We start from the raw sequence: 57,671 nt of genomic DNA on the forward strand, positions 1-57,671 counted from the left end.
TGACTTACCAATGGTTTAGTGCAGAAGTTGGTGGTGCTCCTCTGGCAGAAGGCAATAGCTTTACGACACCAGTACTGGCAGCCACAACTACTTACTACGTAGGCAGTAAAAACACAATTACCGGATGTATCAGCAGCAGCCGTACCGCGATAGTGGTGACCATCCTGCCTAAATTGACCGCTCCGGTAGTCGCAGTTCAGTCGGCCACAGCAACAAGCGTGACCTTCGGATGGGCAACAGTAACAGGGGCAAGAGCTTATGAAGTGTCTGTTGATAATGGCAATACCTGGCTGACACCAAGTTCAGGAGCACCCGGAACCACACACACCATCGAAGGCTTGAAACCAGATCAGCAAGTAACGATCAGAGTAAGAGCAACCGGACAGCTGGCTTGTCAGCTGAGCGATGCCGCTTCTCTAACTGGAAAAGCAGAAAATCCAATCGGCAACCAGGTGTTTATACCAAATACATTCACACCAAATAATGATGGTAAAAATGATATACTGTTTGTCTACGGAAATACAATTGCTAAAATGAGACTGCGCGTGTACAACCAATGGGGTCAGTTCCTTTTCGAGTCCAACAACATTCAGAATGGATGGGATGGTACCTACAAAGGCCAGTTACAGCCGAATGGAGTCTATGTCTACCAGTTTGAAGCCGAATTGAATGACGGTACTAAAACAACTAAAAAAGGAACAATAACCCTATTGAGATAATTAAAAACACATTTGTAATGAAGAACCTAATTAGAATTATTATAGTAAGCGCGTTTTTAAGTTTGGGAACAGAAAGGGTTATCGCACAGATAGACCCACACTTCTCACAGTATTATGCCAATCCCTTATGGCTAAACCCAGCCCTAACGGGGGTAACTGATGGAGATTATAGAGTGTCTATCAACGCAAAGCAACAATGGGGGACGATTTCTAATTCGTTTTTAACCGGGGGCGCGTCATTCGATATGGCCCCCGTTAAAAATCTAGCTTTCGGAGCCATGGTTTTAAATCAGAGTGCCGGCGATATCGGCTACAACTACCTGAACGCCCTGGTGTCTGCCGCTTACCGGATTCACTTCGGACAAACCGGATTGAATATGATCAACTTCGGCGTACAGGCAGGGATTCTCAACAAAAGTTTTGATGCCTCCAAGATCACGCTGGGAAGTCAGTTTAACCCGGTTACCGGTTACGACCCCAACTTTGGTATCAATGAAAACTACTCGGCCACTAATTCACTCGTTCCCGATGTGAATGTAGGGCTGATGTATTTTGATGGAAATCCAGACCAGACGGTCAATGTATTTGGTGGTGCCACCGCAGCACATATCCTCCGACCTAACGATAAATTTTTAGGAGCAGATGTCAAAATGCCCATCCGCTATGCGGCGCATGGCGGAGCAAGGGTAAGAGTAACCGATATGTTGGACATTACACCAAATGCTTTGTACATGAGACAAGGGAATGCCAGAGAAACCTCCTTTGGTGCCTATGCTAAAGTGATGTTAAATACAGAAGCCGACCTGATGTTTGGTACCAACTATAGGGTAGATGATGCGGCAATTGCCTTCTTCGGCCTGAACATTAAAAATATGGTATTTGGATTAAGTTATGATTTCAATACTTCAAGCCTAAATAAGGCCACCCGAAGCCAGGGTGGATTGGAATTGTCTGTCTCCTTTACCAGAAGAAAAGGAATTATTGGTCCTAACTTCTTTTGCCCAAGATTATAACCCTACCTATCATGAAACTTAGAATATTACTCGTTTTTATGTTGCTGGCCAGTATGGCTTCTGCTCAGTTTGTAACCAATAGCAAAAGGGTTGCAGATGTATATTATCAGAATAAAGAATATTATGCTGCTGCGGAATATTATAAAAAAGCACTACAGATCTCTTCCGATTCCGCTGGCTTTGTAGTGCCTTATGGCTTCGTTAGCAAGCTTCAGCCAGACAATCCGAAGAAAGAAGATTATGAATACTGTGTCTATCAACTGGCGGAATCTTTGAGACAGTACAAGAACTTTAGAGATGCCGAAAAGTGGTACGAAATTGCCGCTGGCTTTAGTAATCCTAAATTCAATCTTGCGAACTACTGGTATGGCGTTAGTTTAAGAGCCAACCAGAATTATGATCAGGCCATTACCGCTTTCCAGACTTTTCAAAATAAATATAAAAAACAGGATGAATATCAGGAACGCGCGAAAACAGGGATCGCTTCCTGCCAGTTTGCACTTTTTGAAGTAAGCCATCCAAGATTGTACAGCCTCAGCAGATTGAACAACGATATCAATCAGAAAGGGTCAAATTATGCCCCTTTAATGAGAGGCAGTATTTTGTACTTTACTTCCTCCAGACCTACAGATACTAAAAGCAAAAGTATCATCCTTTCAGATGATAAAAGCAATGCAAAGGTGACCAGGAAAGAAAGCCCTTACGTCAATGCAATTTATGAAACTGCTGGCAACCCATTGAAAGAAAAGATCACGATCAGCAAAATTCCAAGTACCCTGAAAGGAAAAGATGTGGCGGCACCAGCCTTTCTCCCAAATGGGAAAACAATGTTCATGACCGTGTGGACTGTCAAAGACAACAGAAAAATTTACCAGAGTACCCGCAATTCCTCCACAGAAAGTTCGGCATGGTCTGAACCGGTTGAACTGGGTGGAAATGTAAATGTCAATGGCTTCAATTCCATGCAGCCCTTCGTGAGCAGAAATGGTAAATACCTGATCTTCTCTTCAGATCGCCCGGGTGGGATAGGGAAATATGATTTATGGTATTGTGCGATCCGTCCGGATGGATCCCTTGGTCAGGCCGTTAATATGGGGAACACCATCAATACTGCCGGTGATGAGGAAGCACCTTACTATAATGTGAAAACGAAAAAATTACTTTACAGCAGTAATGGAAAAGTAGGGCTCGGTGGTTTCGATTTCTATGAAAGTGAAGGAGATTTTGACAGCTGGGCGGATCCGCGTAACCTCGGTTATCCTTTCAACTCCTCCAAAGACGACCTTTACTTCACACCTGTAGATGGTGATGATGTGGAAGGTTACATCAGTTCCGATAGAGAGTCCTTGTGCTGCCTGGAGCTCTTTTACCTGAAACGTGAATTCCTGAATGTGAGAGGCCAGATCATCGACTGCGAAACCAAAAAACCATTGGAAAATGTGATCGTAACGGTATCAGATTCCCTGCAGGAATTTAAATTTACCACAGGTTCGGATGGGAAATATAATTTTAAACTGAATACCAATCGACAGCTGCAGATTACCGCAGAAAAAACAAAATATTTTACTAAGAAGCTGCATTATAACTATGATCAGCTTGCCCAGAAAGATACCTTGATTACTGAAGAAATTTGTCTGATCCCGAATGGTCCTAAACCAATCCGTTTAAATAATGTCCTGTATGAGTTTAATAAAGCCGAGCTGACAGAGGCTTCCAAAGCAGAGTTGGAAATTGTATACAATGTAATGATCGATAACCCATTGGTGGAAATCGAATTGAGTGCACATACAGATACCATAGGGTCTCCAGCTTATAACCTCGACCTGAGCAATAGAAGGGCTAAATCATGTGTGGATTACCTGGTCAGCAGAGGGATCCCCGCAAGTCGGATGATCAGTAGGGGCTATGGCTCAACCAAGCCAGTTGCGCCGAATTTCTTGAAAAATGGAAAAGATAATCCTGCCGGAAGAGCACTCAACAGACGCACGGAATTTAAAGCGATCAATAACAAAGAATAATTAAGATAAACATAGATTCCCGGTTTAACCCCCGATTGGTAAAACCCGTTTTAAAGCGGATTTATCAATCGGGGGTTTTACTTTTTAGTTCATTATCAACACTTTGTTGAAAAAACATTTACCAGATTTCTTGTAAAACTGTAAATTGGTATTTATCTTTCAACTATGCGCTATTCTAAATATGCCATTGTGGTATTATTGCTCTTCTGTTTCGGGCTTGCTCATGCCCAAACGGTTCAGGTAACCAATATCCTGGATGCCGGCCCGGGGTCTTTAAGACAGGCCATGCTGGATATTCCTCCGGATAGAACGACTCCCTACATCATCCAGTTTAGCATCCCTGGAACACCAGCGAATGATGGTGCGCGTACCATCCGGCTGAAAACAGCATTGCCAGTAATTCCTTCCAATGTGACCATCGATGGGAGTACCCAGAACTGGAGCCCATTAGGCGTTTCCGGAGCAAAAATCATCCTGGAGCCAGAGGTACCTGGGACTACCTTTTCCGGCCTGAGCATCGGTGCCAGTTATACCAATTTTGCTCCCGTAACCAACGTCGAAATTTATGGCTTATACCTGAAAGACTTTGCTAAGATTACCGATTTAAGGAATGTCAACCAGGCTCAGGGTTCAGGAATTGTGGTCAACTACAGAGCGGGGAATATCAAGATTGGTGCCCCCGGAAAAGGAAACGTCATCAGCGGAAACATCAATGGGATTTCCTTGCAGAGCAACTATTATTATAGCAGTATTGCAGTCAGCCTGATCATCATCCAATCTAATTTAATAGGTGTTCATTATGATGGCGTCACGGCAAAAACAAATGTAACCGGGATCCTGGGAAACCTGGATGAGAGTTCAATCAATATTGGCGGCGACAATGCGAATGAGGGAAACGTCATCTCGGCCAATCAGTTCAACGTGGTGCTGAACAGGGTCAATCAATTCAATAATGCGAACAGGTTTGAAATCAACCTGGTGAATAATAAAATAGGAACCGATTATACCGGGACGGCCGACTTTTCCCGCCTGGCTTTATTTCTTTCTTCTTCCCAATTGGAACTTGCAGGGGTAAAGGTCAATGCAACGGCTTCCAATCTGACCATGCGGAAAAATGTGGTTTCCGGGAACAGAACGGTTGGGATTTCAGTCACCAATTCCTCCTTTATCATCACCGGAAATAGAATAGGAACAGGTACTGCAGGAACTGAAAATCTTAAGAATGGTACCGGAGTAAGGGTCGAGAGCATGGGCGAAGGTACACTGGGCGGCGGTGATCCCGGAGAAGGTAACCTCATTGCCTATAATGATTACGGCTTCGAATCGATTTCCAGCAGACCCGTAAAAATTACCAGAAACAGCTTCTTCTGTAATGTGATCGGAGGCATCATGCCGACCAAAAATATTCTCCAGCCTTATATCCAGCTCTTAAAAAAAGAACCCGGATCGGTGTCAGGAAAAGCAACGCCAAATGCCGAGATCGAACTTTTTTACACAGACAACTGTCCGAATTGTGAAGGAAAGGAATACTTCGCCACAGTGCGTTCAGGGACTGATGGCAGGTGGCAGTCGCCAGTGCCAGCCAATAGGAATGTAACCGCTACAGCCAGTTTGTTAAATGCCACAACTTCGCCATTTGCAGACGGAGATTTACTGCCAAATGAAGCGATAGAAGAGCCTGTGACCTGTCTGGGCAATGGCTCGATCAAAGTACTGGAACCAAGGGTAGGGATTACTTTTCAATGGTATAAAATTTTACCAGATGCATCACGTGTTCCAATCGGTAATACACAGGAAATTCTGAACCTGGAAGAAGGTTTTTACGAATTGGAAATAAATGATGGCTGTAAAGTGATCAAACATGCGCCGCTTTATGAAATTAAAGATCAGAAGCTAGGAGAAGCAACCATTTCCGTTCCTCCACCTGCCTGCGGACAAATGAATTTTACATTTACAGCCAATGCGGACCGTGGAAAAGGATTGGTCACTTATGAATGGTTTGACAATACAGGTGTATCACTAGGTTTAGGCAAACAAAAGACATTTCAGGAAGGTAGTTATTATGTGATTGCAAGGGATGAAGCAGGCTGTGTGAAGACTTCTCCTGTAGTTCGTGTCGACAGAAAACCAATGCCGGTCATCAATACCAGCAATGCAACTTTTATAGATGCCAGCTGCGGTCAGAGTAATGGCGGAATTACTGGATTAACAATTGACGATGTCACAGGTACAGCACGTTATGCCTGGTACAAATATGATGCGATCAGCAATCAGTTCCTCAATACATCGATCACTACGCTAGACTTAACAGGTCAGGAAGGTGGGAGGTACCAGCTCATCGTAAACGATAATGGTGCCTGTTCACCAGTAAGCAGGGAATTTGTAATCAATGTGAGGAATACACTTTCCATCACGGAAGGAATCATTAGAAATACAACCTGTAACCGGGACAATGGGATCATTAACCAGGTGGTGATTTACAATGCCGATCAATACGAATGGTTTGATCCGGCAGGAGTCAGTATGGGTAAAGTGCTGGGTTATGTATCAGGAACTACCCTTCCAATTTTAGAAAATCTAAAAGTAGGCCGCTACCGCCTGCTGGCCAGCCTGAGCAGTGCCAGCTGTACTAAAGAAGCGTTTTTCAATGTGACGGCAATTGCGCCTACGCAATACCAGTTTACGGTCAATATCAGTCCGGCAACCTGCGGATTGAATAATGGAAAAATCACCTTGAATTACCAGACCAATTCGCCGCTTCCAGTTCGTTTCCAATGGAAAGATATTGCGGGTGTAGATAGGTCAGGAACCATCCGGGAGTTGAAAGACCTGGAGCCTGGAACGTATAGCCTATTCGCCTATGATGTGAATGGCTGTGAAATGATCTTAGGCCCTTATGAAATTGTACTGACCCCTTTACTGGTGATTGAACCCTCCAGCGGGGTGGTCACAGATGATGGCTGTACTTTATTGCGGGGTGCGGTTAAAGGTGTCCGGATCAATGGAGGTATTGCACCTTATACTTTCAGCTGGACCAATGAGGCCGGCGCATTGGTGCAATCTACGCAAGACCTGATTGGTGTGCCGGAAGGAAAATATAAATTGACGGTGAAAGACCAGACCAATTGCGGATTGGCCATCAGCGAAGTCTTTACCGTTGCCAATCCATCCTTTATCATTCCAACACCAGCAATGAACGACCTAAGGGTGTGTTATGCTACCGAAATCATGTTGCCGGTAATTGCACCTGAAGAAGGTACTTATCAGCTCTTCCAGAAGGAAGATGATGCCATGCCGATTATGGAATCTACCAATGGACGCTTTATTTTCAAAGTATCCAAAACGTCGGATTACTTTTTGAGGCGTAAGCTGGGGACCTGCGTTTCGGAGTTTAGAAAAGTGAATGTGGAAGTCACCAACGACAACCTGGACATCAAGAATACCATGACCCCTAATGGAGATGGAATGAATGATTTCTGGATGATCACCGGATTGCCGGAAAAGATAAATATCGATATCAAGCTTTACACCAGAAGCGGACAGCTCGTATACGAATCATTGGGACAATACACCAAACCTTTTGATGGCAGATTTAGAGGTAAAGACCTGCCTGCCGGTGTCTATTATTACGTGATCGACCTTCGCGCAGATTGCAAGCCTTTGGGTGGTAGTTTAACTTTATTGCGTTAAAAGCCCCCGGTTTGAAAATTTAGAATTGTCTGGTGGCGCATTTTGCCTGGTACCTGTTATTGAGCAAAATGCCCAGCACAATTTCATGGGTGCCATTGCTCACAGATTTTAAGGCAGAAGTAGTCACATCATAAGAATAACTGAGGTTGAAGAAAGAACCTACGCTGAAACCTGCCAAAGCAGAAAAGGAATCGTTGTTCCGGTAACTTCCACCTATCCAGAACTTGTCCTGATAAGCCACTTTTAAACCCGCATCCAATGTGGGAGGAGCGGAAATCCAGTAACTCAGCAGGGCCGAAGGGATCATGGCGACATCTTCATCTACAAAGAATTTATACCCTGCAGTTCCGTAAAATACGGTGGTCTGATAGGCAGAAAGACTAGTGCTTTTTACTGCTGTGGGCACCCGGTAACCCAAGAGCTGCTTGGCAGAACCGCCAAGAAAGAACCGCGGACTATACAGCCAAACGCCGAAGCCAACATCTGGGCGGATCCGGTTGTTGTAATCTGCCGTCAGCAAAGGGTCACTGCTGTTTTCTACATTCACACTTTTCACATCAATGCTGGTGGAAGCAAATCCAGCCGAAACGCCTACAGATAAGTTCAGGTCGTAACTGAGGCCAAGGTGATACGCATATGTCGCATTCACATTCGTTTGCCTGATGCGGCCCGCTTTATCCGTCAGCGCATAAAAACCAATGCCATGGTGCGGCTCTGCAGCAGTATAGGAGTTGACATAACTGCGGCTCAGCGGGTTGTCGCCATTACCCGAAAAAGAATTCACCGAGCTTCTTACAAAATCTTCACCTACCGGCGCATGAATAGAAACATATTGTGTAACCGGCGCGCCTTCCAATCCTTTCCACTGATTTCTATACCCTAATTTCACATCTGTATAGTTGTCTATTCCTGAAACTGCTGGGTTAAACAAATAATTGTTGAAAATGTATTGCGTAGAACGCGGGTTTTCCTGTGTCCAGCCTTTTAGACTTAACAGAAGAAACAATAAGAGGCTAAATCTTGATTTCATTGTAACTCATTGCTAAATGACCCCCAATAATAAGATAAATTTTACTGATAATGAATACTTTACTGATTTCAATACTTAGATTTGTGAATGAAACATTCAGAAAGCCATATTCAAATGGTCGCAGACACGCTAATGCCTGGCTTTGTACCCAATGATCCTAATGAAACTACACTGATCTTTCACTTTACTTTACCTCCGGATGAGAGTTATAGAGTGGAATATCTAAAATCTGCTAAAAACATCTGGGAATTTAGCAAAGCTGAAAAAGTAGAACGTTAACAATTACAATTATTTTTTTTTAAGAAAACCCAGGAATTTAATTACTTTTGGTTGATATTCAGTGTGATAGCTGAATTGGTGTGAGGGCACCTCTATATTATTAATAGGATAATTAGTATTTTAATTGCAATAGCGTAGTTATATAGGCTATAAAATCATCAAACTGAGTAATAATCTCCCGAATTTTATTTGGGGCTTCTTGCCTGTTTTTGAGTTTTTTATGATACGAGTAATGGACAGCTTACCTGCATCTGGCCTGGTTATTGCAAAAAGGTGCTAAAGGGGTGATTAATTTGTAATATGATTTTCTTCCTGTATACCATAGAGATACCCATGTCATGGGGTATGGTAATTGTTAAACAATGTAGGTAACTAGATCTAAAAAATTGGAAAATAACTTGGGGGGGGTCTTAGTTTCATCAAATGAAGAGGCGAGACTGGAAAATTTAAAAAAATATAAGATACTATATACGAAAACTGAACCTTATTTTGATCAGCTGGCTGCGATTACGGCAACGATGATGAAGACACCTATTGCGATGATCAATTTCGTAGATAGGGATGTAGTCTGGACAAAGGCCGATCAGCATGGACAAACCGGCAAAGAAATGGAGCGAGGATCGAGCCTCTGTTCATTGGCTATTCTAAATGAGAGTGTTACCGTATATGAAGATTTAATTCAGAATCCAGCATTGGTGTCTAATCCACTCTATGTAGGGGAGTCTGGGCTGCGCTTTTATGCCGCTGCTGCCATCACTACCAACGAAGGATTTAGAGTTGGGGCCGTTTGTATCGTAGATAAAAAGCCCCGCGTATTCGGAGAAGAAGATCGTAAAAAGCTGGAAAAAATTGCCCTGATGGTCAGACTGGAAATGAATAAAAGAATCGGGATCTCTTAAACAGTTATGCCTTCTTTTCTCAGGATGTAGTTGTAAATTCCGGTAATTGGTTTCTGGTAGATCTTTCCTACATGGATATGGTTCTTTAAACAGATTTCTCTCAGGATGTCCTGATAGTAAAAAGCAATGGAACCTACAAAATGGCAATTCAAGGTTTTGTAATTATTGTATTCTTTGATGTTACTGTCTACAAATTCCTGAAAGCCAGCCCTTAAAATCTGCTGAATATAAGGATGATCGGTATGGTCAGCCATAAAACGGCTCACCGATGCCAGATAGGTATTTGGAGAAGGCATCTGATACAATTGTGTCACTACCGTTTCCTTGTCGATCTGATAGGATTTAGCGAAAGCAGCAGAGAGTTCCGGAGGCATGGTCCCATAAAGGTAGCCAGTGATCATCTTGCGGCCGAAAAAGGTACCTGAACCTTCATCACCCAATACATAACCCAGTCCATGATGGCCGCTGTGTACGTTTTTGCCATCATAATAAGAGATATTAGAGCCTGTGCCCAGGATACAGGTCAACCCTTCCTGGTCACCACAAGTGGCATAGGCAGAACCGATCAGGTCATGCTCCACAGAAACATAAGCCTGAGTGAAAAAAGAAGAAATTCCATTAGAAATCACTTCCACCTTATCAGGTGAAGAGCATCCAGCACCAAAAAAGTAAATTTCCTTTACCTGATCTGCATAAGCGGCAATTTCTTTCTTCTTGGAAAAAAGTTTAAATATGTCCTGCGCATTCAAAAAATAAGGGTTAATTCCTTGGGTGCTAAAGCTAATGGTTTCTTCCGGGGTGTATCCCATCCAATCGGTTTTAGAAGAACCGCTGTCTGCTACTAGTATCATTCGCTAAAAATAACAATCTTATTGAATATTTAACGTTCCACTGATTTCTTTTAAGCTGATTTCTGTCAATTTTGCCTGATATTGGGCATCTAAATATCGGGTAATGGCCGTTATAGAATTTTTTTGTGCCTCTCTAAGCTCCAATGGAGCGATACTGCCCAGTCGGTATTTCTCAAGTGTAATGTCCAGATTTTGTTTAGCGATGTCCAGATTGTGCTGTTCCACTTTCAGTAAGTCCAGATTGGTTTGATAATTCTGAAAAGCAGTCAGTAGCTGTGCATTCAGATCCAGTCTGGTTTTCTCCAGGTTCAGCTCCGAAGAATTGATCTCTATTTTCGCATTGCGCTCATTCTGGCGCTGTAAAAACCCATTAAAAAGATTCAGACTGGCCGTTACGCCATAAGTGAAACCCCTTGCGCGAAACTTCTGGTTAAATCCCGTCGGACTCGTGCTATTCGAAAACTCATAACCACTATTCAAACCAATGGTAGGGTAGCGCTGTCCTTTTACCTGTTTTAAAGCCAGCTCGGCAATCTTTTTATTGATAAAAGCCGCCTGTAATGTCGGACTCAACTGTTCCGTTAAACCGGCCAGCTCCGCATAGTTCAGGTTTTGTGCTATACTGATATTTTCATCTACCTCAAAAACCAGGTTAAGATCCCGGGCCATCACCTGATTTAAAGTCACCATGCTATTTTTCAACAGGTTTTTCTGCTGCAGATACGCAGATGTGTCTGCATTATAATCTACAGTTGCAGCCAGTACATCCAGTTTTGATCCCCTGCCAATGGCCAGTTTGTTTTGTGCAATGGTTAAGCGCATCTTAGAAATATCTAATGACGTATCCGCGGCCATCACCAATTGCTGCTGTCTGGCAATGGCATAATAGCCACTGATCACATCGGCAACGGTAGTCAGGATGGTGCCTTTTGCAGTCACCTCTCCCAATTTCTGTAATTCTTTCAAACGGTCGTAATTCGCAAACATCTGGAAGCCATCAAAAACCGTCCAGCCCAGCGAAGCGCCGTAATTCTGGTTGGTACTCCTTACGCCATCCGATTTTTTCTCTACGCCCGTTGCTGCGGTTTGCACCGTATTCTGTTTGCTGCCACCCTTGCTGTAATCAGCGGTCAGCTGTGGCAACATGCCTGCATTTCCAGGATTCACATTGTTTTTCGCAATGCGGATGTCATTGTTCACGAGCTTAATGTCGTAATTGTTCTTTAATGCAATGCTGATGGCCTCTTCCAGACTCAGTTTTTGCTGTGCAAAACCAGTACTGCCCAGTAGCAACAGGGCAATGCTGAACAAGAGGTTTTTGCTTTTTAGAAGCTGATAGCTTGGAAACTGGATCATGATTTCTTATCGTTTTTTTCTGACGCTTCTTCTGCCAATGCGGCTTTCAGCGAAAGTTCTAATTCTGTATTTGCTTTGTGTTCCTTTGACCAGTAGGAATAAATAGCCGGGATCACAAATAAGGTCAGGATCAAGGCGAACATGGTTCCCCCAACGATCACAATTCCCATTCCCATCCTGCTTTTTGCAGCAGCACCTAAGGCCATTGCAATTGGCAATGCCCCGATGGCAATCGCCAGACTGGTCATTAAAATAGGCCTTAACCTGGAAACGGAAGCTTCCCGGATGGCATCATGCACGCTTTTACCGGTTTCTTTCAGCTGGTTGGCAAACTCCACGATCAGGATCCCGTTTTTGGTCACCAGACCGATGAGCATAATCGTCCCAATCTGACTAAAGATATTCCAGCTTTGCCCGAAAAGCCAGAGCGATAAAAATGCACCGGCAACGGCCATTGGTACGGTTAAGATGATGATGACCGGATCAATAAAGCTTTCAAACTGTGCGGATAAAATCAGGTACACCAACAATAGTGCTAGGCCAAAGGCAAACATGGTATTGGAAGAACTTTCCTTGAAATCCCTGGATTCCCCACCAAGGTCTGTAGAGAAAGATTCGTCGAGTATTTTCTCAGAAATCCGGTCCATGGCTGCGATTCCTTCGCCAATACTTTTACCTGGAGCCAAACCTGCGGAAACAGTAGCCGAGATGAAACGGTTATTTCTATACAGTTGCGGCGGACTGCTTTTTTCAATTGCCGTCACCAGGTTGTCAATCTGGATCAGCTCGCCCTTGTCATTTCTGACATATACTGAACTTAAATCCAAAGGATCTTTACGATCGTTCATCTCAAACTGCCCGATCACCTGATATTGCTTGCCGTTCATGAAGAAATAAGAGAAACGCTGTCCGCTTAATCCCAATTGCAGGGCAAGGCCAATGTCAGAAACCGATACCCCCAGATTTCTCGCCTTATCCCGGTCGATGGTCAGATCAATCTCCGGTTTATTAAATTTCAGGTCTACATCGGAGGTCGTAAAAGTCGGATCTTTAGCTACTTCATCCATAAACAAAGGCATTTTTTCACGAAGCTTTTCAAAGTTTTGTGCCTGAATGATATAGTTCACAGGCAATCCACCGCGTCGGCCCACAGAAATGGTAGGCTGCTGGGTAACAACAACTTTTCCTTCCGTATAACCCCTGGTAATTTTGGTCAGCTTGGCTGCAATCTCGTCCTGCGTCCTGCCACGATCACCCGGATCACTTAAGCCCATCCGGATGAAACCACTATTCGTAGATCCCGAACCCCCAAATCCTGGAGCGGTGATGGTAATATTTACCTTTTTTTCCGGAATAGAATCATTGATCATCTGCTGAATTTTCATCATAAAACGATCCGTGTATTCAAAAGAAGATCCCTCAGGTGTAGTGACCCTCATATTGATGGCACTTCTATCGTCATAAGGTGCTGTTTCTTTAGGTAATAACTGCCAGAAAAGCCCAATAACAGTCACGCAGACTACAATAATCGGAATAGCCAGCCATTTTTTATCCAGGAATTTATTCAGATTTTCCGCATAACTTTCATTCAGCCTCACAAAATAAGGCTCGGTCATGTTGTAAAACTTCGATTTCTTATGCCCGGTTGATTTCATCAGGTAGGCATTCAGCATCGGTGTTAAAGTTAAAGATACGAATGCCGAGATGAGGACCGCGGCACCGATCACGATCCCGAACTCCCGAAAGAGCCGGCCCACAAATCCTTCTAAAAATATCACCGGTAAGAATACCGCGGCCAGCGTGACCGATATCGAAATCACCGCAAAGAAAATCTCATTGGAACCTTTAATAGCCGCTTCGAAAGGAGAATACCCTTCCTCGACTTTCTTGAAAATATTTTCTGTGACCACAATCCCGTCATCCACCACCAGACCAGTAGCCAGTACAATCGCCAGGAGCGACAATACGTTGATCGAGAAGCCGAAAATGTACATGATGAAGAAGGTGAACACCAAGGATACCGGGATGTCAATTAATGGACGAATGGCAATGGCCCAATCCCTAAAGAACAGGTAAATGATAAGGATCACCAGGACCAGCGACAGCATAATGGTTTCTGCAACCTCGGTCACCGACATCTTGATGAACTTCGTATTGTCTAAAGAGATATTTAGCTTAATATCTTCTGGGATGTCCTTTTTTAACTGCTCAAATCTTTTGTCGAATTCCTTGGAAATCTCCAGGTAATTGGCCCCTGGCTGTGGGATCAGGCCCACTGCAACCATTGGTTTTCCCGATTCCCTTAAAATAGTTTCTTCATTTTCTGAACCTAAAGCAGCATAGCCGATGTCCTTCAGACGCACCACCTGATCTCCGTCGTTTTTCAGGATCAGGTTGTTGAACTCGTCTTCATTGGTCAGTTTACCCAATGTTTTTACAATCAACTCCGTATTGGCTCCGGTAATCTTTCCGGAAGGCAGCTCTACGTTTTCATTGTTCAGGGCAGTTACAATATCTTGTGTGGTTAAGCCATAAGCCGCCAGTTTATCCGGAGAAATCCGGATGCGCATGGCATATTTCCGCTGTCCCTGGATTTGTACACTGCTGACACCAGTAATGGTTTGCAAACGATCCGCAATCACGTTTTCTGCATAATCACTCAGCTCCATGACATTCCTTTTATCACTTTGAATGGTCATGGTGATGATGGCATCAGAGTTGGCATCCGCTTTACTCACTACCGGATTCCCATCAATGTCTTTCGGTAAACTCCTTGCCGCCTGGGAAACTTTATCCCTTACGTCATTCGCCGCGTCATCAATGTCTTTGTTCAGGTTAAATTCTATGGTAATGTTACTGCTTCCCTGATTACTGGAAGAGGAAATGTTCCTGATCCCGTCAATTCCGTTGATGGATTTTTCCAGCGGTTCTGTAATCTGTGACTCAATAATGTCTGAATTCGCTCCAGGATAGGAAGTTCTTACCGAAACTACGGTAGGATCAATGTTCGGGTATTCCCGGACACCCAGAAAATTATAGCCGATCACCCCAAAAAGGAGGATCATGAGGTTCATAACGATGGCCAGAACGGGCCTCTTTATACTGGTGGTTGAAATACTCATAAATAAAACTTAATTTTTAACCACAGTTACTTTCACAGGAGCATCCTGCTTTAAGGCCATTGCACCAGTAGTGAGCACGGTATCACCTACTTTTAATCCCGAAGTGATGACAATATTTTCCGCAGTACGCGTTCCTGCTTCTACAGGAATCTGCTGTGCTTTTCCATTTTTGCTGATGAAGACTGTTTTTCCTTTTAAGACCGGAATGATGGCTTCATTTGGAATGAGGATCGCATCTTTTGTTGTGCTCAGTGCCAGTTTGATTTTTGCAAAAGAACCCGGGCGAAGTTCCTGATCGGGATTGGGAACCAATGCCCTGATCTGTAAAGTTCTGGTGGCAGTATTGATGCCCGGCTCAATCGCATATACCCTTCCCGTAAATGTTTTCGGATAACCATCAGTGGTAAATGAAATATCGACACCTGATTTAATCTGTCCGATGTATTTTTCCGGAACAGAGAAGCTAAGTTTTAAGGGGTTGATGCTGGATAAATTGGCGATCACCATCGTAGGGGTTAAATAAACGCCTTCAGAGATAGAACGCAAGCCTATTTTTCCATTAAATGGGGCATAAATGGCAGTTTTTGCCAGTTGTGCACGCACCAGCTGTACCTGTGCTTTTAAAGATTGCAGGTTGGCCAATGAGGTGTCATATTCTTCCTGACTAATGGCACCTTTCTCCAATAGCTGTTTAGAGCGGTTTTCATTGGTTGCACTCAAACTTTGTTTGGTCAGTGCATCCTGTAATTGTGCCTGTATGTCGCGGTCGTTGATTTTTACCAGCAAACTGCCTTTGGTTACATTAGCGCCTTCTTTGAAATTAATTTTGGTCACCAATCCTGATACCTCCGAACGCAGGTCTACAGTTTCATTGGCTTCCAGTGTTCCGGTGATGTCTATATTGCTGTCAAAATCACCCGTAGAAACGACCATTCCATTCACTTGTAAACCCTTTGCCGGAGCTCCCTTGCCTTTTGACATGCCGGGGCCGTCGCCGGCAATTTTTTTATTCGCTGAAATCCGATAGTAAACTAAATAGGCGATGCCTAGAGCGATGAGGGTATAGATAATGTACCTTAGTTTCATATTTGTGTGGGGTGTGGGGTAATGTAACAAGCAAAAATATTTATTTAAACCACCCCTAATAGCTTGTATTAAGTATGTTACAGCTTAATTACCATTTTAAAGGCAAGCAAAAAGGATAAGTTATAAATTTGCGAAACAGTAGGACGCTGGAAAAGGCAGATGGTTTAGCGCAATTTAGATAGTTTAATATAATAATTGTGTGACAAAAGAAAAAGACCAGGTAAGCTCATGATAGCGCCTGTAAAAAGGTCTGGGGAAATATTAAAATCAGCAGGAAACAAATCAATGAAAAAAACAGTAACAGGATTAGTATTATTACTATCATTAGGTATGACCGCAAAATCGCAGGTGAAAGTAGATTTCGAGGTGAGCTTTATAGAGCCACAAGCCCATTATGTGGAAATGGAAATGAACATTTCCGGACTAACAAAAGACTATGTAGATGTGAAGATGCCAGTTTGGGCACCAGGTTCGTACCTGATTCGTGAGTTTGAGAAAAGTGTAGAAGATTTTACGGCTACGGCGAACGGCAAACCGGCAAAATTTGAGAAAGTAAGAAAAAATGCCTGGAGAGTCTATTCAGCGAAAGCGAAAAACGTAAAAATTAAATATAGAGTGTATGCCTTTGAAGTTTCTGTGCGTACTTCTTTCATAGACGACCGCCATGCTTTCCTATCGAGCACGGGCATATTTATGTATCCTGATGGGATGCTGAACCTGCCAAGTACAGTAAAAGTAATTCCTTTTAAAGGATGGACGCAGGTGTCTACGGGCTTAGAGCCGGTACCAGGAAAAGCATTCACCTATACCGCAGCAGATTTTGATATTTTATTCGATAGCCCGATAGAAGTGGGAAATCAGGATATCTTCGAATTTGAAGCCTCCGGTGTAAAACATACGGTAGCCATGTTTGGTGGTGGTAACTACGATAAAGAGCGTTTAAAAGTAGATATGGCGAAAGTTGTGGAGCAGGGAACTGCTATTTATGGCGAAAACCCGAACAAACACTACACCTTTATCGTACACAATTTTTCTAGAGGCGGCGGCGGTTTAGAGCACTTAAACTCTACAGTACTTGGTGCTTCCCGCGATGCTTACAATACACCAGAAGGTTATTTAGGCTTCATGAACCTGGTCGCTCATGAATATTACCATTTATGGAATGTGAAAAGGATGCGCCCGATCGCTTTAGGCCCATTTGATTACGACAATGAGAATTATACCACTAACTTATGGGTGTCAGAAGGTTTTACTTCTTACTATGAGAACAAACTGGTATTGCGTGCAGGTTTTATAAATCAGCAGGAATTTGTAGATGGATTGGTTACCGCAGTAGCCAATGTATCCAATACTCCGGGTGCTAAAGTACAGTCTGCAGCAGAATCTAGTTATGATGCCTGGATCAAAGGATACAGACCAAATGAAAACTCTAACAACACTGGCGTTTCTTATTACAGCAAAGGTGAAGTAGTAGGTCTGTTGATGGACATCGAAATTGCAAATGCAACAAAAGGAAAGAAAAGTCTGGATGATGTGATGAAAGCGATGTACCTGCAAGGGAAAAAACTAAACAGAGGATATACGGATGCCGAATTTAAGGCGATGGTTGAAAAAATCAGCGGAAAGGATTTTACTGATTTCTGGGCTAAATATGTGACCGGTACACATCCATTGGAGTATGATAAATACTTAGGATATGCAGGTATCAAGATCAAAAATGAAAACGAAGGAAAACAAATCCCTTATATTGGCGTAGCCGCAAAGAAAACTGAAGGAAGAATCTTTATTTCTGCGGTATCGAGAAATTCGGCTGCATGGGTAGATGGTCTGAATGTAAATGATGAGCTGATCAGCATAAACGGTGTTCCGGTAACCGCAGTAGTGTTAGATCGTATGCCGGAGATTGCCAACAGCAAAGTAGGTGAGGTCATTACGGTGAAAATAGCAAGAGATGGTTTGGAAAGAGATTTCAAGGTAACGCTGAAAGCGAATCCGAACTTAAAACTGGTAGCGGAAATGGATCCGAATGCTACAGCAGCAGCAGTTGCAGTACGTAAAGGCTGGATGGGTATTTAATCCGGGAAGGTCCCCTAAAAGAAAAGGGTTGATCTGCATGAATTCATGCAGATCAACCCTTTTCTTTTTATTCGTTTTTTACGAAACTAGAACGTGAAACGGATAGATAGTCCTACGCCAGAAGCGTCGAAATCTGTCTCAGGAACCAATCCGATTGCTGGTTTCCAGTCTAAAGAAAGGTTGATTGGCGCATCAGCAAATTTGTAATCCAAACCTAAAACACCGTCTAAACCTAAATAAAGATCGCTGCCATTGTGTGGTTTGTATTTAACAGATCCTACTGTACCACCAATACCATAATACCAGTTTAAACCAGCAGCATTGCTGATTGGGTTGTAGATTTCATATAAACCAGTTACACGGAAATAGTTCGTGTGATCAGTAGATCTAAAGTTGGCAATTAAATCTATCATTTTGTTTCCACCCAATGTTGTTTTGAAAGTTACACCATTCGCGGCACCAAAGCGACCACCGATAGCGTTCTTGTAACTTTGCGCGTTTGAAGTAGATTGGAATGCAAACGTAGCAATCACTGATAGACAAATAATAGTAAGTAATTTCTTCATAATTGTGTTTTTATTTAAATTTTATAGCTGATTCGTGTCATAACAACTATTGTGCCGTGTTCCATTTTGTTTGCTATTTTTGTAACATTTTAATAGTAATTTGATGCTTTTTCCAAATTTAGACTGGATTTGAATTGGATTTGAGCTTCACCTCAGCCCGCTCTTCACCAGGTTCAGCGCTAAATGCTTGTTTTTATAGCAGCTGCATTTTCTTTACTCAGGCTCTTGGTATGAAAAACAAAATAGGCTCCGGGCAGTGACGATAATGCTGAAATGCTGTAAAATAACAAGCTGATTGTGATCGCTACCTGCGGATCAAGTACAAAATACTTAGCGCCATACATGAATACCAGTTCTCTTGCGCCCAGACCACCAATAGTAAGTGGAAATAAAGCCAATAAAGAGGAAGCCATAAACAGCAATATATAAGGTAAGAAAGGTCCTTCAACCCGCAAAGTATACCATATAAATAAGGCACAGAGCAGCTGACAGGTTTGTCCGCCTAATGCTTTAAGGTGGATCATTAAAAACGAAGGGACATATTGCTTAAACCATAATTTCAATATCAGGTAATAGCCGGCAGTACCCAGAATGATCAGGATCCATGCCCAATAGGTGGGTATGGGTAATCCGCTTGTTCTGGATAGCAGCAGCAACAGCAATACGGTGAGTGCCCAAAGGCCGCTCAGTTTGTCCATAAACACAGCAGTCACTAATTTACGCGTCTCGATGCCATATTCTTTACGCAGCAAAAAGATCTTATAGCCGTCGCCGCCAATTCCGCCAGGAAGAAACATATTGTAAAACATGCCCAGGAGGTACAATTTATAGTTCAGCCATTCTGAAAGTTTCAATCCGATACATTCAAAAAAACTTCTGACCCTGGAAGAGGCGAACAATTGAGAACAGATAAAGGCAATAAAAGCGCCAGCTAATGGCACTGGATCTGCTTGTGCAACGGTTGCACGGGTCTTTTCCAGGTCTACATTAGAGAATACCCAGAATAAAGCGCCAGCTGTAAGCAGCAACTTGATCAGGGTTTTAAAAATGGAAAAGAGGGTTTTGGACTTTATCATGTCGCTTATATTGGTTTGGATACCCGCTTCACAAAAGAAGCAATCGTCACAAACGCTGCGTTTTTTTGTTTTAATTTATGGATAAACTGATCCATTCTTTTGATCATTTTCTCACCGGTATTCTTGCGTACATACCCTGGAAAGCCAAAGCGCTCCGGATCATCCAGATCAGTGAATTCCCATGGATGAAAATAAACATTCAGGTAACCATCCGCTTTTATAGTCCAGCGGGCCATAGCTGTATATAGCCACAATGGAAGGTTATGGAAAGACAGCCAGAACAATGGGAACCTGATCAGCGGTGTAACTGAAGCCGGGATTTGCAAGACCTTGCCTGTTTTGAAATGAGTTCTTGGCAAATGCAGGTTATTGTACCGGCCCGGCAGCCAGGTCGGGTTAATGGAGCTGTTGTATTCATAACCTGCATTTTGTATGTCCATATCATCGGTAGGCTGCATTCTCGCCATGCGGTATCCGGTAACGGGCGCCTGAATAATTTTTTCCAGCTCCAGTCTGGAAGAAAGCAAATGCGCTACCTTGAAATCAGAATGGTAATACCCATGAGAAGCCAGTTCATGGCCCTGATCCAATATCCGACGAATTGTTGCAGGCGCATTTTGTGCAAAAATGACGGTGCTAAAAAATGTTGCTTTTACCTGATGGCGTTCCAATATATCCAGTATGGCTTCCGTACCTGCAATAGAGATGTCCATTTGATCTTTAAAAGAGATCTCTTTATGGTATTCGAAGGGCATATCAAACTCTTCGATATCGAAACTTAGTAGTATCACGTATGTTATTTTTTAGCTTTTTATATTTGTTGACCGAACGATGTAATTCGGCCTTAATTTGACCTGCATAAACATCTTTCCTAGGTAAATTCCAATAATACCTAGTATGATCAGTTGTATGCCTCCAAAAAATGCAATGGTCATAATGATGGATGCCCAGCCAGAAACTTCGTGTCCAAAGGTAAAGGCATACAGTACATAGGGCAAATATAAGACGGATATTCCAGAAAAGACAAATCCGAGGTAAACGACATTGTATAATGGCTTTATGGAGAAGGAAGTGACGCCCTGCAGCGCCAAGCCCACCATCTTTTTCAAAGTGTATTTAGAACTCCCTGAAAATCTTTCTGCGGGGTCATAGTTGACTGCATATTGTTTGAAACCAATCCATTTCACCAAACCACGTAAAAATGGTTCATTTTCATGAAATTCTTTAAATACATCCACTACTTTTCGATCCAGCAATCTGAAATCTGAGGCTCCCTGATCCAATTCCACAGAGGCCATCCGGTTCAGTATATGATAGAACAATTTTGAAGTGAACCGCTTTTTAAAAGGCAGTCTTTTATCTTCATTTCTGATGGTATAAACCACTTCATATCCTTCTTCCCATCTTTGGATCAGCTCTGGAATCAATTCTGGCGGATGCTGCATATCGCCATCCATACAGATCACAGCTGCACCGCGTGCATAGTCCATCCCGGCTTTAACCGCCTGCTGATGGCCGAAATTCCGGGAAAATTCAATGTGAAAAATATGGTCACTGTGTTTAGCCATCATTTCCAATACGGCCATGGTGCTGTCTGTGCAGCCATCTGCCACAAAAATGATTTCAAATGTATAGTTCGGCAAGCCAGCGAAGACCTCCCGGATACTGGCCGCAATTACAGGGATATTGTCTGCTTCATTGTAAGCAGGAATCACCACAGAGATTAACTTTTGATTAGTCATGAGTCGGAATGGATTTTCTAAAATCTACTGTCAACATCTGATATACAATGGTCAACCAAACCAATATACAAGGTAATGCTTTTAAAGAATAAGGCATAATATAGGTTCTTCTGATGTATCTTGGAAACAAATCGGAAGGGGAGAAACTGGTCAGTAACATGGCAAAAACAAATAGGGCAATGACCCACCATTTTTTTGGATCCGGCTGAATGATGAACCAGATGGCTACCCCTAGCATCGCAATAATATAGGTTGGCGATTCGGAACCACTACTGAAGATCACGGTAAATATCAAAACCGAGCTCAGCATCATCAGTTGAAAATTAGTGCTTTTATATTGATTCACACGAAGGTAAGGCAAGGCAAATAAGGCCAATCCTCCCAGCAAAAATGGCGCATTTGGAATGGTCGCATCCCCGGATATGCGCCTCACCATTCCCATGACGGAAATGTCCTGCATAGAAACCAGGGAAGCATTCAGGGAGTTTTTATACACTAAGGATTCCTTCCAGTCAATATGAGAGGACCAGACAAAACTCAGGTCTGAAAGCACTGCAGGTAAAAATGTCAGTACCGGCAATAAAATCAGTCCGCCGATGACAAACTTGGTTTTATTCTTCGCGAAGAAGAAGAAAGCCAGTCCAACGATGCCATATAATTTTACTAAAAACCCGATGATGATCATCGCTGCAGCTTTGACTTCCTGCTGTTTATAGATAAAAGAAAAAGCGAGTAAGATCAGTCCGGTCAGGGCCACATTAAACTGAAAACTCAATAAGGCGGTGAGTGCCTCATGTAAACAGATGATGGCTACCCAGGACTGCTGTTTTTGCTTAATCGGCAGGTTATAAATCCCCCAATACAAGACCAGTGCATTACAGACGTTCCATAAAACGGTTCCAAAAGCATCCGGTAAAAGTGCAAACGGGGCGATCAGCAAGGCAAAGAATGGGCCGTAGTGATTGCTGTCCAGATACAGAACCGGGTTTTCTGTATATAAATTCAGGTGGTCTATACTATGCCAAAAGACATGCTTGAAAATTTTGTAATTGTTATACGTGCCGTGTAAATATTGTTTCGTGGCTGAAACGACCGCAGCAATCAGGTATAAGCCTAGTATTACTTTTTTATCCAGGATAAATGCAAGAAAGCGGTTCGGTGCTTTGCTTGGAATAGACATTGAGGACATAGATGCAGATGTGTGTGTTTTTTCCTGTTTTAATCAGTCGAGCTTGTTATTGATCAATACGATTAGGGATGTCGCTGGATCTCTTTGCTTACAGGCGTTTTTCTTATTTTATTTAATTTGGTTAATATTTTTTTATAGCGCTCGCTACCTGCGGTCTATGGTTTTTATGGAATAGAACGCTTTAATAAGCAAAGATAAATTTTCGGCATATATAATAGATGGTCTGATTGAAAATATGTTACATTAATTAGGGTTAAGTTTTGTGGGAGTAGCTAAAAATCAATTTAACTGAGGCTCAATGATTCTAACACCGCATTTAAATGGGGTTTAAAGCAATTTCAATTGATCAGTTTAAAATAAAAGCTGCGATTGCTCATTTTTACTTTGCTTTCAGATCGCTGAAAACTCAGGTTATTTTGGGAGATGACTGGATTGTAGTGCACAAAATCTTCTCCTGATTATTCTTGGCCAAAGAAAACATACCATTATAATAATTGGTTTTAATAGCACTAATAATTTGTTAGATTTGAGAAAGACCAGGTAATAATTATAAAAATAACCGTATATGGCTGTAAATATCACACGCGTATTTGATTTACTTCAATACAATTTAGAGAATTTTCCCAAAGAGGAGTTTATAAGTGGTAAGGTTAAAGGGGAGTGGAAAAAATATAGTACCCAGCATTTTTGTGAAACCGTGGATACATTGAGCAGAGGTTTGCTGGAGATTGGCGTCAAAAAAGGGTCAAAGGTGGCCGTGATGTCTGCCAATCGTCCCGAATGGAACATTACTGATTTCGCGATTATACAGTTGGGTGCCTACCAGGTCCCTTTATACCCGACATTAGCGGAGCATGATATTAAATTTATTCTCGAAAATGCAGCCGTAAGTGTTGTTTTTGTAGCGGATGAGCAGATCTATCAAAAAGTAAAAATAGCTGCTGCAGAACTGAAATCTGAGTTGAAGGTATATAGCTTCGATCCGGTAAAAGGAATCCCTTCCTGGGAGGAATTGCTGGAGGCAGGAAAGGCTCAGGCCGGACTGGATCTGGAAGTGTACCGTGCGGAGGTGAAAGCCGATGATATTTTAACCCTCATCTATACCTCTGGTACGACGGGTACGCCAAAAGGGGTAATGCTGACCCATGACAACCTGGTGAAAAATTTTGAAAAGTCTTCGGTGCTGGTTCCTCCGGGACTTCACAAGGCTTTGAGTTTTTTACCATTGTCGCATATTTTTGAACGCATGATTGTGTACCTCCATATGTATAAAGGCGCGTCAGTATATTATGCGGAAAGTATGGAAACCATTGTGGCCGACATACAGTTTGTGAAGCCCAATGCCTTCTCTACCGTTCCACGTTTGCTGGAAAAGGTATACGATAAAATCATGGAGAAAGGAAAGGAATTAACAGGCATTAAAAGAGGCATATTTTTCTGGGCGCTTTCCGTTGCGGAAAAATTCGAATTCGACAACGGTCCTTTTTATAAGTTCAAACTCGGCATTGCCAGAAAGCTGGTCTTTAAGAAATGGCAGGAAGCCCTGGGCGGCGAAATTGTGGTAATTGTTTCTGGAGGAGCCGCTTTAAACGCGCGTTTATGCAGGATCTTCTGGGCGGCAGGAATGCCGGTGATGGAAGGATACGGCTTAACAGAAACTTCGCCGGTGATCACCGTAAATTATATCGGAGCCACCAGGTTTGGAACTGTAGGTCCGCCGATTGATGGTGTAGAAGTGAAGATTGCAGAAGATGGGGAAGTACTGGCCCGCGGACATAACATCATGAAGGGCTATTATAACCATCCAGAACTGACCGCTGAGTCTATCGACAAAGAGGGCTGGTTCCATACCGGAGATATTGGCGAATTGATCGAAGGCCGGTTCCTGAAAATTACCGATCGTAAAAAAGAGATCTTTAAAACAGCAGGCGGCAAATATGTTGCTCCCCAGATGCTGGAAAATAAATTGAAGGAATCCCCATTGGTGGAACAGGTAATGGTGCTTGGTGAAAACCGAAAGTTTCCATCGGCCTTAATTATTCCTACTTTTGCAGCGCTGAAAGCCTGGTGTGCTAAAAAGGGAATTGCTTATACCACCAATGAACTGATGATCAAAGATCCGCAGGTCTTGAAAAAGTATGATGAAATTGTTGCTTTTAGCGGCAAGGAGTTTGGCAAATGGGAACAGGTGAAACGCATTGCGTTGCTCTCCAAAGAGTGGAGCATCGAAGGCGGGGAGCTGACCCCTAAACTGAGCTTAAAAAGAAAGGTCATTCTGGAGAAAAACGGAGCGATCATAGAAAAAATTTATACAGATGCAGCGGATTATAAGGGCTAGGTTATTTTTAAATATCAATGGGTTTTTGCTGATCGCGGCCATCCTGTTATCAGGATGTGCAGGTACTCAGCAAGGCAGCAAAAATGCGAAAGACTACCGCAATGGGATGGTGGTTTCTGCTAGTCCTTTTGCCTCGAAAGTAGGACTGGACATTTTGAAAAAAGGTGGAAATGCGGTGGATGCCGCAGTAGCCGTCCAGTTTGCTCTGGCCGTGGTATACCCCAATGCCGGAAATATCGGTGGTGGTGGTTTTATGGTTTATCGCGCTGCGGATGGCAGCAGCAATACCCTTGATTTTAGAGAAAAAGCCGGTGCTGCAGCATCCAGAGATATGTACCTGGATCAATCTGGTGCACCGATTGTTGATAAAAGCCTGTATGGACAGCTGGCAGCAGGTGTTCCTGGTTCAGTTGCAGGTATGGCGACTGCACATGAAAAATATGGAAAATTGCCTTGGGCAGCTTTAGTAGAGCCGGCAATTTTACTTGCCAGAAATGGTTTTCCCCTGAGCAGGCAGCAGGTGGGAGAGCTCAATGAGCTTCGCGAAAAATTACTGCAATTCAATCCGGAGGGTACCGCATTGCTGAAAGATGGCAAATGGACCGAAGGGGAACTGCTGAAACAGGAAGAACTGGCCAGTACGCTGGAACTGATCCGCGATAAAGGAAGGGCAGGATTTTACGAAGGTAAAGTGGCCGATCTTTTAATTAAGGAAATGAACCGCGGCGGTGGTATCCTGACGAAAGCAGATTTACAAAACTATCAGGCGATCTGGCGCAAGCCGATTACCGGAATGTATAAAGATTACCGCATCATTACCATGCCTCCTCCATCCAGTGGAGGAATTGCCCTGATTCAGCTCTTGAAATCTGTAGCGCCATTTCCATTGAAAAAATGGGGATTCCAGCAGGATTCTACCGTACAGCTCATGGTGGAAGCAGAACGAAGGGTCTATGCAGATCGTGCCACGCATCTGGGCGACCCCGATTTCTATGACGTTCCTGCGAGTGCTTTAATGAAAGATCAGTACATTCAGGATCGCATGAAAAGCATGGACTGGCTAAAGGCAACGCCCAGCGCCTCAGTTAAAGCAGGTGCAGTCCTGGGAAAAGAACATGAAGAAACCACGCATTATTCTATTGTCGATCAGGAAGGCAATGCCGTTTCTGTAACCACCACCTTGAATGGCTCTTACGGTGCTACAGTAGTAGTAAAAGGCGCAGGATTTCTGCTCAACAATGAAATGGACGATTTTTCTGTGAAACCAGGCGCAGCCAATATGTATGGCTTGATTGGTGGCGAAGCGAATGCTATTGCCCCTGGAAAACGGATGCTGAGCTCTATGACACCTACAATTCTTGAAAAAGATGGAAAGCTGTTCATGGTAGTGGGTACGCCTGGAGGATCGACGATTATAACGTCTGTTTTTCAGACCATTCTAAATGTGATCGAATTTGACCATAATATGCAGCAGGCAGTGTCTGCTAAACGTTTTCACCACCAATGGTTACCCGATTTGATCTATACTGAAAAAGGGGCAATAGATTCGATTACCCGCGTTAAACTGCAAGCTAAAGGCTATATCATTGCGCCAAGAGGGCCAATGGGTAGAGTAGATGCGATCCTGAAAACAAAACAAGGTGGTTATCAGGGGGCTGCAGATCCCCGTGGTGATGATCAATGGCTCGGTTGGTAGCTGTCTGAAATTCCACACACTTATTTTCAAATTACAGTCGTTTAAAGCAGTTTAAATAATTGGCCTGAGTATTGAATTGATTTCAATGATTAAACATTGTAATAATTTATTCAATACTTATCTTATGAAACAAAATCTATTTAAAACCCTGCCTGTAGCTTTTGCTGCGCTCCTAATCGGAGGTTCTGTTCAGGCACAGGATCAAGCAGGTACAACCTCAAATCAGTTGACGACCTGGTCGATTGGCCTTAATGCTGGGGTTTTAACTCCTTTATCTCCTCTTGGTGGACATAATGATTTCTCTAATATGAAATCTAGCCTTGGTTACGGACTTTATATAAAGAAACAAATTACTCCTTATTTTTCCCTGCGTTTAGACGGAGTGAGAGGTAAATTGAAAGGTGATAACTCTGAAAACTGGAAAAGCGGTGCACCAAACGCCAGCCCTGTAAATGCTTTTGAAACTAACCTGGACTATTCAGGAAGTTTAAATGCAGTGGTAAACTTGTTTAACATCAGTATGTTCAATGCGAACAGTGCGGTACAATTGTACGCATCTGGTGGTGCTGGTTTAGCAGGTTATAAAGTGAAAACTTCAGCTACCTCTGGTGGTGCATTAGTAGACTATGCTGGTGGTAAAACAATTTCTGAATTGATTATCCCAGTTGGATTAGGTGCTAAATTTAAATTAGCAGACCGTGTAAACTTAGATTTAGGGTGGACTGTTAACTTTGTTGATGGTGATAATCTTGATGGTTATGCACGTGGTAACAGCAGCGATAAATATAACTACGGTTATGCAGGTTTAGAGTTTGCTTTAGGAAAAGGATCGAAACAATTGGCATGGCATAACCCGGTAGCTTTAACTTACGAAGAAGCTTTATCGGCAAAACAAACTGCAAATGCATTAAAAGCTGAGAATGATAAATTAAGAGGCGAAATGAACGACCTGTTAAAAGATTCTGATGGCGATGGTGTTGCTGATAAATTGGATAAATGTCCAGGTACTCCAGCAGGTGTTGTGGTTGACGGTTCTGGTTGTCCATTGAAAATCCCTGTACCAGTAATTCAGGAAAAAGTAATCATCACTGAAGCTGACCGTAAGGTAGTAGAAGAGGCGATTAAAAACTTAGAGTTTGATTTAGGAAAAGCAACGATCCGTGATAAATCTTACGCTACTTTAAATCGTGTTGCGGCATTGTTAGTAGAGAAAAACTTTAGCCTTAAATTGGCAGGTCATACTGATAACACTGGTTCTATGGCTTTAAATTTACGTTTATCGAAAGATAGAGCAGAAGCAGTAAAAGCTTATTTAGTATCTCAAGGTGCTAATCCTTCACGTATTGAAGCAGTAGGTTATGGTCCAAACCAACCAATTGCAACCAATAAAACTGCCGCTGGTCGTCAGAAAAACAGAAGAGTAGAATTTACACTTTACTAGTCGGTAGTTAAATACTGAATAGAAAACCGCCTTGCGATCAGCAAGGCGGTTTTTTTGCGTTTACCATTTTAAAAGACCTTCCATTTTTGTGATTTCATATTAGGACATTAGCGGGGGTTGATAGGGCCATTCTGCGCAAATTTGCTTTCAAACCCTGTTTAAAGACCGATTTTAACTTCAATTAATTACTAATAATGTTAGTAATTAATTGAAGTTGATAAGGGTTGTGCTATTGTTTATTAGTATCTTGGTGTTTTATAATTCTAACCAATAAACCCTTGTATCATGGCAATATTCACAGTAGGCCCTTTTGGGCGCCCATCCGGGAAAATAGGAAACCTAGTCTTTTATACATTAAACGGACAATTAGTGGCGCGCGGGATTGGAAAGCCAGGGAAACCGAGCTTAAAACAACTGGCCAATCGTCAGGCCATGTCAGCGACGATGGATTTTTTGAAACCGATGACTGATTTTATCAATGTCAGTTTTAAATCGGAGGCCGAAGGCAGCTTGAAAAACCCGCATAACCTGGCCACCTCCTATAATAAGAAACACGCTTTAACGGGTGAATATCCTAATATTTGCGTTGATTATACCAAAGTGATCCTCAGTAAGGGGCAGCTGGAATCGGCAAACGAATTAAAAATCAGCAAGGGAGAAAATGGCCTTCATTTGAGCTGGGATAATGGCATTACTGAAAATGGCGAAAATGATGACCTGCTGATGGTGATGATCAGCCATCCTGGTCGAAAACGTGCAACCAGTTACTTAAACGCTGCAAGAAGAGCAGATGGGACTTGCTTTCTTCCACTTGCTAAGGATTGGATGCTGGGGGAGCAGATGGAAATTTATGTCTGTTTTAAATCGGCGAATGGTCAATTGATCTCTGATAGTACCTATGTAGGCAATCTGAATGGTGCCCCGGCAACTAAAGAAGAACAAGGAAAAGAAACGCTGTACCAGGCGACGAAAACCCGATACGATTTGGTGGCCGCTAATTACGATAAAAAAAGACTGGATTTTACGGAGGGAATCCCCGAAAGCAAGGCCTTCCGCTGTCTCGAAACAGAATACTTCGCTTTAAAAAGTAAACTGTTAATGCTGCAGCAAAGATCTTCCTGACCATCGGGGAAATGTCCTTTTTGTAGGTCTGTTCCAGGCTTTTCGGTGTGTTGATCTCTCCTGTTTTTCTCGCTATTGAAATAAAATAATATTTTTTTTCTTTGCTTGCATTTGATTTATTTATTCGATAGCTTTGTTATGCAAGCATAGTAATTAATGAAACAACAAGAGACAGTAGATTATTTCCTGAAAGTGGTTTGGCAGAACGTTTCCAACACTTATAATCAGATCGCTTCCGGGTTCGGAATCACGCAGGCCATTGGCTATGTGCTGATCAATATTGAGAAAGAAGGGACTGCGGTTTCTAAGCTGGCCGGTTTGCTGGGCGTAAAGGCCACCAGTTTATCAAGAATGCTAAACAATATGGAAGAACAGGGGTTAATATATCGGGAGACTTCGATCGGCGATAAGCGGTCGGTGAAAGTTTTCCTGACCGATTTAGGCAGAGAGAAAAGATTGCTCGCAAGAGCAGTGGTGATCTCTTTTAATGAATACCTGAATAAGCATTTTAGCAACCAGGAAAAAAATAACCTGATCTCGTCCCTACAGAAACTGAATAAACTTACACTGGCATATAAAATTCCTACTGAAAATTATGAACAAGAAGATAAATAGAGTAGCAGTATTGGGCTCAGGTATTATGGGTTCACGTATTGCTTGTCACTTTGCGAACATTGGAGTTGAAGTACTTTTATTGGACATTGCGCCAAAGGAACTCAGCGCAGAGGAGCAGTCGAAAGGACTGAGTCTGGACCATCCTGCAGTTAAGAATCGAATTGTAAATGCGGCATTGCAAAATACGGTGAAAACTAATCCTTCACCTGTTTACAGCAAAAAAGTCTTGAATAAAATTACGACAGGGAACTTTACGGACGACATGTCAAAGATCGGGTCTTACGACTGGATCATTGAGGTGGTGGTAGAAAACCTGGACATCAAAAGAAAAGTGTTTGAGCAGGTAGAGCAATTCCGTAAACCGGGATCACTGGTTACTTCGAATACTTCGGGAATCCCGATCCATTTAATGGCTGAAGGAAGATCGGATGATTTTAAAGCCAATTTCTGCGGTACTCACTTCTTTAACCCGCCTCGTTACCTGAGGTTGCTGGAAATCATTCCTACACCGGATACCCATCCGGAACTGGTGGATTTCTTAATGCATTACGGAGATAAATTTTTAGGAAAAACGACGGTATTATGTAAGGATACCCCGGCATTTATTGCGAATAGGGTAGGTGTATACTCCATTATGGCTTTACTGCATCTGGTAGAGAAAATGGATCTGACTGTAGAAGAAGTTGATAAATTTACCGGTCCTGCTTTAGGCAGACCAAAATCGGCGACTTTCCGTACCACTGATGTGGTGGGATTAGATACCATGATTAAAGTTTCCAAAGGACTGTACGACAATTGTCCGGAGGATAAAGCACATGAGTTATTTAAGCTTCCCGCGTATGTAGAGAAAATGGAAGCCAACAACTGGCTGGGTGATAAAACAAAACAAGGTTTTTATAAAAAAACAAAAACCGCAGATGGCAAAACAGAAATTTTAGCGCTAGACTTAAAAACCCTGGAATACCGTCCTCAGGAGAAAGTGAAATCGGCTACGCTGGACATCACTAAATCTATTGAGAATGTAAGAGATAGAATGAAAGTTTTTGCCGCAGGAAAAGATAAGGCCGGAGAATTGTTCCGCGCTTCTTTCTTCGGATTGTTTGAATATGTATCGGACCGCATTCCGGAAATCTCTGATGAGCTGTACCGGATTGATGATGCCATGCGTGCCGGATTTGCCTGGGATTTAGGTCCTTTCGAAGTTTGGGATGCCGTAGGTATTGCCGATGCAATTGAAGGGATGAAAAAATATGGCCATGAGGCTGCACCCTGGGTGCATGAAATGCTGGCTGCCGGACATACTACTTTCTATAAAGTTGAAGATGGCGTAAAAAAATATTATGACATCCCTTCGAAAAGCTATAAAGCAGTTCCGGGAACAGAGGCCTTTATCATTCTTGATAATTTAAGGGCAAATAAAACGATCTGGAAAAATGGTGGTGCTTCTATCATTGACCTTGGTGATGGTATCCTGAATGTCGAATTCCATTCTAAAATGAATACGATTGGCGGCGATACATTACAGGCCATCAATAAGGCAATAGACCTTGCGGAAAAAGAATACAGAGGGGTCGTAATCGGAAACGATGGCGCCAATTTCTCTGCCGGTGCAAATGTGGGCATGATTTTCATGATGGCTGTAGAGCAGGAATGGGAAGAGTTAAACCTGGCCATCCGAATGTTCCAGAATACTTCGATGCGCATCCGTTATTCTTCCATTCCGGTTGTGGTTGCTCCGCATAATTTAACACTTGGCGGGGGTTGTGAATTTAGTTTACATGCGGACCATGTGCAGCTGAATGCCGAAACTTATATGGGATTGGTAGAGTTTGGCGTTGGGGTGATTCCTGGCGGCGGTGGTACCAAAGAGTTCGCTTTGCGTGCTTCCGACGAATATAAAGACGACCAGATTGTACAAAATGTTTTAAAAGACAGGTTCCTGACCATCGGTATGGCGAAAGTTTCCACTTCTGCTGTTGAAGCCTTTGAATTGGGTTACCTGCAGAAAGATAAATATTCGATTTCGATGAACAGAAGCCGATTGATCGCCGATGCGAAAGCAAAAGCAATTGAACTGGCAGATGCAGGATATACGAAACCTGTACCTCGTAAAGACATCAGGGTGTTGGGTAAACAAGGTTTAGGTATTGTTTATGCCGGCGCTAACACGATGTATTCCGGTCATTATATTTCTGAACATGACAAGAAAATCTCTGAAAAATTGGGTTGGGTGATGTGTGGTGGAGATCTTTCCTCGCCAACAGAGGTCACAGAACAGTATTTACTGGACCTGGAAAGGGAAGCCTTCCTATCGCTTTGCGGAGAACGTAAAACACTGGAGCGAATTCAAAGTATTGTGACCAAAGGGAAACCTTTAAGAAACTAATTTTTTTCTATTAAAAGACACAGACATGCAAGAAGCATATATTATAGCAGGCTATCGTACCGCAGTGGGCAAGGCTCCCCGTGGTGTATTTCGTTTTACCAGAGCTGATGATTTAGCGGCAGATGTGATCAGACAGCTGGTGGCCTCAGTGCCTAATCTGGATACGACACAAATTGATGATGTGATTGTTGGAAATGCGACTCCTGAAGCAGAGCAAGGCCTGAATATCGGGCGTATGGTTTCGCTGATGGGATTGGATACCGATAAAGTACCGGGTGTAACAGTCAATCGTTACTGCGCTTCAGGATTAGAAACCATTGCAACAGCAGTGGCAAAGATCAAAAGCGGCATGGCAGATTGTATCATTGCCGGTGGTGTAGAAGTAATGTCGGGCATGCCCTTTGGCGGTTGGAAAGTTGTTCCTAATCCCGATGTGGCCATGAAAAACCCGGATTGGTATTGGGGAATGGGCCTAACCGCAGAAGCAGTGGCCAATGAATATAAAGTCAGCAGGGAAGATCAGGATGCTTTCGCTTTTCAATCGAACATGAAAGCGGTGGAAGCGATTAAAAATGGTCACCTGAAAGCTGGAGTTGCGCCAATCACGGTAGTGGAAAATTACCTGGACGGCAATATGAAAAAGAAAACCCGTAGTTATGTGGTGGACACTGATGAAGGACCAAGAGCAGACACTTCTCTGGAAAAACTGGCCAAATTGAAACCTGTTTTTGCAGCGGATGGCAGTGTGACTGCCGGTAACTCTTCACAGACTTCTGATGGTGCAGCCTTTGTACTGGTAGTTTCTGAAAAGAAAATGAAGGAATTAGGCGTAGAGCCGATTGCGCGGCTAGTGAGTTATGGCATTGCTGGTGTTCCACCAAGAATTATGGGTATCGGACCAATTGAAGCGATTCCGAAAGCTTTAAAAATGGCAGGTATGAAACTGGAAGAACTGGACCTGATTGAACTGAATGAGGCTTTCGCTTCACAGTCGCTGGCCGTGATCCGGACTTTAGGCATTGATGCTGCGAAGGTCAATGTGAACGGTGGTGCCATTGCACTCGGACATCCGCTAGGCTGTACCGGTGCTAAATTATCAGTGCAATTATTTAATGAATTGAAACGAAGGGATCAGAAATATGGAATGGTGACCATGTGCGTGGGTAGCGGACAAGGTGCTGCCGGAATTTTCGAAATGCTTTAATAAAATATTATGGAAACTACAGACAAAAAAACAATTAAAGGTGGAGCGTTTTTAATTACAGAAACCAATTACCAGGATGTATTTATTCCTGAAGAATTTGATGAAGAGCAGCAAATGATTGCACAGACCTGCCGCGATTTTCTAGCAGCAGAAGTGTATCCAAATCTGGACCGTATCGACACCCAGGAAGAGGGCTTGATGCCTTCGTTAATGGATAAAGCTGGTGCACTCGGTATTTTAGGGGTTTCCATTCCTGAAGAATTTGGTGGCTTTGGCAAGAATTTCAACACTTCGATGCTGGTTGCTGATGTGATCGGTGCCGGTCATTCCTTTGCTGTAGCACTTTCTGCACATACAGGAATCGGGACACTGCCTATCTTGTATTATGGAAATGAAGCACAGAAAGCGAAGTACATCCCTAAATTGGGAACAGGCGAATGGAAAGCAGCATACTGCTTAACAGAACCTAATTCTGGTTCGGATGCCAATTCTGGAAAAACTAAAGCAAAACTTTCTGAGGATGGGAAACATTACCTGATCACTGGTCAGAAAATGTGGATCACGAACGGTGGTTTTGCAGATATATTTATTGTGTTTGCTAAGATTGATGACGATGCCAATTTAACTGCTTTCATTGTAGAGCGTGACTTTGGGGGCATTACCATGAATCCGGAAGAGCATAAAATGGGAATCAAAGGTTCTTCCACCAGACAGGTATTCTTCAATGATTGCCCGGTACCCGTAGAAAACATGCTTTCTGAGCGTCAGAATGGCTTTAAGATCGCCGTGAACATTTTGAACATTGGCCGTATTAAATTGTCGGCAGCAGCGATTGGTGCTTCAAAAGCAGTGATTGATACTGCGATTAATTATTCAAACGAAAGAATTCAATTTGACCGTCCGATTTCTAAATATGGTGCCATCAGGTACAAATTAGCAGAAATGGCGGCAAAAGTATATGCTGTAGAATCCGCAAATTATCGTGCAGGTCAGAATATTGACGATGCGTATGAAAGATTGGTTGCCGGAGGAATGGATGCGAGTAAAGCCAAACTGAAATCTACCGAAGAATATGCGGTGGAATGTGCGATCCTGAAAGTTTGGGGTTCTGAAGCATTGGATTATGTAGTAGACGAAGGGGTGCAGATTTATGGTGGTATGGGATTCTCGGCGGAAGCGCCAATGGACCGTGCATATCGTGATGCGAGGATCAACAGAATCTTTGAGGGAACGAACGAAATCAACAGATTACTGACAGTAGATATGATGTTGAAGCGCGCCATGAAAGGTGAGTTGGATTTGATGACGCCTGCTACTGCTGTAGCTGCAGAATTGATGTCTATCCCTGATTTCGGAGAAGAAGATGACGCGTTATTCGCGGCAGAAAAGAAAATTATTAAAAACCTGAAAAAGGCGACTTTAATGGTGGCGGGTGCTGCGGTTCAGAAATTGATGATGAGCCTTTCTAAGGAGCAGGAGATTTTGATGAACATTGCAGATATGGCCAGCTATGTTTATGTAGCAGAATCAGCGATGCTGAGAACAGAAAAGTTGGTGAGCCTTCGTGGTGAAGCCGCTTGTGAAGGTCAGCTGAATTTAATGCGTATCTATTTTGTGGAGGCGGTTGATGCTTTGCAAAAAGCGGGTAAAGAAGCTTTATGGGCATTTGCTGATGGAGATGAGCAGCGCATGATGATGGTAGGTTTACGCCGTTTCACTAAAATGGAAGCCTTCAATGTGAAAGAAACCCGTCAGAAGGTTGCACAGCAAGTGATTGCTGCCAATAAATATTGTTATTAAGGTATCTATTCATAATTAAACTGAACGCTCTTAATCTGATTAGGGGCGTTTTTTTTGTAGCCCCTTTTCTATTTGTTAAAATTGGTTAAAAATTGCGGCATCGCCAATAAAAGACTATTTTTGTCTATTATGTTAAAAAACAAGATTTTGCTGTTGTCGTTTTTGCTATGCGGTTTATTTGCCGCATGTGAGAAGACTCCTCCTTACGATCCGGAGAAACAGTTGGAATTGGACGCGATAACGATACAAAAATATAAGGACAGTACCAGAACAACTTTTACGGTAGACCCTTCTGGTTTGAATTATCAAATTACGGCTGTAGGGACAGGAACAGTGTTCCCAAAATTAGAAGATAGTTTGGTGGTGTACTTTGATGCCCGTTTGTTAAAGTCAACGGTGGCTTTTCAGACGATTCCGGAAACAGATTCGGTGACGGTAAAGCTTGCTGATGCGATGAAAGGCTGGCAGATCGGCCTTCCGAAAATCACGAAAGGCGGTCAGATCAGGCTGATTATTCCCTCTGCTTTGGCTTACAAGAATTTTTCCGGCGGCAGCATCCCGCCATTTGCCATATTAGATTATACCATTACCCTAAAGAATATAAAATAGAAAATACAAAATGATTAAAAAGTTATCACTTTATACCATTGCCTTGCTGGCGACCATCGTTATTTTTAGTTCCTGTAAAAAGGAGTATGAGTCAGTTCAGACGATAGATGATACTAAACTGGCAGATTACTTCGCAAAAAACAACATCAATGCCATTGCAGATTCTGCTAAAACCGGTTATTTTTATGTGCCTACACAGCCTGCTGGAAGTACGGATGCCAACAACTATAAGCTGACGGATTCAGTACGTTACCGCATCACAGTATCAGCATTTTCTAACGGAGCTGTATTTGCGACCACGCCTACTTATCGTAATGAAGGACAACGTGTGGGTACTCCATTTGGATTTTTCGGAAAATCGATTCCTGCCATCTCTCAGGTACTTAAAAAGTTAAACCCTGGTGCAACGGTAAAAATTTACCTACCATCTTACCTGGCTTTTGGTAGAAATGGATTGCCATCTGTAGGCATTGCTTCAAATGAAATTATCGTAGTATCAATTATCACTTATAAAGAAAGTCAAGCGGTGCTGAATGATGGACTGATACAGGCATATTTATCAGCGAATTCAATTACAAATGCGGTTAAAGATCCTTCTGGTATCTATCTGCAAACCACTACCGTGGGTACAGGAACAGAGGTCATCAATCTGAATACTTTAGTGAACTTCAGTTATGTATTGAAGAGTTTAGACGGCGGCCTGAATCAGGATGCCAGCATGACTGCGATGCCTAAAAAGTTAATTCCTGCATTTAGAATTATGCTGCCAAAATTCAGTAAAGGTTCTAAAGTAAGGATGTTTATTCCTTCCGGACTGGCTTATGGAAATGCATTAATCACTGATCCTAATGGTGGGGAGTCTATTCCTCCAAATTCAAACCTGGATTACAGCGTAGAAATATTAGAAGTAACCAATTAAAATATATGGCGGCATTATTCATTTAATGCCGCTTTAAAAACTTTCAAGACCCTTTCTCTGGCAAAAGCATGTTCTACCATTGGTAGGGTGTGCTTTAATTGTTTATAGGCAGGAACCCAGCGGTCTACATATTCCAGCTTCGGATCAAATTTCTTAAGTTGAAGTTCCGGATTAAATACCCTGAAATAGGGCGCAGCATCATTTCCTGATCCGCAGGCCCATTGCCATCCACCCACATTGCTGGCCATCTCATAGTCCAATAGTTTTTCTGCAAAATAAGCTTCTCCCCATCGCCAGTCGATGAGCAAATGTTTGCATAGGAAACTGGCTACAACCATGCGTACACGATTGTGCATGTATCCGGTTTCGTTGAGCTGTCTCATACCCGCATCTACTAAAGGATAGCCGGTATTTCCCTGGCACCAGGCCTCAAATTCGTCTGGATGGTTTCTCCATTTGATCAGGTCATATTTAGGTTTGAAGGATTTCGTTACCGTATGGGGGAAATGAAACAGGATCATCTGATAAAAATCCCGCCAGGCCAATTCAGATAGCCATTTTGAGGCTTTTTTTTCCAATGCCGTTTGTGCGGCTTTCCGGATACTGATGGTGCCGAAACGCAGGTGCATGCCAATATGGGAGGTTGCATCTGCTGCCGGAAAATCCCTGTTGAGTTCATAACCATCTAGCTTGTTTTCAAAATCTTTTCCTGGAAATGGCTGATTGCTGGGTTCAAATCCCAAGTCATTTAAGCTAGGGATTGGAAATACTGCAGTCGGCCAGAAGTTATTGAAATATTTTTCAGTAGGGTAGGCGCGGAGGTAAAAGTTGTTGAGCTTTTGCTGCCACTGTTTAAAATAAGGCGTGAATACGGTATAAGGAAGACCATCTGCTTTGGTGATTTCATTTTTCTCGAAAATCACCTGGTCTTTGTAGCTGTAAAATTGAATGTTGGCTGTTTGCAGCTGTTCTTTTATAGCTGTATCTCTTTTGATGGCATCAGGTTCATAATCCTGATTGCAATACACCGCATTGATCTGATAAGTTTCGCTTAGCGCTGCCCAGATGTCTGCTGGTTTGCCGTGTTGAATCAGGATGGAAGAGCCCTGATCTTTCTGGAGCTGATTGCTGAGGGTACTCAGCGTTTGATGGAGGAAATTGACCCGGGCATCTTGTTTACTGGCCAGTTTGCTTAGGATATCCGTATCGAAAATGAAAAGCAGCAGTACTGGATATTCGCCTTTTAAGGCATGGTAAATGGCAGCATTGTCTTCCAGTCGCAGGTCTCTTCGCAACCAGCAGATGTTAATTTTAGGCTTCATATCGGGCATTTGAACGTTTAATGAGGGTTGGTTTGTTTTTTTTCTTCCTATTTAGTCTGGTAAATATCGGCTAAAGCCAGCTCTAATTTCGAATATTTGAACTTAAATCCGGTATTGAGTAGTTTTTGAGCACTGGTATTATTGCTGCTCAAAACCACTGCAGAAAGCTCTCCAAGGATGATTTTTAAAACAAACTCAGGTACGTTAATTGGCCATACGGGGCGATGCAGCTGTTTGGCAATCGCTTTGGTAAGCATGATATTGCTGACCGGATGTGCTGCCGTTGCGTTGTAAGCACCGCTATAACTATCGTTTTCTGCGGCAAGTGTAAACATTTCCAGGATGTCATCCAGGTGTACCCATGGCACCCATTGTTTGCCGGTGCCCAGACCTGCGCCGAAGAAGTAACGAATCGGCTGCTCCATTGCTTTTAATGCCCCGCCCCGTTTTGCAAGGATGACGCCAATCCTCCATTTTACGACTCTGATCCCCATGGATAGTCCTTGATCTGCTGCGGCTTCCCATTTCGCGCAGCATTCTGCCAGAAACCCGCTGCCATTCGGACTTTCTTCTGTTAGGACTTGGTCGCCCGCATCTCCATAATAACCAACTGCTGCCGCGGAAATAAAGGTTTTAACAGGGGCGTTTTGTTCTTTTATAGTTTTATATAATAGCTGAGCGGATAATACCCGGCTGTCGATGAGCTTTTTCTTGCGGGCATCGGTCCATTTTTCTCCTGCAATATTTTCCCCTGCGAGGTGGATGATGGTGTCTATGCCCGACAAACATTTCGGGTCTATTTTGGATTCGTAGACATCCCATAAATACACTTTTACATCCTTGATGCGGGTTGCTTTTCTGGAGAGCACCGATACTTGATGTCCTCTTTCCATCAAAATTGGGATGAGTTTTTTTCCTACCATCCCGGTAGCGCCGGTAATTAGAATGTGCTTATTCATAATTAAATAACCAATAATTGTGTGATTAGTTTAGTTATCGCAATTTATCTTCAAATGTTTGTTGCGATTATGTAAATATTACTTTAGTAATTCGTACTAAGCTAAAAAATCGTATATTTTTGTAGAATTGATATTTAATTGACTTTCCTTAATGAAATCTAAAAGAATACTAGTCTGGTTTAGAAACGATCTTCGATTACACGACAATGAAATGTTGGTTGAAGCACTTGCTAAATCTGAAAGTATTTTACCGGTTTATTTTTTTGATCCTCAATATTTTCACGAAACCAGGTTTGAAACTTTGAAAACCGGTATCCATCGGGCAAAGTTTTTATTGGAAAGTGTGGCGGCCTTAAGGTTGTCTTTTCAGCAGCTTGGCGGAGATATTCTATTGGTTCAGGGAAGTCCGGAAGAGTTCATGACGAAACTTGTGGAGGATTTCGATATTTCTGAAGTCTACCATCATCGTGAGGTGGCTCCAGAAGAAACTTCTATCTCTACTAGAATGGAGGATCTTTTATGGAAGCAGAAGATCAATTTAAAACACTTTATCGGTCATACCTTATATAATAAGGAAGACCTTCCTTTTCCGATCAAGGATATTCCGGACGTTTTTGCACAATTCAAGAAAAAGACAGAGCGTGATGCCATGGTGAAGGCTTGTTTTTTAAGTCCTGAAGAGATCAGCTTTGTGGAAAATGAAGATTGGGGTGTTTTACCGACACTTGCTGATTTGGGTTTTGAAGAAAAACCCGGTGATTTTCCTGATTTTGCGCAGGTCGGCGGGGAAGATGCCGGATTAGCACACCTCAAGGAATTGCTGCTGGAAGGGGCGGAGATTCATCAAAAACCGGTAAAAAATACAGGGGATAAACAAGGTTTTACCTCCAGATTGTCGGGCTGGCTGTCTTTAGGCTGTTTATCGCCAAGAAAAGTATATTGGAAGTTGAAGGAAGCGGAAGCAGAATTTGGTGGCAATGCTAATTTCAATCAGATTTTGCTAGGCTTATTGTGGCGTGATTATTTCCGTTTCATGTTTAAAAAACACAGTATTGCCTTTTTTCAGGAACCCGATGATTTTGAAAAAGAATTTTTTAGTCCGACGGAAATTGGGCATCCTGACTTGCTGAAATGGAAACAAGGAACTACGGGGCACCCAATTATTGATCGCTATATGCAGGAGTTGAATGCGCAGGGGTATATTACCCATACTGGGCGTTTATTGGTCGCTACTTATCTGATTCATGTTCTAAAGATTCATTGGACCAATGGTGCAGTCTATTTTGAAGAAAAACTGATTGATTATGCACCGGCAAGCAATTGGGGCAACTGGGCAAATGTTGCCGGAGTAGGAAAGGACATTAAATCTAAAAACACTTTCGACCTGGATAAGCAGATCAAATTATTGGAAACAGCCGTTTCTGATGCACCTTCTATGGCTTAACTCATTTTTTTAATCCTATCTATCACACTGATGTCGTCATCTGCTGCCCTGATGACCAGGATTTGCTTGCTGTTTTCAATATTTAACACCCACAGCGTCACATCTGCTGTTCTTACCTTGATGCCAGAAGTGATGTTATAATCTTTATATTGATTTTGAATTTTTTTTCTGATTTGATCAGGTACGTCTTTTTCTGAGCCATAAGAAAGGTGATAAACCAATTCTCCAGTTTTTGTAAACACGGCTTTATTCTTTTGATCATTAAGAATGAAATTAACGACAAACCTTTTGTTGACTTCGAACCATTTCGGGGCTGTGGCCTCTTTAAATAGTTCGTTGAATGAGTTGGAAACCCGTTCTGAGACCACCGCTTCTGTGGTGTTTCCCTTAATGATTACCGTTTCCAGCGTAGTAATCTGCGCATTCACATTTTTCACACCCATGAAAACTAAGGAAGCGCTGATGGCGAGGGGAATTATTAACTTTTTCATCTTTAATTTGTTTAATTATCCTAAATATCGGCGTGTCCGCTATATGAAAAATCAAATTTATCTGGATGTCGGCAGTCCCTGTTTATACAACCTGTTTATAGCACTGAAGTCCTTTTGACCCCTTTAATTGGTAGTTGATGAGTGATTTTGAGTGGTTTGCAGATGTTTTTATGTCGTTTAATGGAAAACGTTTTGGCTCAGTCGGATGTTGTTAAACAATTGTGTTGTTTTTCTGTTTTATAGCCTTTACTGAATTCATCCCTGATTTTGTTTTTTGCTAAATGTGGTCAGCTAAGTGGTATCGCTTGACTGAGCTGGGATTTTGTAATTTTTCAAATAGATGTGAAAGATGAATTTAAAATGTTTACTGGTAGACGATGAATTGGTTTCGCAAAAGGTACTCAAGCAGTACATCAGCCTTGTGGAACAGCTGGAATTGGTAGGCTGCTGCAGCAATGCTTTTCAGGCTATGGAGATTTTAAAAACGGAGAAAGTGGATTTAATTTTCCTGGATATACAAATGCCTAAATTATTAGGTACAAGTCTGATAAAAACGCTGCAGCATCCCCCCAAAGTCATTTTCGTAACCGCCTATCCGGAATATGCTGTGGAAGCCTTTGAACTGGATGCCGTGGATTTTCTTTTAAAACCAATTAGTTTGGAGCGGTTTTTAAAAGCAGTAAATAAAGCAATCGACAGGGGAGCTGTACTGGATGATCGATTGCGTGGAGCGGGTGTGGAGTTTATTTGTTTTCGCGCAAATAGAAAGACGGTGAAAGTTTTTCTGGAGCATATTATCTATATAGAAAGCGTAAAAGATTATGTCAAAATATACCGGGATCAGGAATCTCCTTTAATAGTGAAACATTCACTAAGTGCATTGGAAGCGATGTTATCCCCTCATTCCTTCCTACGTATCCACAGGTCTTTCATTGTATCCATAAAGCGGATCACAGCTTTTACGAGTTATGATGTAGAAATTGAGGGGCTTGAATTACCAATAGGAAGGCGTTTCGCAAGCCAGGTGAAGCGACTTTCTTTAAAGGGAAGCTAGTTGGAACCCGTACTCCTATTCGTTTTATAGCGAAGAAGACCTGAAGCTACTCCTTAATGTTCTGGCTTTGAAGGAGATTAGCTATAAGATCAGTAAGATTGCCAGAAGCGTCAGAAATGTATGAAAATGGCCTGCTTTTTGCAAAGTATTTGGAAACTCCTTATTCAGATCTTAAAAAAGTTGAAGACTCGTATCGGCCTGATTTTGCTTTTACGGTTTTAACTTCTTTAAATCTGGGGAAAAATATTAATAAATTATAGGTAAAGTTATGGATCACCTCAACGTGCCCCTATTAGTGACCGGCAGTTTAATCTCTGAATTTGATGTCCTTGTACAGGATCGGCTTACGCTGCTAAAGAATGTCCTTGATATGACGGATTTTTTGGAATATTTATAGAGAAAATTGCCTTACTTAATAGGTAAAATCCTAATTTTGCTTCAATATAGCATATTCACACATAATGGATAATTTATCTTATCTCAGCGGCGAAAACGCCGAATACGTAGAGTCCCTTTATCAAGCATTTAAGGAAGATCCCAATTCGGTTGAATTTGGTTGGCAGAAATTTTTTGAAGGCTTTGACTTTGGGAGAAGCTCATCTCCGGTTACAGGAGAAGAAACCCCTGAACATTTCCTAAAAGAAGTTAGTGTTTTAAACATGATCAACGGTTACCGTCAGCGTGGCCACCTGTTTACACATACTAACCCGGTTAGAGAAAGACGCAAGCACTTGCCAACTTTAGATCTGGTAAATTTCAATTTGTCTGACGCCGATCTTGATACTGTATTCAATGCAGGTATTGAGCTGGGCATCGGAGCGGTTAAATTAAGCGAAATTGTGGCTTTCTTAAATCAGACTTACTGCAGTTCGATCGGTGCGGAGTACAAGTACGTACGTACCCCTGAAGTATTGTCATGGATTGAGAAAAAAATGGAAAGTGTTCGTAACACGCCTAATTTCTCTATTGAGGAGAAAACAAGGATCCTGACCAAATTGAATGAGGCCGTATGCTTTGAGAATTTCCTGGGTACAAAGTTCCTTGGACAAAAAAGATTCTCTCTGGAAGGTGCTGAGGCATTGATTCCGGCATTGGACTCTGTGATTGAAAAAGGTGCCGCTTTAGGTATTGAAGAGTTTGTGATTGGTATGGCGCATCGTGGAAGGCTGAACGTTTTGGCTAACATTATGCAGAAATCCTATAAAGATATTTTTGCTGAATTTGAAGGTAAAGGATATAGCGCAGAATCACCATTTGGTGGTGATGTGAAGTATCACTTAGGTTATTCTACGGACGTAACCACCAACAATGGCAGCAATGTTCACTTGAGTTTATGCCCTAACCCTTCTCACCTGGAAACAGTAAACGGAGTGGTCGAAGGGATGACCAGGTCGAAAATTGATTTCAAATATGATGGTGATGATGCTCGCATTGCACCAATCCTGATTCATGGTGATGCTTCTATCGCTGGTCAGGGGATTGTTTATGAAGTCATTCAGATGGCTGGACTGGACGGTTATAAAACCGGCGGTACCATTCACCTGATCATCAACAACCAGATCGGTTTCACTACGAACTATAAAGATGCCCGTTCGAGTACTTACTGTACAGATATTGCTAAAGTAACCTTATCCCCGGTTTTCCATGTAAATGGAGACGATGTAGAGGCCTTGGTTTATGCAATTAATCTGGCTATGGAGTACCGTCAGAAATATAAAAATGATGTGTTCATCGATATTTTATGCTACCGTAGATTCGGTCATAATGAGTCGGATGAGCCTAAATTTACCCAGCCTTTATTGTATAAAGCAATTGAGCAGCATGCAAATCCTCGTGATATTTATGTTGATCAGCTGGTTAAAGAAGGTAAATTAGAAGCATCTGCTGCGAAAACAATGGAAAAAGATTTCCGTGGTATTTTGCAAGGCTGTTTAAATGAAGCAAAAGCGATCACTTCTACGTATCAGGATGTGAAATTTGGTGGGGCATGGAAAGACATGCGTATTGCTACCGTGAAAGATTTTGAAGTTTCTCCGGATACCTCAGTAGATGCGGCGACTTTATTGAGCGTTGCAGAAAGCATCAGTACTTTGCCTTCAGACCGAAAGTTCTTCAAGAAAATTGAGAAACTTTTTGATGAGCGTAGCAAAATGGCAAAAACTTCTCATGTGTTCGATTGGGCAATGGGTGAGCAATTGGCTTATGGTACGTTATTAAGTGAAGGCAAACGTGTTCGTTTAAGCGGTCAGGATGTGGAAAGAGGAACTTTCTCTCACCGTCATGCCGTGTTAACCTTAGAAGATTCTGAAGAAGAATACATCCCATTGGCGCATGTTTCTAAAGATCAGGCTTCTTTTGATATTTACAATTCACACTTGTCTGAGTATGGTGTATTGGGCTTTGAATATGGTTATGCCATGGCAAATCCGAATGCATTAACGATTTGGGAAGCCCAATTTGGTGATTTCTTTAACGGTGCTCAGATCGTAGTGGATCAATATATTGCCAGTGCAGAAACGAAATGGCAGCGTGAAAATGGTTTGGTGATGTTATTGCCACATGGTTATGAAGGTCAAGGTCCGGAACACTCTTCCGCACGTATTGAGCGTTTCATGGAGCTATGTGCAGATTATAACATGCAAGTTGCCAACTGTTCAACGCCAGCGAATTTCTTCCATGCAATCCGCAGACAATTTAAACGTGATTTCAGAAAGCCATTGGTGGTATTTACACCGAAAAGTCTGTTACGTCACCCTGCCTGTGTCTCTAAATTAACCGACTTCACTGAAGGTAAATTCCAGGAAGTGATTGATGATACAAATGTGAAAGCTGCTGAAGTAACCAGAGTATTGTTCTGCAGCGGTAAGATCTATTATGAGTTGTTGGAAAAACAACAAAAGGAAAAGATCAATCAGGTAGCGATTGTAAGGGTAGAGCAATTGTACCCGACACCAGTAGCACAGATGGAAGCGGTTTATGCGAAATATAAAAATGCAACTGAAGCAGTTTGGGTTCAGGAAGAACCTGAAAACATGGGTGCATGGCCATATTTGTTACGTAGACTAAGAAAAACTATCTTTAGTGATATTGAAGTGATTTCAAGAAAAGAGAGCAGCAGTACAGCTTCTGGTTTTGCAAAACAACATGCTGATCAGCAAGCGTATATTTTAGCTAAATCTTTTGAATTACCTGTTTCTAAAGGAGACAAAGACATCGCTAAAAAGTCTGTGAGTAAAGTATATAATGTAGATTAGAAAATATAATACATCAGTTATGAGTATAGAAATAAAAGTTCCGCCAGTAGGCGAGTCAATTACCGAAGTTGTTTTATCACGTTGGGTGAAAAATGATGGTGATGCAGTAGAAATGGATGAAGTAATTGCGGAATTAGAATCTGATAAAGCAACTTTTGAATTAACTGCAGAACAGGCTGGAACTTTAAGGATTGTAGCTGCCGAAGGTGATACCCTGGCAATAGGTGCAGTTGTTTGTAATATTGAAGAAGGTGGAGCTGCTCCTGCAGCGAAAGCTGAAGAGGCACCAAAAGCCGCTGTTGCTGAAGATAAAGCTGCTGCTCCTGTAGCTGCTGCAAAATCTGGCGATAGTTATGCTACTGGTACGCCATCTCCTTCTGCCGGAAAGATCCTTGCTGAAAAAGGCGTGGATGCTGCTGCTGTAAAAGGTACTGGTGTTGACGGTAGAATCACTAAAGAAGATGCTTTAAAAGCAGAAAAAGCAGCGCCTAAGAAAGCTGCAGCTCCTGCTGCCCCAGTTGTAGCTGCTGTTGCAGGTGCAAGAGGAGAGCGCAGACAAAAGATGTCGCCATTGCGTAAAACTGTTGCCAAACGTTTGGTAGCTGTGAAAAACGAAACCGCAATGCTGACTACTTTCAACGAGGTAAACATGAAACCAATCATGGACCTTCGTTCGAAATATAAAGATCAGTTTAAAGAAAAATATGGTGTTGGTCTAGGTTTCATGAGTTTCTTCACAAAAGCAGTTTGTGAAGCAGCAAAAGATTTCCCGGCAGTAAACGCTAGAATCGATGGTGAAGAGGTAGTTTACAATGATTTTGTAGATGTTTCTATCGCTGTTTCTGCACCAAAAGGATTGGTTGTTCCAATCATCAGAAATGCAGAAAGCATGACTTTAGCTCAGATTGAGAAAACTGTAATTGAATTGGCTACTAAAGCTCGTGATAGCAAATTGACTATCGAAGAGATGACAGGTGGTACATTTACAATCACTAACGGTGGTGTATTCGGTTCCATGATGTCTACGCCAATTATCAACTCTCCACAATCAGCGATTTTAGGTATGCACAACATTATTGAGCGCCCTATCGCAGAAAAAGGTGAGGTGGTGATTCGTCCAATGATGTATTTGGCCTTGTCTTACGACCACAGAATCATTGATGGTAGAGAATCAGTAGGTTTCTTAGTAAGAGTGAAACAATTATTAGAAGATCCAGCTAGATTGCTATTAGGTATCTAAGCTTGTTTTGAGCATATAAGAAATCCCCGTATCAATAGGATGCGGGGATTTTTTTGTTTGTGAAGCCTAGAAAGTTTTGACGAGGGCTGCGATAAATTAATTTATCTTTGAGCGTTAGTAACTTTGTATGATGACTTCAACTCCTTTGAGTTCTTCTGCTAATTTCTGTGCATTGGCCAAAATAGTGTCCAATGCGGGTTTACAGCGGATGATGTTTGAGGGGAGTTTCCATCCTTATGGCCGAAAAATGAAAATGCTGCTAAAGAAAACAGGTGTAAACCTGGAGAAAAAGTCCAGTTTTTCTGAACTTTTAGCAGTTTGCCATACACAATTGCTGCAGCATTACAGACATGAATACCTGTACAAAGCGGCATTGTTGAATAGTTATGTGCTACACCATTACTCTCTTGAGGATAGCATACTTTTGAATGAGTTTAAAATCGGAAATTCAAAAGCCGATGCGGTTCTTATTAACGGAACGAATAAAGTTTTTGAAATTAAAACCGAGCTTGACAGCCCTGATCGACTACTAACGCAGGTTAATGATTATTATAAAGCCTTTTCCGAGGTCTATATTGTGATTCATCATTCGGCAGTAGACAAATATATTGGCCTCATAGATGAGCACGTTGGTATTCTGCTACTTAGTCCGAAGCATACGATCACCACTTTACGTTCAGCGCAGTGCCATGATCATGGCTTAGATATACCCGCCATGATGAAAGCACTCCGGAAGGAGGAATACCTTCAGGTGGTTAAAAATCTTTGTGGTAGTGTTCCTATAGCAACACCTGTTCAATTATTTAAATCCTGCCTGAATGTGTTGTTAGAGTTCTCTGCCATTGCAGTTCAAACAGAGTTTCTAAGGGTGATTAAACAGCGAATTAATCCACTAACGAATCAGCTGGTTCAAAATCCATTGATTCCAGACGCGTTGCGTTTTTCTTGTTATAGTCATAATTTGAACGAAAATGATTATCTTAGTTTAATTGATAAATTAAATTATAAGATTTAAATCGACGTTATGTACCTGCCTTTCTTAAGAGGAAAACAATATGAGCTGCTAGCTTTAAGAGAGCTTAGTACCCTGCCGCTGGATTTCTCAAAAATTTCCCCAATCATTGAGCCGGTTAAAAAAGAACTGAAGAGTATCGCTACAGCAATTAAAATTATGGACAAACTGGGGGTTATTGTCCAGCTTGTGGTGAACCCAGAGCATGGAGATCTCAAAAAATCAAACGATCAGATCTTTGATTTTATTGAACAAATGTCGTCGGATGGCCATGAGAATATTTTGCCAACCTATCTGATTTCAAATGAACGGGACTTTACTTTTTTAAAAGTAAACGGGGAGGCAAGAGATCATTTTAATACCGGATATTCATTGATTCATTTAAACCAGATTTCTAGTGCAAATGACTTAAAGGCGCTGGTAAATTCGACGGAAATTCGCTTTAATATTATCCACGTAAATCATTTGATCGCCCTGCGCCGTGGATATACAAATGGTACACTTGGTTTTTTGAGTGATCCTTTTGTAAAGCAGAAAAGAAATGTAGATTATGAAGACCTGGAAGATGAAATTTTTTCAAGTGACTATTTCCATTATAAAAATGAAGGTTTTAGTGTTTTTTCAGATTACCTGAGCATAGGTGCAGGGTTCATGGAGGGTGGCATGCTTCCTTATGCTGTAGTCATCCACCTGACTTATAAAGACGAACATAGCGATGATATTCGCATCAAGCATTTTCTTTCCGATAGTAATGAAGATGCTAGTGATACCGCTGGAAAATTTGGAGAAGCATTAACAAAACTGGTCACTTTTATAGATGAGGAGCATATCCATACTATTGCTTCCGAACATTTTAGGGATTACCACAATAGGGGCGCATTTCCTGGTTTAGGTATGTTGAAAAAACTGTCCATCATGCATCACATTGAATTGATTCAGTCTTTAATTTAAGGGGGGAATATGAATTGTTGTACGAATTGCTTTTCCGATCAAGGATTGAAAAGCAGGATTGAGGCAGCCTCTTCGGTAAAAGGTAATTGTGATTTCTGTGATTCTAAAGGGATGGTAATCTTAGCTTGTGAAGCATTATCCGAACCGTTTGAGCAGCTTTTCGAATTATATGTCAATCATCCAACTGCAGAGAAATCGCTGAAACATGAATACCCGGTTTTATTGCATGAACATTTGAGAACCTATTGGAAAACGCTTTTTAATACTGCTCTTTTGAAAGATAAGGACATTAAACAATTGGTGAATCAGATTGGCCGTGGAACTGAACTGTTTAACGCAGATTTATTTGAAACACCAGTGGAATTATCCCTTCTAGTAGGAACAAAAGCAGTACCTGCGGAAGATCTTGAGCTGAAGTGGGACTTGTTTTCACAGGAGATCAAAAGAACGAATCGTTTTTTTATTAGTGAAATGATCGATACTGATACCTTAAATTCAGTATTGGCACGTTTAGTTATTACTCATCCTGTAGGGACGGTCTTTTACCGCGCCCGAATTTCTGATGCTTTACTTTCCAATAAGGAGTTGGGGAAACCTCCGTATGCACTGACTACGCCAGGCAGAGCCAATCCTGTAGGAATTCCCTATTTATACGTTTCGGATAGTGAGGAAACCACACTGTATGAAACACGGGTAGCACTTCATGAGGGGATTTCGATTGGAAAATTTGTATTAACTGAACCACTCAATGTAATCTCATTAAAAAATATCGCCAATTTCGGTCCATTTGAAATTTTGGACAGAGGCTTTGTGACGGAAGAATTTATTCGATTTCGGCCCTATTTACAAAAACTGGAAAATGAACTTTCCAAGCCGGTACGAAAACAGGATGTACATCTTGATTATTTGCCTACCCAGTTTCTTTGCGAATACATAAAGTCAGAGGGGTTTGACGGTGTCGAATACAAAAGCGCTATGAATGAAAATGGTTACAATCTGGCAATTTTTAACGATCATAAGTTAAACATAGCAGGATCTGTTCAGTATAAGGTGAATAACCTAAAATATGATTGGGGATTTTATACTGGCTAATCCTGATTTAGTAACATTCAAAATCCTTTATAAGCGGAGAGGTGGTCTCATCAGTTGAGAGGTGTCGTTCTACAGATCAAACGGGCTGTTTATCTCAGTTAAGTTATTATATTTGGTTCTCAACTTAGACAAATATTACGTGGAATGGCTGAGCAACAGGTTCAAGATATTGGCCAGATAGAATTGCTGCTTAAACTTAGAAATGGTGATGAATCTGCATTCACCTATTTTTATAAGTTGTATAGCGGACAGATGTATGTAAACATCCTGAAAATGGTGAAAGATGAACAAATTGCTGAAGAACTTGTTCAAGAGCTTTTTACTAAAATCTGGCATAAACGGGAAGTGATCCATCATGCCATCGATTTTAAAGCATATCTCTATAAAATAGGACAAAACCTGGTCTATGATTTCTTTAGAAAACTGCAGCGCAATCAGCAAATGCAGGAGCGATTTCGTCAGGTGGTCACTGAATATTATTCCCATATTGAAGAATCGCTGCATTTAAAAGAAAGTGAACAGCTGCTGGAAAAGGCATTAGGCAAATTGTCTGCTCAGCAAAGAAAAGCATATCAGCTCTGTAAAATGGATGGTTATACCTACAAAGAAGCTGCAGAAGAAATGGGAATATCTGTCCATACGGTAAAGGAGTATTTAACGAGGGCTAATTTCTTAGTCAAAGAATACCTGATGGGTCACCTTGACATCTCGATGAGTATTTTATTCTTTTTAATATTTAAATATAAATAAAATAGCCCCCCCCCATATTATGTTTTGAAGCGTCTTTAGTCAAAGAATGCTTTGCAAATGAAGGATCATATCCCAGCGGAATTTTATAGGTTATTAAAGAATCAATGTTCTGATAAAGGATTTGAGTCTTTCCTTAATCAGGTGAATGAGGAGCAGTACCAGGGGGTTTATGGTCAATTAATTGCTGACACTTTAGCTGCGGAAGTTTCTCCTCAGGAGATTGACGCAAGTTTACAGAAACGTCTTGATCAGCGTTTGGCTCTTATTTTGGCCAGCAATAAACCGAAGCAAAGTCGGCTGCGTCCTCTTTTCAAATATGCCATTGCGGCCTCAATATTATTGACCGTTGGTGTGGCAATGGTATTTTTCGGCCGCAAAGAGTTTTCAAAATCAATAAATCCTCTCGCCAGAAAAATAATTGAGGCAGGTGGGCAAAAAGCAACATTAACCTTGTCGGATGGCTCCCAGCTGTTTTTAGACCATTTGAAAAATGGCGATCTGGCTAAAGAATCGGGGATTTCCATCGTGAAAACTAAAGATGGAGAATTGATCTATCAAAGTCTGGAAGTTCCAGAAGCTAGTCAGGTTGCTGCCAGCCACATTCCTCAGAAATATAATGTTCTCGAAACTCCTAAGGGAGGACAATATCAAATTGTCCTTCCTGATGGGACTAAAGTATGGCTCAATGCAGCTTCTTCTTTAAAGTTCCCTGCAAGTTTTGCTCAGGTGGAAAATCGGGAGGTAGAGTTAACCGGGGAAGCTTATTTCGAAGTTGCTAAAGACAAATTAAAGCCATTTAAAGTGATGGCGATAGCTGCTGATGGCCTAAGAGAAACCATAGAAGTATTAGGTACACATTTTAATATCAGCAGTTATGCGGATGAGTCTAAACTTCAAACCACACTGTTGGAAGGCTCGGTTAAGATCGGGGCGAAGGTACTTACACCAGGTCAGCAGTCTGTAAGGACTAAGACAGGCCTTAAAATCAAAGAAATTGATGTAGAGGAAGTGATTGCCTGGAAAAATGGTTTTTTTGTTTTTGAAAACGACAATTTGGAAGGTATCCTAAAGAAACTGTCTCGTTGGTATGATGTAACTATTGTATATGATGGCAGCCTCAATCACGTAAAAGTTATTGGGTCAGTAGCTCGCAGTACGGATTTGGAGCAGGTACTCCGCATGTTAGAAAAAACAGACAAGTTCAAATTTAAGCTAGAAGGAAGGAGGGTTTTTGTGATGCCATAATGCTACTGATGCTACTTGCTGATCTTTAAAAAACCGGAGTGTTCGTTGCACCCCGGTTATAAAAATTTGGATTAGTCAGCCAATTACGTTCAAATAATTTTTATCTGCAACCGAAGATGAAGGAGCATTCTTTTGTCCTCATTTTCCTAAACCAAACTAACCAAATGTATGAAAATTTACGATTTTAAATCGTACTGGAAATCCAGTATGGGAAAGAAAACTATACTCCGTATGAAGCTTACTGTTATGCTGCTAACCACAGTTCTGCTCCAGGTCAACGCTAGTTCCATTGCTCAAAAAAAAGTAACCCTATCTGAAACTAATGCAAGACTTGAAACAGTTTTAAAGTCAATAAAAAAACAAACCGGTTTTAATCTGCTCATTATTTCTACCAATATTGATGCAGCGAAACCAGTCACGATAAATGTTAAAAAAGCTTCCTTAGAAAGTGTTCTGGCGGCTTGTTTTATCAACCAGCCTTTAACCTATGTATTGGAACCTGGAACTATCATTGTCAAAGAGAGAACGTCTTTGCCCTCTAAGAAGAGCCTGGTGTTTTTCAAAGTTTCCGGCTCTGTAAAAGACGAAATGGGTTTGCCTATACCGGGTGTTTCCATTCGGGTAATGGGGACAGATAAAGGAACTGTTACCAGTAATATGGGTAAATATTCGATTGAAGCGGAGCTTAAGGATAGCTTAATCTTCGCCTATGTAGGCTACAAAACACAAACGATCGCGGTTCGGGGAATAGACGATATCAATGTGGTCATGCGTGCTGAAGAAAACAACCTGAAAGATGTAGTGGTGGTGGGCTATGGTACACAGAAAAAAGAGAGTGTAGTAAGTTCAATCAGCAGTGTAAAAGGGGAACAATTGAGGTTTCCAACCCGGGATCTGAGCAATAATATTGCAGGTCAGGTATCTGGTGTACTCGCTATTCAGCGTTCCGGGGAGCCGGGGTATGACAATTCCGAATTTTGGATTAGAGGGATCAGCACTTTTGCAGGAGGCAGTGCTCCCTTGATTCTGGTAGATGGGGTACCTAGAAAAATCAGTGATATTGAACCCGACGAAATTGAGACTTTCTCTGTTTTGAAAGATGCAGCTGCAACGGCCGTTTATGGGGCAGAAGGTGCCAATGGGGTCATCTTGATTACTTCAAAAAGAGGAAAAGTACAAAAGCCAGTGATTTCTTTTCGGACCGAACACAGCATTGCTAAACCTACACGGCTGCCTGAGTTTGTTGGTTCAGTAGATTACCTGAATTTATATAATGAAGCATTGGCAAACGATGGCTTGTCGCCTATATTTTCCGAAGAACTGATCGATAAATACCGTAATCAGGTGGATCTTGATCTTTATCCGAATACCAATTGGATGGATGAGCTATTGAAAAAAACGACGGCCACACATCGGTATACCATTAATGCCCGTGGTGGTACTGAAAAAGCACGGTACTTTGTGTCTGGTGCATATTATGGAGAAAGTGGCATGTTTAAAGATGACCCGGCTAATAAATATGATACGAATATAGGCCTGAAAAGATATAACCTGAGAAGTAATATAGATTTGGACGTTTCTAAATCTACAACGGTCAGTGTGGACTTGAGTGGACAATATTTGATGACCAATTATCCAGGTGTTGGAACTGCCAGCATATTCCGACAAATGTTATTGACGCCACCTTATGTTTTTCCTGCAGTATATAGTGATGGGACTATTGCGACCTACAGGCAGGAGCGCGACGCCAATATGCGGAATCCATACAATCAATTGATGAATTCCGGGTATGCTAAAGAATGGAGAAGTGGCATACAGTCCAATGTACGTATTGTTCAGAAGCTGGACTTTATCACAGAAGGACTTTCCTTAAGGGGGAATGTCAGTTATGATTATGATGGGAATTTCATCTCCCGCAGGGGCTTTAATCCAAGTCGTTATTTCGCGACCGGAAGAGATGCAAATGGCAAGCTGATCTTCTCAAAAACCTTTTCAGGAAACCCGGATCTAGGCGCTGCAGTTCCGGAAAGCAGTTCGGTAAAGAAAATTTATATGGAAAGTTCATTGAACTATAACCGGACTTTTGGAAAGCATACCCTAGGTGCAATGGGCTTGTACATGCAAAAAGAAACCCAGAATTGGAATGATCCATTGGCGTTTAGGAAGCAAAGTGTGGTAGGTAGGGCAACCTATGGTTATGATGATCGATATTTTGTAGAAGGGAATTTCGGTTATACCGGTAGTGAGGCTTTTGCAAAGGAATTCCGCTTTGGATTTTTTCCTGCTGTGGGAATTGGGTATCAGGTATCTAATGAGAACTTTTATCCGGAGGCCTTGAAACAGGTGCTTTCAAATCTAAAACTGCGGGCTTCCATTGGGCGTACCGGGAATGATAACACTGGAACGGCAAGGTTTTTATATCGCCCAACGTATACCATGGATGCCGCAGGCTTCAACCAGGGGATCGGTTCTTCAGGAGGAATAAATGGTTATGGAGCTGGAATTGTAGAAGGCAGATTTGAAGCGCCATATTTGGTTTGGGAGATTGAAGACAAACAGAATTATGGTGTTAACCTGGGCTTGTTTAATGGTAGAATTGAGATTGAAGCGGATTATTTCAAATCTGAAAGGTCAGGCATCCTGCTGCAAAGAAAGACCATCCCAAATCTTGCAGGCTTCAGATCCGCACCATGGCAAAATTTTGGGAAGGTGAAGAACCATGGTTTTGATGGGACAATTAATGCCCGACAAAATTTTGGGGAATTTAAATTGAGTGGCAGAGGTACTTTTACTTTCGCCAGAAACAAGATCACTGAGTTTGATGAACTGAGACAACCCTATCCATGGATGGCGACTACAGGAACAAGAGTTGGAGAACAGGTGCTTTACATCGCAGATGGACTTTACACCAATGATGATTTTACAATTAGCAACAATAGCAATGGAACTAAATCCTATCGGCTAAAGCCAGGTTTGCCAACCCCAACATTAGGGGGGTTAATCGGTCCTGGAGATATTAAATACAAAGACTTAAATGGAGATGGAAAAATTGATACCTATGACAGGCAAAGAGGCGGGCATTCCTATCCAGATAAGCCTGAAATTGTCTATGGATTTGGTTTAAATGCAGAGTATAAAGGCTTTTATGCCAGTGCTTTTTTTCAGGGAACGTCTAATACTTCTGTGATTTTAGGTGGCTTAACCCCTGAGGGATGGTATCCGTTCTCCTGGGGAAATGACCAGTCCAACTATAGGACTTTTGCGTTAGACAGGTGGACCGAAGCCAATCCGAATCAAAATGCACTGATGCCGAGAATCCACAGTGGGAATACCAATAATGCGAACAATACAGTAGCGAGTACCTTTTGGCTAAGGAGCGGTAATTTTCTCCGACTTAAAAACGTAGAGGTTGGTTACAATTTACCAAAGTCATTTTTAAAGAAAGTCCTGCTGCAAACGGCAAGGGTTTATGTAATGGGCTATAATCTGGGTGTTTGGGATGACATTAAATACTGGGATCCTGAAGTTGGAAATATCAATGGAGGAAATGCTTATCCATTACCAAGTACTTATACGTTCGGTTTAGAAGTGACTTTTTAAAAACCTTTAAATAATATAACATGAAATTAAAAATATGTGTCATTATAGTTTTCTTAATGTCAGCCTTGACTGCTTGTAAGAAAAGTTATTTAGATGTATCAGATGAATTGGCTGGGGGCCTAACCTCCACAGATCAGATTTTTGAAAATCCGGGTTATACAAAGCGATGGTATGCTAATGTGATGTCTGGTGTTCCCGATTATTCGACCATCATTGGTGTGGGTATGAGCGGGATTCAAAATCCATGGACGGCCATGACTGACGAGCTCACGGTGGGTTATGGGGATGCAGCAAGATATAATATTTCTGCGAAGAACAGCACAAATATGGGCTTTCAACGATGGGGAACACTTTATCCTTTGATCCGACAGGCAAATATTTTTCTGGATAAGGCAAAGCCCATTATGGCATCAGGAACGGATGCAGATCAGCTGACTGAAGCTGAATTTAACATCATGAAAGCAAATACCTTGTTTATGCGGGCTTATTACCATTATTTGCTGTTTGAGCAATATGGACCCATTCCGATTCTTGATCGCGTTTTGGCACCTACAGATGATCTGGATTTACCTAGGCAATCTGTAGACGAAGTGCTTGCTTTTATTGATAAGGAATTGACCAATGCTGCTACTTTACTGCCTCAGTCGGCAATTACTGATGAGCAGTATCTTGCAAATCCAACCAAAGGTGTGGCACTGGCGGTGAAAGCAAAATTGTGGATGTATGCCGCAAGTCCATTGTTGAATGGGGGATATACGCCAGCTTTGAGTCTCATGAACCCAGATGGAAAACGGTTATTCCCGGCAAAAGATCCTGCCAAATGGACAAAAGCCGTAAACGCTTTAAAAGAACTTATAGATTTTGCCGAGCAGGGGAACTATGAATTGTATAAGGCTTATACCAATGGTGCCCTTGATCCTGAAAAATCAGTGTATGATCTTTTTCAGGTGTATAATAAAGAGATCATTTGGGCGACCGCAAAAAATGGATATGGGGGGATGGATGGCGATCAATTAGACCGTCGGTCTACGCCTAGAAGCGAGCCTAACGGTTTAGGAAGTACTGGTGTGCTGCAGGAACTGGTGGATGATTTTTATATGAAAGATGGTTTGCCTATCAATAATGCTGGATTTTTACCTGCTTCGCCCTTGTATTCAGAGACTGGTAAAAGCCCTTATAATGGCGTTAATGTATCTAATATGTACCTCAATAGGGAAGCACGTTTTTATAATACGGTATTTTTTGCAGGAAGGAAGTGGCACATTTCAAACAAAGAGATTAATTTCTTTGTAGGTTCTCCTAATGACCGCAGTGGTCAGTACACGGTGAGTGGTTATATGCTTTATAAACGTTTCAATAGAAAAGTACATAAAACCAGTCCGGGGGTAGCGAGTGTATTCAGGCCTTCTATTGTTTTCAGGTTAGCAGAGTTTTATTTGCTCTATGCTGAGGCCTTGAATGAAGTGGATCCTTCCAATGCAATGGTGTTAAAATATGTGAACTTGGTGAGAGAAAGAGCAGGAATTCCTAAGTTGGAAACCCTTAATCCTTCGATTTCAGGGAATCAGGAATTACAGCGATCAGCGATCAGAAGAGAGAGCAGGGTAGAACTTTGCACAGAAGGACAGCGCTATTTTGACGTGCGGCGCTGGATGATTGCCGAAAATCCTTCTGGGAAGGATAAGCAAGGCGGTGCCTTTTATGGGATGAATATGAACGGTGATGCGAATACTTTTTTTCAGCGATCGGTAGTAGAAACCAGGGTGTTTGAAACAAAACAATACCTTCAACCTATTGCCTATAACGAATTAGAGAAAGGAAAAAACCTGGTACAGAATCCGGGTTGGTAATCCAATAAAAATGGCCTGAAATCTTAATTTCAGGCCATTTTGTTTCAGTATTTTCCATTTATAAACAGCGCTTGCTGTTTTTTTGCTTAATCTACTTTTCTGACTCTTCCAGATCCTGAAGATGCTTTGCTTACGGAGCTTGGATTTCCAGTATAATTTACGCTTCCTGAACCGCTGGTAGCAGCGTCAATACTTTTTTGTACATCAATATAAACTGATCCGGAACCGCTAACATGTGCATCCACATTTTCTGCTGAGAATGCTCTGCCCGAAAAACCTCCGGATCCACTCACTGCGATGTCTGCTTTTTTTGCTTTTCCGCTGATGTTTACACCACCGGAACCGCTCACTGCTGCATCAAAGGTCTGTGCATTCACTGTCGCTTTAATGTTTCCTGATCCGCTAAGCGCTACATCCAATGAATTGGTATTGATGGTTTGTTCCACTTCAATACTTCCTGATCCCGATAAGGCCAGACTGGTTAATTTTTTAACCGTAATGTAAGCCGTAACCCTGGTATTGTTGGAGTTATTCTTGAACCATCGTTTCCATTCTGAGTTTTTAG

At 42.0% G+C, this 57,671-nt stretch carries 42 protein-coding genes (2 of these 42 only partly in view); 28 read left to right on the top strand and 14 right to left on the bottom strand.

The annotated features are described in order from the left end of the window. From K7X70_RS03120 to K7X70_RS03135, 4 genes are all read left to right on the top strand, one after another. Positions 1-719: the 3' end of an Ig-like domain-containing protein gene (locus tag K7X70_RS03120; protein WP_222535675.1), read on the top strand. The gene continues 10,219 nt to the left of window position 1, outside the view; 719 of the gene's 10,938 nt are visible here — the last part of the coding sequence; its start codon lies off the left edge, out of view; its stop codon occupies positions 717-719. Positions 720-736: 17 nt separating this feature from the next. Continuing rightward, positions 737-1,732: a PorP/SprF family type IX secretion system membrane protein gene (locus tag K7X70_RS03125; RefSeq protein ID WP_062546774.1), complete on the top strand. Its 996-nt coding sequence runs from the start codon at positions 737-739 to the stop codon at positions 1,730-1,732. 11 nt (positions 1,733-1,743) lie between these two features. Beyond that, a complete protein-coding gene (locus tag K7X70_RS03130; protein ID WP_222535676.1) occupies positions 1,744-3,750 on the top strand; it encodes an OmpA family protein in 2,007 nt (668 codons plus the stop codon). Positions 3,751-3,915: 165 nt separating this feature from the next. Beyond that, a complete protein-coding gene (locus tag K7X70_RS03135; protein ID WP_222535677.1) occupies positions 3,916-7,440 on the top strand; it encodes a T9SS type B sorting domain-containing protein in 3,525 nt (1,174 codons plus the stop codon). Between the two features lie 19 nt (positions 7,441-7,459). On the opposite strand, the gene K7X70_RS03140 is transcribed toward K7X70_RS03135, so the two are convergent. Further along, the gene (locus K7X70_RS03140) at positions 7,460-8,470 is read right to left on the bottom strand and encodes a PorP/SprF family type IX secretion system membrane protein (RefSeq protein ID WP_222535678.1); all 1,011 of its coding nucleotides are present in this window, start codon (positions 8,468-8,470) and stop codon (positions 7,460-7,462) included. An 87-nt stretch (positions 8,471-8,557) separates the two neighbouring features. On the opposite strand from K7X70_RS03140, the gene K7X70_RS03145 reads away from it, so the two are divergent. Both K7X70_RS03145 and K7X70_RS03150 read left to right on the top strand, forming a co-directional pair. After that, entirely contained in the window at positions 8,558-8,749 is a 192-nt protein-coding gene (locus tag K7X70_RS03145) for a hypothetical protein (RefSeq protein WP_222535679.1), read from the top strand. Positions 8,750-9,135: 386 nt separating this feature from the next. Beyond that, positions 9,136-9,648, top strand: a complete 513-nt coding sequence (locus tag K7X70_RS03150) for a GAF domain-containing protein (RefSeq protein ID WP_222535680.1) — start codon at positions 9,136-9,138, stop codon at positions 9,646-9,648. Here K7X70_RS03150 and K7X70_RS03155 read toward each other — a convergent pair. Genes K7X70_RS03155 through K7X70_RS03170 form a run of 4 tightly spaced genes read right to left on the bottom strand, consistent with a single transcriptional unit; the run spans position 9,645 to position 16,063 of the window. Further along, complete coding sequence (locus tag K7X70_RS03155) at positions 9,645-10,499, bottom strand: N-acetylglucosamine kinase (protein WP_255606882.1); 855 nt, start codon at positions 10,497-10,499, stop codon at positions 9,645-9,647. The two genes, K7X70_RS03150 and K7X70_RS03155, sit on opposite strands and share 4 nt — an antisense overlap. 18 nt (positions 10,500-10,517) lie before the next feature. Further along, positions 10,518-11,855 (bottom strand): TolC family protein, encoded by a 1,338-nt coding sequence (locus K7X70_RS03160; RefSeq protein WP_222535681.1) that lies wholly within the window; start codon positions 11,853-11,855, stop codon positions 10,518-10,520. Beyond that, the gene (locus tag K7X70_RS03165; protein ID WP_222535682.1) at positions 11,852-14,977 is read right to left on the bottom strand and encodes an efflux RND transporter permease subunit; all 3,126 of its coding nucleotides are present in this window, start codon (positions 14,975-14,977) and stop codon (positions 11,852-11,854) included. The genes K7X70_RS03160 and K7X70_RS03165 overlap by 4 nt, the downstream gene beginning before the upstream one ends. A gap of 9 nt (positions 14,978-14,986) precedes the next feature. Next, the gene (locus K7X70_RS03170) at positions 14,987-16,063 is read right to left on the bottom strand and encodes an efflux RND transporter periplasmic adaptor subunit (RefSeq protein WP_222535683.1); all 1,077 of its coding nucleotides are present in this window, start codon (positions 16,061-16,063) and stop codon (positions 14,987-14,989) included. 285 nt (positions 16,064-16,348) lie between these two features. On the opposite strand from K7X70_RS03170, the gene K7X70_RS03175 reads away from it, so the two are divergent. Continuing rightward, a complete protein-coding gene (locus tag K7X70_RS03175; protein ID WP_255606883.1) occupies positions 16,349-18,139 on the top strand; it encodes a M61 family metallopeptidase in 1,791 nt (596 codons plus the stop codon). An 86-nt stretch (positions 18,140-18,225) separates the two neighbouring features. Here the strand turns inward: K7X70_RS03175 and K7X70_RS03180 are convergent, their stop codons facing one another. The 5 genes from K7X70_RS03180 to K7X70_RS03200 all read right to left on the bottom strand — a co-directional run bounded on the left by K7X70_RS03180 (position 18,226) and on the right by K7X70_RS03200 (position 22,703). Next, positions 18,226-18,705: a hypothetical protein gene (locus tag K7X70_RS03180; RefSeq protein ID WP_222535684.1), complete on the bottom strand. Its 480-nt coding sequence runs from the start codon at positions 18,703-18,705 to the stop codon at positions 18,226-18,228. A 179-nt stretch (positions 18,706-18,884) separates the two neighbouring features. Further along, positions 18,885-19,781 (bottom strand): lysylphosphatidylglycerol synthase transmembrane domain-containing protein, encoded by an 897-nt coding sequence (locus K7X70_RS03185; RefSeq protein WP_222535685.1) that lies wholly within the window; start codon positions 19,779-19,781, stop codon positions 18,885-18,887. A 5-nt stretch (positions 19,782-19,786) separates the two neighbouring features. Next, positions 19,787-20,572 (bottom strand): polysaccharide deacetylase family protein, encoded by a 786-nt coding sequence (locus tag K7X70_RS03190; protein ID WP_222535686.1) that lies wholly within the window; start codon positions 20,570-20,572, stop codon positions 19,787-19,789. Between the two features lie 12 nt (positions 20,573-20,584). Further along, positions 20,585-21,523: a glycosyltransferase family 2 protein gene (locus K7X70_RS03195; protein ID WP_222535687.1), complete on the bottom strand. Its 939-nt coding sequence runs from the start codon at positions 21,521-21,523 to the stop codon at positions 20,585-20,587. Further along, complete coding sequence (locus K7X70_RS03200) at positions 21,516-22,703, bottom strand: glycosyltransferase family 87 protein (RefSeq protein WP_255606884.1); 1,188 nt, start codon at positions 22,701-22,703, stop codon at positions 21,516-21,518. The genes K7X70_RS03195 and K7X70_RS03200 overlap by 8 nt, the downstream gene beginning before the upstream one ends. A gap of 574 nt (positions 22,704-23,277) precedes the next feature. Between K7X70_RS03200 and K7X70_RS03205 the strand changes: the two genes are divergently transcribed. The 10 genes from K7X70_RS03205 (at position 23,278) to K7X70_RS03250 (ending at position 36,842) form a co-directional block, all read left to right on the top strand. Further along, the gene (locus K7X70_RS03205) at positions 23,278-25,050 is read left to right on the top strand and encodes an AMP-dependent synthetase/ligase (RefSeq protein WP_222535689.1); all 1,773 of its coding nucleotides are present in this window, start codon (positions 23,278-23,280) and stop codon (positions 25,048-25,050) included. Then, positions 25,028-26,746 (top strand): gamma-glutamyltransferase, encoded by a 1,719-nt coding sequence (gene ggt / locus K7X70_RS03210; RefSeq protein ID WP_222535690.1) that lies wholly within the window; start codon positions 25,028-25,030, stop codon positions 26,744-26,746. Before K7X70_RS03205 ends, ggt begins: the two co-directional genes overlap by 23 nt. Before the next feature lie 124 nt (positions 26,747-26,870). Further along, the gene (locus tag K7X70_RS03215; RefSeq protein ID WP_222535691.1) at positions 26,871-28,187 is read left to right on the top strand and encodes an OmpA family protein; all 1,317 of its coding nucleotides are present in this window, start codon (positions 26,871-26,873) and stop codon (positions 28,185-28,187) included. A gap of 285 nt (positions 28,188-28,472) precedes the next feature. Continuing rightward, on the top strand, positions 28,473-29,309 hold the full coding sequence (locus K7X70_RS03220; RefSeq protein ID WP_222535692.1) for a DUF6266 family protein: 837 nt from the start codon (positions 28,473-28,475) through the stop codon (positions 29,307-29,309). Between the two features lie 156 nt (positions 29,310-29,465). Next, positions 29,466-29,924, top strand: a complete 459-nt coding sequence (locus K7X70_RS03225) for a MarR family winged helix-turn-helix transcriptional regulator (RefSeq protein WP_187666071.1) — start codon at positions 29,466-29,468, stop codon at positions 29,922-29,924. Beyond that, positions 29,905-32,310: a 3-hydroxyacyl-CoA dehydrogenase/enoyl-CoA hydratase family protein gene (locus K7X70_RS03230; RefSeq protein WP_222535693.1), complete on the top strand. Its 2,406-nt coding sequence runs from the start codon at positions 29,905-29,907 to the stop codon at positions 32,308-32,310. Before K7X70_RS03225 ends, K7X70_RS03230 begins: the two co-directional genes overlap by 20 nt. 25 nt (positions 32,311-32,335) lie before the next feature. Then, complete coding sequence (locus K7X70_RS03235) at positions 32,336-33,514, top strand: acetyl-CoA C-acyltransferase (protein WP_222535694.1); 1,179 nt, start codon at positions 32,336-32,338, stop codon at positions 33,512-33,514. A 9-nt stretch (positions 33,515-33,523) separates the two neighbouring features. Next, positions 33,524-35,314 (top strand): acyl-CoA dehydrogenase FadE, encoded by a 1,791-nt coding sequence (locus tag K7X70_RS03240; protein ID WP_222535695.1) that lies wholly within the window; start codon positions 33,524-33,526, stop codon positions 35,312-35,314. A gap of 129 nt (positions 35,315-35,443) precedes the next feature. Then, complete coding sequence (locus K7X70_RS03245) at positions 35,444-35,923, top strand: FKBP-type peptidyl-prolyl cis-trans isomerase (RefSeq protein WP_222535696.1); 480 nt, start codon at positions 35,444-35,446, stop codon at positions 35,921-35,923. 10 nt (positions 35,924-35,933) lie between these two features. Continuing rightward, positions 35,934-36,842 carry an FKBP-type peptidyl-prolyl cis-trans isomerase gene (locus K7X70_RS03250; RefSeq protein WP_222535697.1) on the top strand — a complete coding sequence of 303 codons (909 nt, stop codon included), beginning with the start codon at positions 35,934-35,936 and terminating at the stop codon, positions 36,840-36,842. A gap of 14 nt (positions 36,843-36,856) precedes the next feature. Here the strand turns inward: K7X70_RS03250 and K7X70_RS03255 are convergent, their stop codons facing one another. Then, the gene (locus K7X70_RS03255; RefSeq protein WP_222535698.1) at positions 36,857-38,164 is read right to left on the bottom strand and encodes a cryptochrome/photolyase family protein; all 1,308 of its coding nucleotides are present in this window, start codon (positions 38,162-38,164) and stop codon (positions 36,857-36,859) included. A 47-nt stretch (positions 38,165-38,211) separates the two neighbouring features. Further along, on the bottom strand, positions 38,212-39,123 hold the full coding sequence (locus K7X70_RS03260; protein WP_222535699.1) for a TIGR01777 family oxidoreductase: 912 nt from the start codon (positions 39,121-39,123) through the stop codon (positions 38,212-38,214). Between the two features lie 151 nt (positions 39,124-39,274). Here K7X70_RS03260 and K7X70_RS03265 point away from each other — a divergent pair, with 151 nt between their 5' ends. Continuing rightward, a complete protein-coding gene (locus K7X70_RS03265; RefSeq protein WP_222535700.1) occupies positions 39,275-40,567 on the top strand; it encodes a DASH family cryptochrome in 1,293 nt (430 codons plus the stop codon). On the opposite strand, the gene K7X70_RS03270 is transcribed toward K7X70_RS03265, so the two are convergent. Then, the gene (locus tag K7X70_RS03270; protein ID WP_222535701.1) at positions 40,564-41,058 is read right to left on the bottom strand and encodes a hypothetical protein; all 495 of its coding nucleotides are present in this window, start codon (positions 41,056-41,058) and stop codon (positions 40,564-40,566) included. The two genes, K7X70_RS03265 and K7X70_RS03270, sit on opposite strands and share 4 nt — an antisense overlap. Positions 41,059-41,407: 349 nt before the next feature. Between K7X70_RS03270 and K7X70_RS03275 the strand changes: the two genes are divergently transcribed. The 10 genes from K7X70_RS03275 (at position 41,408) to K7X70_RS03320 (ending at position 57,106) form a co-directional block, all read left to right on the top strand. Further along, positions 41,408-42,112: a LytR/AlgR family response regulator transcription factor gene (locus K7X70_RS03275; RefSeq protein ID WP_222535702.1), complete on the top strand. Its 705-nt coding sequence runs from the start codon at positions 41,408-41,410 to the stop codon at positions 42,110-42,112. A 461-nt stretch (positions 42,113-42,573) separates the two neighbouring features. Beyond that, the gene (locus K7X70_RS03280) at positions 42,574-45,366 is read left to right on the top strand and encodes a 2-oxoglutarate dehydrogenase E1 component (protein ID WP_222535703.1); all 2,793 of its coding nucleotides are present in this window, start codon (positions 42,574-42,576) and stop codon (positions 45,364-45,366) included. 19 nt (positions 45,367-45,385) lie between these two features. Continuing rightward, the gene (gene odhB / locus K7X70_RS03285; protein ID WP_222535704.1) at positions 45,386-46,606 is read left to right on the top strand and encodes a 2-oxoglutarate dehydrogenase complex dihydrolipoyllysine-residue succinyltransferase; all 1,221 of its coding nucleotides are present in this window, start codon (positions 45,386-45,388) and stop codon (positions 46,604-46,606) included. A 127-nt stretch (positions 46,607-46,733) separates the two neighbouring features. Then, positions 46,734-47,621 (top strand): sce7726 family protein, encoded by an 888-nt coding sequence (locus K7X70_RS03290; RefSeq protein WP_222535705.1) that lies wholly within the window; start codon positions 46,734-46,736, stop codon positions 47,619-47,621. 9 nt (positions 47,622-47,630) lie between these two features. Continuing rightward, the gene (locus K7X70_RS03295; protein WP_222535706.1) at positions 47,631-48,569 is read left to right on the top strand and encodes a sce7725 family protein; all 939 of its coding nucleotides are present in this window, start codon (positions 47,631-47,633) and stop codon (positions 48,567-48,569) included. 9 nt (positions 48,570-48,578) lie between these two features. Next, a complete protein-coding gene (locus K7X70_RS03300) occupies positions 48,579-49,661 on the top strand; it encodes an RES family NAD+ phosphorylase (protein ID WP_222535707.1) in 1,083 nt (360 codons plus the stop codon). A gap of 144 nt (positions 49,662-49,805) precedes the next feature. Beyond that, entirely contained in the window at positions 49,806-50,411 is a 606-nt protein-coding gene (locus tag K7X70_RS03305) for an RNA polymerase sigma factor (RefSeq protein WP_222535708.1), read from the top strand. A gap of 57 nt (positions 50,412-50,468) precedes the next feature. Then, the gene (locus K7X70_RS03310) at positions 50,469-51,656 is read left to right on the top strand and encodes a FecR family protein (protein ID WP_222535709.1); all 1,188 of its coding nucleotides are present in this window, start codon (positions 50,469-50,471) and stop codon (positions 51,654-51,656) included. Positions 51,657-51,824: 168 nt separating this feature from the next. Then, entirely contained in the window at positions 51,825-55,256 is a 3,432-nt protein-coding gene (locus K7X70_RS03315) for a SusC/RagA family TonB-linked outer membrane protein (RefSeq protein WP_222535710.1), read from the top strand. Positions 55,257-55,276: 20 nt separating this feature from the next. Continuing rightward, entirely contained in the window at positions 55,277-57,106 is a 1,830-nt protein-coding gene (locus K7X70_RS03320) for a RagB/SusD family nutrient uptake outer membrane protein (protein WP_222535711.1), read from the top strand. An 86-nt stretch (positions 57,107-57,192) separates the two neighbouring features. Here K7X70_RS03320 and K7X70_RS03325 read toward each other — a convergent pair whose 3' ends face one another. Continuing rightward, positions 57,193-57,671, bottom strand: the 3' portion of a protein-coding gene (locus K7X70_RS03325; protein ID WP_222535712.1) for a head GIN domain-containing protein. Its footprint extends 262 nt past the window's final position; the window shows 479 of its 741 coding nt (coding positions 263-741); its start codon lies off the right edge, out of view — the gene reads right to left on this strand; it ends in the stop codon at positions 57,193-57,195.

Origin of the sequence: Pedobacter polysacchareus (assembly GCF_019802255.1) — a bacterium.
GTDB lineage: Bacteria > Bacteroidota > Bacteroidia > Sphingobacteriales > Sphingobacteriaceae > Pedobacter > Pedobacter polysacchareus.

Coding starts and splice junctions, on each gene's coding strand:
- K7X70_RS03225 (WP_187666071.1), top strand. CDS start 29,466: ATGAAACAACAAGAGACAGTAGATTATTTCCTGAAAGTGGTTTGGCAG.
- K7X70_RS03205 (WP_222535689.1), top strand. CDS start 23,278: ATGGCTGTAAATATCACACGCGTATTTGATTTACTTCAATACAATTTA.
- K7X70_RS03145 (WP_222535679.1), top strand. CDS start 8,558: ATGAAACATTCAGAAAGCCATATTCAAATGGTCGCAGACACGCTAATG.
- K7X70_RS03260 (WP_222535699.1), bottom strand. CDS start 39,123: ATGAATAAGCACATTCTAATTACCGGCGCTACCGGGATGGTAGGAAAA.
- K7X70_RS03160 (WP_222535681.1), bottom strand. CDS start 11,855: ATGATCCAGTTTCCAAGCTATCAGCTTCTAAAAAGCAAAAACCTCTTG.
- K7X70_RS03165 (WP_222535682.1), bottom strand. CDS start 14,977: ATGAGTATTTCAACCACCAGTATAAAGAGGCCCGTTCTGGCCATCGTT.
- odhB (WP_222535704.1), top strand. CDS start 45,386: ATGAGTATAGAAATAAAAGTTCCGCCAGTAGGCGAGTCAATTACCGAA.
- K7X70_RS03200 (WP_255606884.1), bottom strand. CDS start 22,703: ATGTCTATTCCAAGCAAAGCACCGAACCGCTTTCTTGCATTTATCCTG.
- K7X70_RS03180 (WP_222535684.1), bottom strand. CDS start 18,705: ATGAAGAAATTACTTACTATTATTTGTCTATCAGTGATTGCTACGTTT.
- K7X70_RS03185 (WP_222535685.1), bottom strand. CDS start 19,781: ATGATAAAGTCCAAAACCCTCTTTTCCATTTTTAAAACCCTGATCAAG.
- K7X70_RS03310 (WP_222535709.1), top strand. CDS start 50,469: ATGAAGGATCATATCCCAGCGGAATTTTATAGGTTATTAAAGAATCAA.
- K7X70_RS03195 (WP_222535687.1), bottom strand. CDS start 21,523: ATGACTAATCAAAAGTTAATCTCTGTGGTGATTCCTGCTTACAATGAA.
- K7X70_RS03230 (WP_222535693.1), top strand. CDS start 29,905: ATGAACAAGAAGATAAATAGAGTAGCAGTATTGGGCTCAGGTATTATG.
- K7X70_RS03280 (WP_222535703.1), top strand. CDS start 42,574: ATGGATAATTTATCTTATCTCAGCGGCGAAAACGCCGAATACGTAGAG.
- K7X70_RS03275 (WP_222535702.1), top strand. CDS start 41,408: ATGAATTTAAAATGTTTACTGGTAGACGATGAATTGGTTTCGCAAAAG.
- K7X70_RS03245 (WP_222535696.1), top strand. CDS start 35,444: ATGTTAAAAAACAAGATTTTGCTGTTGTCGTTTTTGCTATGCGGTTTA.
- K7X70_RS03315 (WP_222535710.1), top strand. CDS start 51,825: ATGAAAATTTACGATTTTAAATCGTACTGGAAATCCAGTATGGGAAAG.
- K7X70_RS03140 (WP_222535678.1), bottom strand. CDS start 8,470: ATGAAATCAAGATTTAGCCTCTTATTGTTTCTTCTGTTAAGTCTAAAA.
- K7X70_RS03135 (WP_222535677.1), top strand. CDS start 3,916: ATGCGCTATTCTAAATATGCCATTGTGGTATTATTGCTCTTCTGTTTC.
- K7X70_RS03320 (WP_222535711.1), top strand. CDS start 55,277: ATGAAATTAAAAATATGTGTCATTATAGTTTTCTTAATGTCAGCCTTG.
- K7X70_RS03170 (WP_222535683.1), bottom strand. CDS start 16,063: ATGAAACTAAGGTACATTATCTATACCCTCATCGCTCTAGGCATCGCC.
- K7X70_RS03215 (WP_222535691.1), top strand. CDS start 26,871: ATGAAACAAAATCTATTTAAAACCCTGCCTGTAGCTTTTGCTGCGCTC.
- K7X70_RS03125 (WP_062546774.1), top strand. CDS start 737: ATGAAGAACCTAATTAGAATTATTATAGTAAGCGCGTTTTTAAGTTTG.
- K7X70_RS03255 (WP_222535698.1), bottom strand. CDS start 38,164: ATGAAGCCTAAAATTAACATCTGCTGGTTGCGAAGAGACCTGCGACTG.
- K7X70_RS03300 (WP_222535707.1), top strand. CDS start 48,579: ATGAATTGTTGTACGAATTGCTTTTCCGATCAAGGATTGAAAAGCAGG.
- K7X70_RS03290 (WP_222535705.1), top strand. CDS start 46,734: ATGATGACTTCAACTCCTTTGAGTTCTTCTGCTAATTTCTGTGCATTG.
- K7X70_RS03295 (WP_222535706.1), top strand. CDS start 47,631: ATGTACCTGCCTTTCTTAAGAGGAAAACAATATGAGCTGCTAGCTTTA.
- K7X70_RS03250 (WP_222535697.1), top strand. CDS start 35,934: ATGATTAAAAAGTTATCACTTTATACCATTGCCTTGCTGGCGACCATC.
- K7X70_RS03270 (WP_222535701.1), bottom strand. CDS start 41,058: ATGAAAAAGTTAATAATTCCCCTCGCCATCAGCGCTTCCTTAGTTTTC.
- K7X70_RS03220 (WP_222535692.1), top strand. CDS start 28,473: ATGGCAATATTCACAGTAGGCCCTTTTGGGCGCCCATCCGGGAAAATA.
- ggt (WP_222535690.1), top strand. CDS start 25,028: ATGCAGCGGATTATAAGGGCTAGGTTATTTTTAAATATCAATGGGTTT.
- K7X70_RS03240 (WP_222535695.1), top strand. CDS start 33,524: ATGGAAACTACAGACAAAAAAACAATTAAAGGTGGAGCGTTTTTAATT.
- K7X70_RS03155 (WP_255606882.1), bottom strand. CDS start 10,499: ATGATACTAGTAGCAGACAGCGGTTCTTCTAAAACCGATTGGATGGGA.
- K7X70_RS03305 (WP_222535708.1), top strand. CDS start 49,806: ATGGCTGAGCAACAGGTTCAAGATATTGGCCAGATAGAATTGCTGCTT.
- K7X70_RS03265 (WP_222535700.1), top strand. CDS start 39,275: ATGAAATCTAAAAGAATACTAGTCTGGTTTAGAAACGATCTTCGATTA.
- K7X70_RS03175 (WP_255606883.1), top strand. CDS start 16,349: ATGAAAAAAACAGTAACAGGATTAGTATTATTACTATCATTAGGTATG.
- K7X70_RS03130 (WP_222535676.1), top strand. CDS start 1,744: ATGAAACTTAGAATATTACTCGTTTTTATGTTGCTGGCCAGTATGGCT.
- K7X70_RS03235 (WP_222535694.1), top strand. CDS start 32,336: ATGCAAGAAGCATATATTATAGCAGGCTATCGTACCGCAGTGGGCAAG.